Genomic DNA, 57,067 nt, shown 5'->3' on the forward strand with positions numbered 1-57,067 from the left:
GTCGACCGCGGCGATCTGGTCGCGCTGGCGCGCCATCTCGTCCAGCAGCACGCGCTGCTGCGCATAATTCGGATTCAGGTAGAAAAAGAAAGCGGCAAAAATGAGCACGGCAGCTGCCGCGGCAAACATCATGGCGCGCTCGCGCAAGGTACGCGCATCGATGCGCCCGCTGATGATTTTCCAGTATTGCTTCATTTGACCACCTCCGGCGCGGCCGCTGCAGTTGCCAGACTCGATTGCAGACTGAAACTGAGATAGCGCGGCGTAGCTGCGCCTGCGCTCTTGTCGGTTTCCGGCGTGCCGATCTCCAGGGTGGAAAAAGTGGCCCCCTTCATCACCGGTTCACGCGCCAGGCGCTGCAAGTACTGGGGCACCAGCTCCGCATTGAGCGCGTTGCCCTGCACCCCGATTGCATTGCCGCTGCCAGCCACGCGCAGTTCCGTCAGCCACAGGCCATCGACTTTTTGGCGCGCGAATGCACGGAAATACGGAGAAAACCCGCGCGTATCGCCAAACCCGCCGCGCTGCACCGTGTCGGCTGCCTCGGACAGCATGGTCAGCTCGTTTTGCGCTGTCGTGATTTCCGCGCTCAGCGTGGTGCTTTTCGGCCGCGGTGGATATTGCACTTTCGCGTCGGCCAATCGCTGTTGCTTGTTGACCAGTAGCGCATCGGTGGCGGCGGCCTGGGCTTTGAGCGAGCGCATGCGATAGGCGGCATCGGCTGCCAGCAAGGCGCAGCCCAGGCAAATCAGGCCCAGGGACTGCAACATCGTGACGCTCGAAAAATACTTCTTCTGCTTGCGGAAGATCGGATTGAACAGATTGATTTGCTGGCTCAAAGCACCATCTCCTCGTGGCGCAACGCAGCGCCAAGCGTCAGGAAGTGGCGCTGCTGGGCTGCCAGGCCCGTCAGGTCGGGCACTTTGCTTAAATCGAATACGCTGGCCAGGTTGAGCGAATCAACCGGCATGTACAAATTGGATGAGAGGTAATCGGCCAGTGCCGATGATGGCAACGGCGCCAGCACCAGCTTGGACACGTTCACGTAATGGAACTGGCGGTCGAAGTGGTCGAGCGAGCGCTGCAGTTCGAGGGTGACCCGGTCGAAACACTGGTTGCGCCGGTCCGGATCGGTCTCGAGCACTTGCGCCAGCGTGACGTCGATCCGGCGCGACAAATACAGTTCGGCACCGAAGGTCACGGTCAGCAAACCGCCCTCGTCGGCGAACGAGAGCATGGCGAGGCCACGCCCTTCGGGTTCCAGCATGGCCGAGATATTTCGCTGTGCCATTTCAGGGATGTCGATCACGGCCAGATTCACCTTGGCGCTGGCAAACAGGCTCTGGCGCGCTTCGATAACGGCATTGCGCGCGGCAATGGCGAACATCGAACTGGGACGGGTGTTGGCGTTTTTGTCGGCGGGAATATCAAGGACATCGATGGTGGCGTCGTCGACATGAAAGTCGAGCATGTCCTTCAGGCGCCAGCGCACCGCCGCCTTCAATTCTTCCGGCTGCACATTGGGGGACTCGACTGCTAGCATCTGGTAATCGCGCCCGCCCAGCAAGGTGGACACCTGGTACTGCAGCGCCTGCAGTTCGCGCGCGATCTTGTCGAGCGCTTCCGGTGTGGGCGCCAGTTTTGCAGGAAACGCGGCAGCCAGGTCGACCACCGGTTTGGCATCGGGCACCCGGCTCACGCGCGCGGCACACACACCGCCGGCATCGAAGCCAATGGCCAGCAAGCCACTGGTTTTCCTAGTTTTCTTGAAAAAACCCATGCACTGAATCCAATGCTGAAATGATTGTTCAGGAAGCCGCTCTAGCGTCTTGATTATATTCACATTTCATGCGCGGCGACCCCTATTTTTCAATCGGGAAAGCGTTTTTTGACATTTTGGACGAGGCCGGGCACGCGCAATGAAAAACAGGCCAATCGCTTGGCCTGTTTTGACTGACCGGGGCGACCCCGGTGCGTTGGCTTACTGGCAGTTGGCCAGGGTCAGCAGTGCGGTGTCGATGACAGGCTGATTCACTACGGTTGGCGAAGCGCCCACCACGGTGGCGGAACCGGTACCGCCAGCGGTCTGCGTCGCTTCGGTGTAGGTGAAGCGGCAGTTCGGGTGGGTGGCATCAGCCGCAACGCTCAGGGTCGTGGCAGTCGGGGCAGCAGCACCCAGGGCCGGACCGAAGGTGGTCAGTACATAGTCGCCCTGCAGGTTGGCTGCATTGACCATGCCGCCAATGGCGTTCACGGAAGTATTCGTCACGCCATCGCCACCGACTTCAGGGAAGCCGCCAATGGTCAGGATGTTGGTGCCTTCGGCATTGATCACGCTTGGCAAGACGGCAGTACCATTCAGGCCGCAAGTGGCGCAGCCAAGCTGGCCGCCATTCACCAGCCAGGCAGCATGGGCCGTGGCCGAGGCCGAGCGCACTGCACCCAGAGCCGCTTGCATGCGCGCCAGACGGGCCTGGCCAGTCATGTCGAACATACGTGGCAGTGCGGTTGCGGCAAGAATGCCCAGGATAACGATGACGACGATCAGTTCGATCAGGGTGAAACCAGCTTGGGCTTGCTTGCGGATGATTTGGGTGTTCATTGGGTCGGGCTCCTAACGGCTAAAAAGAAGGAAATAAAACTATCTGCTGAGATTGCTCGGGACTTCGTTCAAGACGATTCCCTCAATTGTCGTGCGATCTGACGTCTCGGCAGGTTTTGGGCCGTTAGCGTCCTCCAGGGTTCTTGACAGTTCGATACGGTAACTGAACTGTTTCGATGCTGCGCCCGGAAGTGTTGCACCTGTCCGAGTAATATACACGAGGAGCAATTTTTTTCGATTGAAAAACCAGTTCCCGGGAGAAATTTTAAAGTTCTGTGGCGTAAAGTACTCACCCACATAGTTTGCTGGTTTTTGTGCCAACAAGCTCATCGGATTTATCGTTGCCAACTGTTCAATCTGATGCTGTTTGCCTTCTGCAATCAACTGCGCGGCACGCATGTTCAAACTGCTACGAAGCGCAGCGACAACCCGGTGCATTGCTGCCAACTCGGCTTCTTCCTGATACCAGCGCAGCCGTGTCAGCAAGGTGCCCGTCAGTACGCCGATAATCGTCACCACCACCGCCAGCTCGAACAGCGAAAAGCCGTGCTGGCGTTTCATTTTGTCATGGCCGCTTTGCCCAGGTCCCAGATCGGCATGAAAATGCCCAGCGCCAGGATTGTTACCAGCACGCCCAGGAACACGATCAGGATCGGTTCGATCTGGGCCGACAGCGTCTTCAGTTCGTAATCGACTTCGCGCTCATACATTTGCGCGATCTCATCCATCATGTCGTCCAGCGAGCCGGTCTCTTCACCGACGGCAATCATCTGCAGCACCAGCGGGTTGAACACGCCCGTCATGCTGGCCGTGCGCAAGATGGTTTCGCCCCGCTCCACCCCGTCGCGCATCTGCTCGATGCGCGCGCCCAGATAGGCGTTGTCCACCGTTTGCGCGACCGTGGTCAAGCCTTGCACGATGGGCACGCCGCTGCGGCTGGCCAGCGAAAAACTCCGTGCAAAGCGCGCCATCGTGCCCTTCATCATGATCTTCCCTGCAATGGGCAGCCTGAGTTTGCGGCGGTCCCATTCGTAGCGGCCATGCTCGGTATTGACCCAGGCGCGCGCGCCCAATACGCCCGCAACCGTCCCAATGAGCAAATGCGGCCAGTAGTTGACGGTAAAGGTCGACGAGGCCACCAGCAGGCGCGTCATCAGGGGCAGCGTGGTGTGGAAACTGTCGAACACCTTTTGAAACTGCGGGATCACGAATACATTCACCACCGCAATGGCGATGATCATGGCCACCACCACAAAGCTGGGGTAGCGCAGCGCCGACTTGACCCGCTGGCGCATTTCACGGTCGAACTCCAGGTGGTCAAACAAGCGCAGGAACACGTCTTCCAGGCGCCCAGTCATTTCGCCCACGCGCACCATGCTGAGATAAAAATTATCAAACACTTCAGGGTGGCGGCGCATGGCGGCCGACAATTCACGCCCCGAGTCGAGCGACTCGCGCAGGTCGCCGATCACCCGTCCAAAGGCCTTGCTGGTGGACGACTCCTGCAAGCCAGCCAGGCCGCGCATGATGGGCACGCCCGACTTGAGCAGGGTGTACAGCTGGCGGCTGAACATCTGCACGTCCATCGAGCTGACCTTGCGTTCCATCAGCGCCGCCAACCAGCCTTCCTTGTTGCTGGCGACCACGGGTTTTTTTGCCTCCACAATTTCGACGGGCGTGGCGCCGGTGCCAAACAACTGGTTGGCAATGGCACTGCTGTCAGCGCCCTCGATCACGCCTTCGAGCAGCTCACCGCGGGCATTGCGCGCTTTGTAGGCGTAAAAGGGCACCGTTTAATCCTCGAGCTGGTTACTGATGCGCATCGCTTCCGACACGGTGGTCCTGCCCTGCACCACCAGCGCGACCGCGTGCCGGCGCAAGGTTTCGCCCGCCATCTGCGTGTGGGCCGCTTTCAGGAAGTGGGCAGGATCGGGGTGGTTGGCCGCGTCCACCACTTCCTTGGTCATTTCCAGCAACTCGTACACCCCGGTACGGCCGCGGTAGCCCATGCCATTGCAGTGCGAGCAGCCCTTGCCGTGGAAGTACTTGACGTTGTCCACCGTATCGGCCAGTTCGGCGCGCAGGAATTCGCGCTCCGTCACGGTCGGCTGATATTCGGTGGTGCAGCTTTCGCAAATTTTGCGTACCAGGCGCTGCGCCAGCACGGCTTGCAGCGAACTGCCCACCATGTAGCGCGGCACGCCCATGTCCATCAGGCGCAGCGGGGTACTGGCCGCATCGTTGGTGTGCAAGGTCGACAGCACAAGGTGACCGGTCATGGCAGCGCGTAAGCCGATCTGGGCTGTTTCCTGGTCGCGCATCTCGCCCACCAGCACAATGTCCGGATCCTGACGCAGCGCCGAGCGCAGCACGCGCGCAAAGGTCAGCTCGATCTTGTCGTTCACCTGCACCTGGTTGATGCCCGGCAGGCGGTATTCGACCGGGTCTTCCACCGTGATCAATTTTTTCTCGGTCGAATTCAATTCCGACAGGGCACTGTACAAGGTGGTGGTCTTGCCGCTGCCGGTGGGCCCGGTCACCAGCACCAGGCCGTTGGGCCGCGCCACGATGGAACGGAATTTGTCGACCAGACGCGCCGGCATGCCAATCGCATCCAGGCGCAGCGTGGTGCCACCCTGGTTGAGCAGACGCATGACGACCGATTCACCGTACTGCGTGGGCATGGTGGAAATACGCACGTCGACCCGCTGCTGCTTGACCTTGACGGCAAAGCGCCCGTCCTGCGGCAAGCGCTTTTCCGAAATATCAAGGTCGGACATGAGTTTCAGGCGCAGTGCCAGCGGAATGGCCACCTTGATATCGGCTTCGGTCTGCAGGTGCAGCACGCCGTCGATGCGAAAACGAATGTGCAGGCGCGACTCTTGCGGCTCGATATGAATGTCGGACGCGCGCACCTGCGTGGCATCATCAAACACCGATTGCAGCAGTTTGACAATCGGCGCCTCTTCCAGGTTCGGGTTCGACGCGAGCGCACCAAAGTCGACAAAGCTGTCGCCCAGGTCCTGTTCCACTTCGCGCGCGAAGTCAGTAATTTCTTCGGTACGGCGGTAGATGCGGTCAATGCTGGCCAGCACCTCGGTTTCATTGACGACGGCCAGCTCGATCGGGCGTTTGACCTGGCGGCTGATCTCGTCATAAGCAAACAGATCGGTCGGGTCGGACAGGCCGATCAGCAGCGAGCCGCGCCTCTCTTCCAGGGCAATGGCGCGAAAACGCCGGGCCTGGGTTTCCGGCAGCAGGCGCACGATGTCCGGATTGGTGTTGAAGAACTTGAGATTGATGTAAGGGATGTCAAGCTGCTTGGCCAGGGCCCCGGAAATCTGATCTTCCGTGACGAAACCGCTTTCCACGAACACGCGGCCCAGCTTGCGCCCGCTGCGCTTCTGGTCTTGCAGTGCCAGCCCCAGCTGATCTTCCGACAACAGCTTTTGCTGCACCAGGATTTCACCCAAACGCACTTTTTCCGGCCGTGCCATCCACCCACCTTCATTGTTAAATTCCTGCGGACCATTCTAAGGCAGAACCACCAGAATTTTGTCGATAAGAATGATTTAGCGTCTACCGTGCGCACGAACATTGTGAAATCGCGACACTTGCCTTATTGAAGCGGCAAGCTTGCAATGGGATAGAATCCATCATCGATGTTGTTCACTTGACGGAGTCGCATGCTTCCCCCTTCCTCTTCCCGCCGCCGCATTTACCTGATGCGCCACGGCAGCGTTTCCTATTTTGATACGGCCGGCAACCCGGTCCTGCCCGAGACCGTGGTCCTGACCGAACAAGGCCGGGCGCAGGCCACTGCCGCCGGGCGCGTGTTTGCCGATGCCGGGGTGCGCTTCGACCGGGTGATTGTGTCCGGCTTGCCGCGCACGGTGGAAACCGCGCGCCGCGTGCTGGCCGAGACCGGGCAGGACATTGCCATCGACGCCTGGCCCGAGCTGGAAGAAATACGGGGCGGGCGCCTGTCCCAGATCCCCGACCACGCCTTGCGCGACGCCTTCATGGGTGCCTTCGAGGGCGTGGTCAGCGAAGACAAGCGCTTTCTCGGTGGCGAGTCGGTCGGCGAGCTGATGGACCGCATCCACCCTGCCATCGAGCGCCTGCGCGCTGATCCCGACTGGGACACGGTGCTGCTGGTGCTGCATGGGGGCGTCAACTGCGCAATCCTGTCGCTGGCCCTGACCGGGCAACGCCTGTTTTTGGGGGCACTGGCGCAAACGCCAGCCTGCATCAATGCGCTCGACGTGGGCGCCGAACGGGGCGACTGGGTGGTGCGTTTCATGAACTTTGTACCGCCCTTGCCGCTTCAGACGGATTCGCGCAGCACCACCATGGAACAGTTATATGTGCAGTACCTGAAATCGCGCTGAAGCGGCTGGCAAATAAATAGTACGGGCGTGCTTTTAATCGGCTAGAATAGGCCGGACCAATGACCCAGGAGACACGATGTTCGAAGAAATGATGGGGACCAAACCGGTGTCGGAACGCCAGAAGTTCGACGTCGACGCGCTTGATGCGTATTTGCGGGTGCACGTGCCCGGCTATCCCGGCGGCCCGCTGTCGGTAGAGCAATTCAAGGGTGGTCAGTCCAACCCGACCTTCAAGATCACCGCGGGCGGCCAGCATTACGTGCTGCGCACCAAGCCCGGTCCGGCGGCCAAGCTGCTGCCTTCGGCCCACGCGATCGAGCGCGAATTCCGCGTCATGGATGCGCTGCAAAAAGCCGGCTTTCCCGCCGCGCGCCAGTATGCCCTGTGCACCGACGAGAGCGTGATTGGCCGTGCCTTTTATGTCATGGAGTTTATCGATGGCCGGGTCCTGTGGGACCAGTCGCTGCCGGGCATGACGCCCGCCGAGCGCGCCGCTATTTATGACGAATTGAACCGCGTGATCGCCCTGCTCCACACCACCGATTACGCCGCCATCGGCCTGGGTGACTTTGGCAAGCCAGGCAACTACTTTGCGCGCCAGATCGAGCGCTGGACCAAGCAATACCAGGCCTCCAGCACCGAGACCATCGACGCCATGGACCAGCTGATTGCCTGGCTGCCGCAAAACATTCCTGCGGGTGACGACACGGCCATCGTCCATGGCGACTTCCGCCTCGACAACATGATTTTCCACCCCACCGAGCCACGCATTCTGGCCGTGCTGGACTGGGAATTGTCGACCCTGGGCCACCCGGCTGCCGACTTCTCTTACCACTGTATGAGCTGGCACATTCCCCCTGGCCAGTTCCGCGGTATTGCCGGCTTGCCGCTGGCGGAGATGGGCATTCCCAGCCAGGAACAATACATTGCCGCGTACTGCGCACGCACGGGCAAGAGCATCCGTATCGAAGACTTCAATTTCTATCTGGCCTACAACATGTTCCGCCTGGCCGGCATCATGCAGGGCATCATGAAGCGCTATGTGGACGGCACCGCATCCAGTGCTCAGGCCCTGCAGAACGGCAAAGCGGCCCGCCCCATGGCCGAACTTGGCTGGACCTACGCCCAGCGTGCAATCTCACTGATGAAGGACAAGCAATGAACTTCGACTACTCCGACCGCTGCAAGGAACTGCAGGGGCGCCTGCTCGGCTTCATGGACGAGCACATTTATCCAAACGAAAAAGCCTTCAAGCAGGAAGTCGACGCCAACGGGACCGAAAAAGGCAACCGCTGGATTCCTACCGAACTGATCGAGCGCCTCAAACCGCTGGCGCGCGAACAGGGCTTGTGGAACTTGTTCCTGCCCAAGTCGGCGCGGGCCCCGGAAGGCTTGTCCAATCTCGATTACGCGCCCCTGTGCGAAATCATGGGCCGCGTGGTGTGGGCGCCGGAAGTGTTCAACTGCGCTGCGCCCGATACCGGCAACATGGAAACGATCGAGCGCTACGGCACCGAAGAGCACAAACGCCAGTGGCTCGAACCGCTGCTGCGCGGCGAGATCCGCTCGGCCTTTGCCATGACCGAGCCGGCCGTGGCCTCATCGGACGCGACCAACATCGAAACGCGGATCGAGCGCGATGGCGGCGACTATGTGATCAATGGCCGTAAATGGTGGATTTCCGGCGCCGGCGATCCACGCTGCAAGATTTACATCGTGATGGGCAAGACCGACTTCAACGCCGCGCGCCACGCGCAGCAGTCCATGATTCTGGTGCCGGCCGACACGCCTGGCCTGACCGTGGTGCGGCCGCTGCCCGTGTTTGGTTACGACGACGCGCCCCATGGCCACTGCGAAATTTTGTTCGAGAACGTGCGCGTGCCAGCGGCCAACCTGCTGCTGGGCGAAGGGCGCGGTTTCGAGATTGCCCAGGGCCGTCTGGGACCGGGCCGGATTCACCATTGCATGCGCGCCATCGGCGTGGCCGAACGCGCGCTGGAACTGATGTGCCAGCGCCTGGGCAGCCGCGTCGCCTTTGGCAAGAAAATCGCCGATCAGAGTGTCTGGCGTGAACGCATTGCCGAGTCGCGCATCCAGATCGATACCGCGCGCCTGCTGACGCTCAAGACCGCGTCGCTCATGGATACGGTGGGCAACAAGCATGCGCAGGCCGAGATTGCCATGATCAAGGTGCTGGCGCCGAATGTGGCCCAGCAAGTCCTGGACTGGGCCATTCAAGCGCACGGCGCCGCGGGCGTGTCCGATGAATTCCCGCTGGCCTATCAGTGGGCCGGCAACCGCACGCTGCGGCTGGCCGACGGTCCGGACGAGGTGCACCGCAATGCTATTGCCAAACTGGAATTGGCCAAGCACATGCAGCTGGCTGAAGGGACGGCCCTGCCCGTGACGCGCGGCTGACGGCGGGTATGAGCAGATGCTGCCACAAGTGCTTTTTGTTCAACGTGGTGCGTCTGCTTGTCAGCACGTAAAGTACTTTCAAGAAATCCTCTGCTCGGCTACCATCAGGCATACGGCGTGCGAATGCGCCGCAGCGCGTGGCGGAGGCATTTCTGGTGCAGTTTTCTTCAAGCAAAACCCTTCCTTCAATTCGCTCCAAGACGGCGAAATTGGTGCTGGCCTGTCTGTTACCCAGCTTGATTGGTTTCGCCGCCCTGACCTTCGACTCGTTCAACCGCGAACGCAGCAGGCTGCTGCTCGAGGCCGATCGCATCAGCGCAACGCTCCTGACCGCGGTCGAGCGCGATCTCGACACGGCCGAGACCGCGGCCCGCGCCCTGGCCAGCTCTCCCAGCCTCGCCGCAGGCAATCTGGCCGACTTCCACATGCAGGCCCGCAGCATCCTGCGCCCGGAACTGCCGGCCACGGGCTTTGTTCTGTCCGACCGCGACGGTCGGCCGCTGCTCGACACCCGCGTCGCTTACGGCCGCCCGCTCGCGCCCAACCCGAATGCTGAAACCATCCGCAAAGCCTTTGCCGGCGGCGATGTACTCACATCGGACCTGTACCGCAACGGCGCCGACGCCCCCTATCACGCCTCGGTCGAGGTGCCGGTGTGGCGCAACGGCGAAGTCGCCTACATCCTGTCGGCGCAACTGTCGGCCAGTCACATGACGCGTCTGCTGGAGGAATTGCGCATGCCCGCGACCTGGCATGCCTCGATTCTCGACAGCCAGTACCGCATCGTCACGCGCAGCCGCGATCCGCAACGCTGGATGGGCAAGATGACCCACCCCGACGTCTTGCAGGCACTGGCCAAGTCGGGGCATGGCATGCTGGAACTGGTCACGCGCGACGGCCTTGAAGTCATCCTCAGCTACACCCGCTCGGACCAGCGCGGCTGGGTCGCCAACATTGGCGTCCCGCGCGACGCCGCCTACGCAGGTGTGCGCGCCTCGATGTCCAACATCATTCTCAGCGTTGGCGGCTTGATGGCGGTCGGTTTCTTTTATGCCTGGGTGATCGGCGGGCGGATCAGGCGCTCGGTGCGCGCGCTGTGCGCACCGGCACAAGCGCTGGGCCGGGGCGAGCCGGTCGAAATTCCCCCGCTGCGCATTCGCGAAGCGGCCGAAGTGGCCACCGCCTTGCAGCAGGTCGAAGCCGAATTGCAGCGCTACCGCACCGGGCTGGAAGAGCGGGTACGCGAGCGTACCGAAGAACTGCATAACGCCTATGCCTTGCTGGAGAACGTGTACGCCACCGCGCCAGCTGGCCTGGCCCTGCTGGACTGCGACCTGCGCGTGGTCATGGTCAACGACTACCTGGCGCGCATCAATGCGCGCACGCCGGCCGAGCATATCGGGCGCACCCTGCCCGAGCTGCTTGGCCCCATCGGGGTCGAGTACGAGCGCGCCTACCGCCAGGTGCGCGACACTGGCCAGCCCCTGCTCAATGTGGAAGGCCAGGGCGACGTGCCCTATGATCCGGGTGTGATCCACCACTGGCTGGTGAGCTACCACCCGGTCTACAACAGCGAACACAAAATGGTGGGCGTGAGCGGCCTGGTGCTCGATGTCAGCGAAACCAAGCGCCTGACGGCGCAGCTGCGCGACATCAGCGAACAGTTCCACGTGATTTACGAAATGTCCGGCGACGCCCATCTGCTGGTCTCCCCCGAGGAAGGCTACGTGGGCGGCAACCGCGCTGCCGCCGCCATTTTCGGCTGCAGCAGCGTGGAGCAATTCCTCACCTTGTCGCCCGCGGCCACCTCGCCCGAGTTCCAGCCCGACGGGCGCCGCTCCGCCGACAAGGCCGATCAGTTCATGCGCTATGCCCTGGAGCGGGGCAGCCATCAGTTCGAGTGGCTGCACCAGCGTGTGGACGGCACCTTGTTCCACGCCGACGTTATCCTCACGAGCCTGAACTCCAGCGGCAAGCCGGTGCTGCAAGTCATCGTGCGCGACATCAGCGAACGCATCGCCGCCGAAGCGCGCATGCAGTCGCTCAACGAACAACTGGTGCACGCGGTGGAACGGGCCGAAACAGCCAACCGTGCCAAGAGCGAATTTTTGGCCAACATGAGCCACGAAATCCGCACCCCCATGAACGCCATCATGGGCCTGGCACGCCTGCTGGAAGAGTCGCCCCTGGCGCGGCGCGAACGCGGCTATGTGGCCAAGATCAAGATGTCGACCCGCTCGCTGCTGGGCATCCTCAACGATGTCCTCGACTTCTCCAAGATCGAAGCGGGCCAGATGCGGCTGGAATACACCTCGTTCCGCATCGACCAGGTCCTTGACAGTATCTCGGTGCTGCTCGCGCCCAACGCCGCCAGCAAGGGCCTGGAACTGGTCTACGACGTGGCGCCGGATGTGCCGGTGCAGCTGGTGGGCGACCCGATGCGGCTCGAGCAGGTGCTGCTCAACCTGGTCAGCAATGCCATCAAATTCACCGAACGGGGCGAAGTGGTGCTGGCCGTACGCCGTGGCGCCCAGGTCGACGAACAAAGCATGACGCTGGTGTTTTCGGTGCGCGACAGCGGCATCGGCATCGCACCCGAGCAGCACAGCAAGATGTTCAACGCGTTCTCCCAGGCCGACAGTTCCACCAGCCGCAAATACGGCGGCACTGGCCTGGGCTTGACCATTTGCAAACGCCTGGTCGGCCTGATGGGCGGCACCATCGAAGTTCACAGCGCGCTTGGCCAGGGCGCCGAGTTTGTGTTCGATGCCGCCTTCGGCATTCATCCTGGCGCCGCCACCGTCGGTCTGCCTGACTTGCCGGGCCTGGAACGCCGTTCCGTGCTGGTGGTCGACGACAACCCGGGTGTGCGCGCCAGCATCGCTGCGCAGTGCAGCTGGTTCGGCTGGCGCGTAGAGACGGCAGCGAGCGGCTCGCAAGCGCTTGAGCTGCTGCGCGCGGCCAAAGGGCACGACAAGCGTTACGATTTTCTGCTGCTCGACGCGGCCATGCCGGAACTCGACGGTATTTCTGTGCTCACCTATGCCCAGGCCGACCGCAGCATTGCGCTGCCGCGCACCGCGCTGATGGTGGGCGAAGACACCCGTGCCCAGCTTGACGGCTTGGCCGGCGACATCAAATTTGATGCTGTGCTGAGCAAACCGTTCACGCGCGACGCGCTGGTGGCGGCCATCGTCGAGCTGCACACAGGCCGCCCGCAACTGGCCACGGGGCAGGCCAGCGGCCTGGCCGGCCGCCTGGAAGGCATTTACGTGCTGCTGGTTGAAGACAATCAGATCAATCAGGAAGTGGCCAACTACCTGCTGCTGCATGCGGGCGCCGCGGTCGACATCGCCGCCGATGGCAAGATCGCCGTCGACATGCTTAGCGACGCCCCTACCCGTTACGACGCGGTCCTGATGGACATTCAAATGCCGGTCATGAATGGCTACGAAGCCACGCGCGCCATCCGCAGCATGGGGCTGGCCGACTTGCCAATCATCGCCATGACTGCCAACGTGATGGAAGACGACCGCGCGCGCGCCATTGAAGCAGGCATGAATGGCCATATTTCCAAACCCATTGACGTGGATAATCTGGTGTCGGCGCTGCTGCGGGTCACCTCGGGCGGCGATGTGCGCGAACTGCGCGAAGCGCCACGCAGCCGCTATCGGGCCGATCCCGGCGCGGTGGACGGCGCGCTCCCGGCCCAGATCGAGGGCATCGACCTGCGCTCCACCCTGCCCCGCTTTGGCGGCAATTTCGCCAACTTCGTCGCCCTCTTCAAGCGCTTCGAACAATCCCAGGGCGGCACGCTGGCCGAAGTGCGCCAGCATTTGCGCAGCAACGAACGCGATGCGGCGGTAGCGCTGATGCACCGCTTGCGCGGCGTGGCGGCCAACCTGGGCGCCACCGAATTTGCCGGCCTGGCGCTGGAATTCGAGCAGGCCGTGCGCAAGGATAGCGTGGACATTCTGCTGCCGCGCCTTGATTTGCTGGAAGTGGAACTGGCCAAATTGATGGTGGCCGCGCGCGAGCTGCAACTGCCCGACGCGCCCGGAAACAACACGGCCAGCGCCGATTCCCGCTCCCTGGATGAGAAACTGGCGAATCTGCTAGGATTACTTCAAAATAACAACCTGAAAGCGCTGGCGGAGTTCGATGCGCTGCGTGGCCAGCTGGCCGCGCTGGCCCCGGCGCCAATGCTGGGAGCACTGGCTGACGCGATTGCCACACTGGCGTTTGCCAATGCTGCACGGCAGCTGAAAGAGATCATGGATCGAAGGGTGACGCAATGACTTGGGGCAGCATCGTAAAGAAGGGCCGGATCCTGATCGTCGATGATGCGATGGAAAACATCCAGATTCTGCACCAGGCGCTGCAGGACGAGCACGACGTGCTGTTCGCCATGAACGGGACCAAGGCCCTGCACATGGCCCAGCACCAGCTGCCTGACCTGATTCTACTGGACGCCATGATGCCGGATATGGATGGCTACGCCGTGTGCGCGGCCCTGCGTGCATCCGAGCTGACGCGCGACATTCCCATCATTTTCGTCACCGCGCTCAAAACGCCGGAGGATGAAACGCGCGCACTGAGTTCCGGTGCGGCCGACTTCATCAGCAAACCGGTCAACGCCGCCGTGGTGCGGGCCCGCGTACGCACCCAGTTGACCGTCAAGTTCCAGAGCGATGCGCTGCGCGAACTGACCCTGACCGACAGCCTGACCGGCGTGGCCAACCGACGCGCCTTCGACGAACGGCTCGATGCCGAATGGCGCCGCTGCGCGCGCAGCCAGATGCCGATTGCGCTGATCCTGGTTGACATCGACCACTTCAAGAATTTCAACGACGCCTATGGCCACCAGGCAGGCGACGCCTGCCTCAAAAAAGCCAGCGAGGCGATGGGGCGCGCCGCGATGCGGCCACAGGATTTGCTGGCCCGCTACGGCGGCGAAGAGTTTGCGATCCTGCTGCCGTACGAAGACCTGGGCGGCGCCGAGGTGGTGGCAGGCAAAGTGATTGACGAGGTCGCGCGGCTGGCGATCCCCCATGAACGGTCCTCGGTGGGCCCGATCCTGACAGTGAGCATGGGCGTGGTCAGCGTCATGCCCAGCGACCGTTTCGAGTCCGCCATGATGATCCGCAGCGCCGACGCCCTGCTGTACGAAGCCAAGGCCGAAGGCCGCAACCGCTTCAAGTCTAAAGGCCAGTAGGCCCTAGGCAGCAGCCTTTTCTTTCTTGAACGGGTTACGCTCGGGCGCTTCCTCGTGCTCGATCCCGAGCAGCACGCGCTTCATCATCTTGTTGAGGACTGGCTGGCGATGCCGCACCAGAATGCCGAAGGGCTGTGGCTTGGCGCCCAGCGCCGCCTTTGGTTCGAGCGCGGTGCGCCCGTAGGAAATCTCCTTGCAACCCATTGAAATGGCGTCGGCGATCCCCGCGTGCAGCAGGCGCAGGTAGATTGGCAGGTCTTCCGCAGCGGCGCGGTCAAAACCGATGTGGTAAGCCACGGCAGTGTCGCCGTCCGCCACTGAAATCAGGAAGCCAAGCAGCGCGCCGTCGCGCTTGATGACACTGCAGCGGAAACGCTCACCCGCCGCCGCCTGCAGGGCAGCGAAGTAGTCCGGCACCAGTTCGAACATGCGCACGCCTGCATTCGACTGCACGGCCTTGTACAGCGCATGCAGCTGATCGCGCGCGCCGGCCAGGTCGGCCAGCTGCTCGATGCTGCAGGCGCCATCGTCCATTTTTTTGAAAACCGCATTGCGCACATTGGTGCGGTATTTCGAGGCCAGGCTGGCCAGGTAGTCGTCGTAATTTTTCCAGGCTGGGTTCAGCGTCAGCACCATGTTTGGCTCGGTCTCGACGTAGCGGTAGCTCAAGTGCTCCAGGTGCGCGGCCTGCTCGCGGTGATGCGAGTGCAAGTCCTTGATCATGATGAAGTGGGTCTTGCCTTCCAGTTTTTCGGACTGGCGAATGCGGTACAGCACTTCGGCCACGCCGTGCCAGGCCAGCTTCGGGTCGGCGTCGGGCGCCAGCGCAATGCCATGCTGGCCATAGGTCAGCAGATTGCCGCACGTGAGGATGCGCTGGGTGGTGCTTTTGGCCAGTTCATCGAGCTTGGCGCCGCGGTCTTTCTCCGGCCGCAGCTGCGCCAGGCTGACGTCCGCCATCTGCATGTAGATCGCTGCCAGCGGCCGGCGCTCTTCGCCCACGCCACTGAAAACGAGGGCATAGCGCGGCGACAGATTCAGCGGCAGCACCTTTTCCAGCGCTTTCAGATAGGCGGCCGACATGAAGAAGCCCGATGGTGCCGTCAAGGCCTGCCAGGCATCCTGATCGAGCATCTCGACCGCGTCGGCGATGGCGTAATACAGATCGGCGGGGCCGCGCAGCGCCTTGCGGACCTGCTTGCGCTCCTTGAGCGCGGATGCGATGGACTTGATCTTGCCTGGGATTTTCATGCGTGATTATGCAAAATTGATAACATATGCAGTCTACACGCGCGGCTGCAAACCAGCAACATCGCCACCGCGAAGGCGCCGGCGCCATGGCCCTATTCCACCAGCCGAATTCGCAGACGTGGTGTGGGCCCCCGCCTTCGCGAGGGCGATGGGCGGCTGTTCAGGGGTAGCGGCGCAGCAGCAGCTCTGCCACGCACACGGGTTTGTCACCGCCTTCGCGCTCGACCAGCACGTGCCATTCCAGCTGGGCGCCCTCGTCCAGATCGTCGATGCGGGCCAGCGTCAGGCGCGCGCGCACGCGGCTGCCAACCGGCACCGGCGCCGGGAAACGCACCTTGTTCAAGCCATAGTTAATGACCATGGTGGCGTCGACCATGCGAATGGTTTTTTCAAACAGTGCCGACAGCAGCGACAAGGTCAGAAAGCCATGCGCAATCGGACCGCCGAAGGGCGACTCGGCCTTGCTGCGGGCCAGATCCACGTGAATCCATTGATGGTCGTCGGTGGCGTCGGCAAACTGGTTGACGCGCTCCTGGACAATCTCGATCCAGTCCGACACTGCCAGTTCCTGGCCCACCAGCGCGCGCATCTGCGCCAGGGTGGCGAATTCACGCATCGGCGCCTCCGCCTGGGCGTCGCCCGAACATGCCCATCCCCTCAATGGTGCACACCAGTTCCCCGCGCTGGTTGTGGGCGCGCCAGGTCGACCAGACCACGCCGCGGTCGGGCTTCGAGCTCGATGCCTTGACGGCCGTGGTCAGGTAGCTGACGGTGAGCGTGTCGCCGGCGCGCACTGGCAGGATCCAGCGCACTTTGTCCAGGCCGGGCGAGCCCATGCTCGAGGCGCTGGCCATCATGCCGTCCACCACCAGCCGCATCATCAGGCTGCAGGTATGCCAGCCGCTGGCAATCACGCCGCCGTAGGGCGACGCGGCAGCGGCTGCATGGTCAATGTGAAAGGGCTGCGGATCGAACTGGGTGGCAAAGGCGATGATCTCGTCTTCGCTGACGGTGCGCGAACCGAGCGCCACTTCCTGCCCTGGAAAAAAGTCCTCGAAATACCAGCTCATTCGAGCACCCCTTCGGCGAAGCCGGGCTGCGCAATGAAGCGCTGCAGGTGGTGGTCGGAGTCGCCCAGCGTCAGTTCGATCATGGTCAGGCGCTTGAAATGGTGGGCGGCCGGCAGCTCGTCCGTCACGCCCATGCCGCCGTGCAGCTGCACCGCCTGCTGGCCGACGAACTTGAGCGCCTGCCCGACCCGGAACTTGGCGGCCGATACGGTGCGGCGCCGCTCCAGCGCATCTTCGGCCGCCATCTTGACCGCTGCCAGCAAGGCCATGGAACGGGCTTGCTCGAGGTGGATGTACATGTCGGCCATGCGGTGCTGCAGCGCCTGGAATTTGCCGATTGGCGCACCAAATTGGGAGCGGGTTTTCAGGTAGTCCAGCGTGGCCGCGAAGATCGCTTCCATTGCGCCCAGCGCTTCGGCGCACAGCAGCGTGGCGCCATAGTCGGCGCAGTGGTCCAGCAAGTCCGCGCCGCCCAGCAATGCCGAGGCAGGCAGCTGCACCTGTGTGAACACGATGCTGGCGGCACGCTGGCCATCCAGCGTGCGGTGATCGGTGATGGCCACGCCAGCTGCATCGGCCGGCACCACGAACAGCGCAATCCCGTCAGCGCTGCGCGCGGACACAATCAGGTAGCCCGCCTGGGCGCCGTGAATGACTGCTGTCTTGGCGCCGTCGAGCACATAGCCGTTGCCATTTGCCGCTGCCTGGGTCGTGATGGCAAACAGGTCGTGGCGGGCCTGCCGTTCGTTCAGCGCGCAGGCGAGCTTGAGTTCACCGGCAGCGACCTGCTCGAGCAAGGCATCGTGCCCACCACCGTGTTTCAGAAAATGCGCACCGAGCACCGTGGCCAGGTACGGTTCCACCACCAGGCCGCGCCCCAGCTCCTGCATCACCACAAACATGTCGACCGCGCTGCCGTTGAAGCCGCCCTGCTCTTCCGGCACCGGCAAGGCCGTCATGCCCAGTTCGGCCAGTGTGCTCCAGGCGGTGGCGGATACGCCGGCCGGGGACGCGATGATCTTTTTACGTTCGTCGAAACTGTAGTCTTTGTTCACCCAGCGCTTGAGGGCATCGGCAAACTGCAGCTGTTCTTCCTTGAAGTTGAAGTCCATGTTCAATCCCTCACAGGCCCAGAATCATCTGGGTGATGATGTTGCGTTGAATCTCGTTGGAGCCACCGTAAATGGAGGTCTTGCGGAAATTGAAGTAGTACCCAGCCAGCGGCGCGCCATCGTCGTCGCCTGCGGCACTGTGTTCGGTGGCCGATTCCAGGTAGGCCGGATCGAACGGCAGCGCCATCGGCCCCGCTGCTTCGACCATCAGTTCGGTCAGCGTCTGCTGGATGTCGGTGCCGCGTACCTTGAGCACGGACGCTTCCGGCCCTGGCGCCTTGTGTTCCTGCGCCAGCACGCGCAAGACCGTCATTTCCAGCGCCATCAGTTCGATTTCCAGCGTGGCCACCTTGGCGGCAAACAGCGGGTCGGCCATCAGGCTCTTGCCATTTTTGGTCTGGGCACCTGCGTAGCGCTTGAGGAAGGCCAGCTCGCGCTTGGATCGGCCCACGGCGGCAATCCCGGTGCGCTCGTGGCCCAGCAGGTATTTGGCATAGGTCCAGCCGCGGTTTTCCTGGCCCACCAGATTGGCGACCGGTACCCGCACATTGTCGAAGAAGACTTCATTTACTTCATGGTCTTCGTCGAGCATGATGATCGGGCGCACGGTGACGCCGGGACTCTTCATGTCGATCAGCAGGAAGGAAATGCCTTCCTGCTTGCGCACCGTGCTGTCGGTGCGCACCAGGCAAAAGATCATGTCGGCATGCTGGGCCAGCGTGGTCCAGGTTTTTTGCCCGTTGACGATGTAGTGATCGCCATCGCGCACGGCGGTGGTCTTGAGCGACGCCAGGTCGGAACCGGAACCGGGCTCCGAATAGCCCTGGCACCACCAGTCCTCACAGGACAGGATGCGTGGCAGGAAATGGGCTTTTTGTTCGGCACTGCCAAACGCCATGATGACCGGCGCCACCATGTTGACCCCGAACGGCAGAATCGGCGGGGTGCCAGCGCGCGCGCACTCTTCATCAAACAAGTGGCGCTGCACCGGGGTCCAGCCGGGGCCGCCGAATTCGGCCGGCCAGCCGGGCGCAACCCAGCCCTGCTCGGCCAGGATCTTGTGCCAGCGCACATAATCCTCGCGCGACAGGCGCAGATGCTTGCGCACCTTGTGCTGCAAGTCGGCCGGCAGCTTGGCATCGAGGAAGGCACGCACGTGATCGCGGAAGGCCAGATCCTCGCTCGAGTAATTCAGGTCCATACAGTCTCCTTGTTATCGCCGCCCAAAAAAGCACGACCGTTCACAAGAATTGTACATGATCTGGATTGCTGCGCCATGCCGCCAAAATGAAAAATGCCGCGCGCTGGAAAGCGGGCGGCACTGGCACGTTTTGGCAGACTTACTTGCGGCGGCGGCCCAGCACCCCGGCGCCGAGCAAGCCAGCCAGCAGCAGCATGGCGCTGGCCGGTTCCGGCACCAGTACGGGTGGGGCCGGCAGAGCTTGCTGCGGTGCCTCTGGTGGCGTGGCCACGATCACGTCGACAATGTCGGTGGCTGGCGGGGTAACCATGCTCGCCTCATCGGCGTGGCCCTTGCCGCCGCCCTGGGCGACGTCGGTAAATGGCGGCGGTGCCGACGGGCCGCCAGTGACGCCACCGTTGCCAAGTTGCGAGGTGTCGGCCGGACCGTTGGTGAACACGCCGCCGGATCCATGCCCGGTCAGGTTGGCCGCACCGGAACCAGACACGTTCGACAAGGTCGTCATTGACGGGCCGCCGCGGTCGCCGTAGCGGGCGTGCGTGGTAAAGGTGCCCGGGCCATTCATGACCAGCGGCTGCACCGGGTCAATGGCGGCCGGCATGCTGACCGAATTGATCGACCAGGCCGGGCGTGGCCCGACCGGGGTGGCAGCGACGTCGACGAGACCGGCCTGGGCCAGCGATGCGGCGCCGCACAGGCCCGCGGCAAACAGGTATTTGACGACCATGGAAACGCTCCTTGATGTTGTTGATGTTAGGTTATTTGCATGGGTAAGCTGATGCTAGCATCAGTAAAAAAAAGACAAGGTCCGATTGGCAGGGGCAAAAAAAAGAGGCTCCCTATGAGGAGCCCCTTCGTTCTTGCCAAACAAACTACATCTGTATCGATTTTGTATGATCGACACAACAACTTTTTTAATCGACTGCCTTGTTTGGCATATACGGCATCAAACGTGAGGCCAGGCGGGTATCGGTCTTGACCATGCCGACCACGTCGCTGAGGATATGCGCCGCTTCGTTGAGCATCACGTCCTTGGCTTCCTTGGCGGCCTTCTCAGCGGCCAGATCGGCCACCAGGGAGCGTTCGTCGCCTTGCAAACCGTCATCCTGGCGTGCGCGCTTCTTCTCGGCCAGCGCCTTGTTGCGCCCCGCGCCGACGACCTGCGATGCCTGGCGCTCTTCGCGCAGCTTGGCACGCGCTTCCTGGGCGTCGCGCTCCTTGCGGCGCACGGCCTCGTTCAGCGAAATCGAGTTTTCCTTGCGCAGCTTTTTCACTTCGGCCAGGTCTTCCACCAGGTACTGGAAGTCCTTGTCCTTGGCAACGCGGGCATCGTGGCGCTTTTGCACCTCGTCGATCACCGACTTCAGATTGCCGGCCGAGACGAAAGGCGCCGGTTTGATGTTGGTCCATGGCAAAGCGTTGTCATACGATGATTCGCCGAAGTTTTCTGCATCCGAGGTAACCGGCAGCTTGATGTCAGGCGTGACGCCGCGCAACTGCGTGGTGCCACCGTTGATGCGGAAGAACTGCGCCACCGTCATCTTGAGTTCGCCATTCGGCACGCGCTGAATGTTTTCCAGCGGCAGCAATTGCTGGACGGTACCTTTGCCAAAGCTCGGTTCGCCAATGATCAGTGCGCGGCCATAGTCTTGCAGGGCGGCGGCAAAAATTTCGGAAGCCGAGGCCGAAGCACGGCTGATCAGCACGCCAACCGGACCATCCCAGGCCAGGCCTGCATTGGTATCGCTTTCAATGCGCACGCGGCCGTCGGCATAGCGCTGCTGCACCACCGGCCCCTTGTCAATGAACAAACCCGTCATTTCAACCGCTTCGGACAGCGAACCGCCGCCGTTTTCGCGCAGGTCGATCAGCACATTGTCCACCTTGGCGCGTTTGAACTCGCCCAGGATGCGCGCCATGTCGCGGGTGGCGCTGCGGTAATCCTTGTCGCCGTTTTTGTGCGCGTCAAAGTCGTGGTAGAACGCTGGCAGCGTGATCACGCCAACCTTGCGTTTCTTGGCACCGTCCTGCACTTCAATGATCGATTTCTTGGCCGCCTGCGCTTCCATGTTGATCTTGTCGCGCACCAGCACCACCGTGCTGTGCTTGGCATCCGGACCGGCATCGGCTGGCAGGATATCCAGGCGCACGGTGGAACCCTTGTCGCCGCGGATCAACTGCACCACTTCATCGATGCGCCAGCCCAGCACGTCGGTAAAGGCTGGATTGTCGCCCTGGCCCACACCCACGATACGGTCGCCCACCTTCAGCTTGCCCGACATCGAGGCCGGGCTGCCGGGCACGATTTCACGAATCACGGTGTAGTCTTCGCGCGATTGCAGCACCGCGCCAATGCCGTGCAGGGACAAGCGCATGGCAATGTCGAAGTTCTCGGCAGCGCGCGGGCCCAGGTAATTGGTATGCGGTTCGATCGCGGTGGCGTAGGCGTTCAGGAAGATCTGGAAGACGTCTTCGCTGTTGACCTTGCCAGTGCGGGTTTCATAATTCTCGTAGCGCTTGTCCAGCGTGTCGCGGATCGATTTATCGTCTTTGCCGGCCAGTTTCAGGCGCAGCCAATCGTTCTTGACGCGCTTGCGCCACAAATCGCGCGATTCTGCCTCGGTTTTGGGCCAGGCCGATTTTTCACGGTCAAGCTCAATACGCTCGTCCACGGTGAAGTCCTGCTTTTGCTTGAGCAAGTCACGGGCATACGCGATACGGTCGGAAAAACGTTTCTGGTAGATGCCATAGATCTGGAATGGCACGGCGAGGTTGCCGGCACGGATCATGTCATCGAATTTGGTGCGGTAAGCGCCAAACTGGTCAATATCGCTTTGCAGGAAACACAACTTGTCGCCGTCGAGGGACTTGAAATAGCGCTCGAAGATTTTCTCGGACATGGCGTCATCCAGCGGCACCGCCTTGTAGTGCTCCCTGGTCAACACTTCGGCGGCAATCATGGCCGCCTGCGCCTGCAGCGCTTCCGGCTTGAGCGGCAGCGCGCTCTTCTCGGGAATGGCTGCCTCGCTTGCAAAGGCAAACGCCACCGCCACCATCAATATTGACTTCTTCATTCGATTTTCTCCGGGCGTAAAACGCATGATATCCACTGCCAACAATTCTAACAGCTTGGGCAGTATCGCAGAGCCAGCTTGCGCCATTTCTCTTAAGCGCAGCTTAGGTGAACAGCCCCTGGTGCCAGGCCAGCCATGCCAAAGCGCCAAGAATGAGCGGCCAGGGCCAGGAGCGCAAGGCGATGCGCCAGTCCACCGCCGATGGCCAGAATGACAGGAACTGGGGCGCCAGGCCAAAGGCGATGGCCAGATCCATGCTCTGGAAATGCCACGGCCCGCGGGTGCGCCACCAGGCCACCGCGAGCGGAATCAGAATGATCAGCAGCGGTGCCAGGGCAGTCGGCGCCGCGTTGTACCAGCGCACCCGGGTCAGGGTGACCGAGCCCAGCTGCCAGTGCGCGCCCTGGCGCCGTGGAATGATGGTCAGCGCGCCAGGCCGCGCGCCTGTAAGCCAGCCCACCAGCCAGTGGGCCAGCTCATGGCACATGGTGCCGGCAGCGATGAAGATGAAAAAGACGGGGTGCTTCGCCGCCAGCAGGCGAATCAACAGCGCCAGCGCCACCGAAGGCGCCAGATACAGCAGCAGGTCGGTATGCTGGCACAGGATGGCCGGCGCGGCGGCGCGGCAGGCGGCGGAAAAAGACATGGCCGCCGTTGCGCTGCTAGCCGGCGTAGAAGCAGCGCCCGCAGGCCTGGCGGTAGGACTCGTTGCCGCCAATGCTGACCTGCTCACCTTCGCGGATACGCCGGCCATGCTGGTCCACGCGCACGTTCATGGTGGCTTTTTTGCCGCAAGTGCAGATGTTCTTGAGCTCTTCGATGTCGTCGGCCAGAGCCAGCAGATAGGCCGAACCGGGGAACGGCTCACCCCGGAAATCGCTGCGCAAGCCGTAGCAGATCACGGGCACGCCGCGCACCTGGGCCAGCTGGTGCAATTGCTGCACCTGGGCGGTGGACAGGAACTGGGCTTCGTCGATCAGCACGCAGGCGACCTTGGGCGCTTCGGCCAGAAAATCCGTGTCCGGACCGAAGGTATCAACCTGGCGCTGCGGCCCCAGGCGCGAGGTCACATTGCCCACACCATAACGGCTGTCGATCACGGCGGTGTACAGCGCCACCTTCTGGCCCTGCTCTTCGTAGTTGTGGGCCACCTGCAGCATGGCCGTGGATTTACCGGCGTTCATCGCCGAATACCTGAAATAAAGTTTTGCCACTGCGTGATCCTGTACCGTAAGTGCGCGAATTATAGCAAGCGCGGCGTCACTGCCCCGGGTGGTATTGGCGCTCCAGGTGCTTCAGGATGTCTTCCTTGTAGAACAGCACCTGCTTGAATTCCCCGCGCGCATACATGGCAGCCTGGTCCTCGAAATGGGGCGAGCCGGGCACGTTGTTGTTGCCGCCGGCGAGAATACTCTTCGCGCGCAGGCGCGGGCCAAATTCAACCACGGCCACAAAGCTGTTGCCGCGGTCACCGTAGATGCGGCGCGTGGTCTGCGGCGCCGACATGCCAAACGCGGCCAGCGAACCCCAGGTGGCCGACGCAAACGGCACCGGCAGACTGGGGCGCGCGTCGTCGTACTGCTGGCGCACATCGCCGCTGGCGCGCTGGAAGCGGTTGATCTCGCCCCAGGGCGTCTGCCAGCTGCCGAAATCGGCCTCCAGGCGGGCCGTGGCGCTGGCCAGTGCCTGCAGGCGCTCGGTGCTGCCGATGCGGGTCTGGATATAGTCGACGACCGGCATCTCGATGGCGCGTGCCGCCTTTGACGACGCGGCCACCATCGCCTGTCCCCAGTAGATCGCCAGCGAGGTCGGCACCGAACTGCTGGCAAAGCGCAAGTCCCAGCCACGCAAGGCCGCCACCTGCGCTGCCAGCGCCGCGCGCTGCGGGTCCTGCTCGGGCAGTGCATCGAAGTCCTTCAGCAGCGCCGGGATCAAGGGTTCAAACGCAGGCAGATAACTGTCGTAGGCGGCAGCGATAAGCGAATCGAGCGTCACGTCGCGCGCGTTTTCCAGCACCCGCAGCGCGTGCAGGCCGCGCGCGTTCTCGGGCAGCGACCACATATACGCCGGATAGTCCTGCTCCCGCGGACTGCTGGCGCCAGCCGCGCGGAACGGCCAGTTGTTGGTATTCTGAATCCAGCCGCTGGCCGGATTGCGCAGGCTGATCAACTCATCGATCGCATGCAAGCCTTGCCATTCGGTGGCTGGATTGCTGCCGTCGACCGGGTGCTTCCAGTCAAAGCGCGGGTCACGCCGCGGCACGAAATTACCGTGAAAATAAGCGATGGTGCCATCGGCATCGGCGTATACCGTGTTGTTCGATGAATTGGTGCGCAAGGCCATGGTCTTGCGGAAGGCCTGGTAATTGCGCGCCTTGGTGCGCGAGAACGATTGCATCAGGGCCTTGAGCGGCTCGTCCATCAGCTTGACGGCCACCCATTTGCCGTCGGCGCTGCGCACCACGGGGCCGTGATGACTGAACCAGGCCGTCACGGTTTTGCTGGCCATGGCGCCACCCGCGTCCTTGTACGGCAACGTGATGGGAACTGCTTTCATTTCGCGCTCGCCGCCGCCATAGCGATAGAACACCTTGCCATCGCGTTCGCTGATGGTTTCGAGGAATTCGTCAATCACGTCGCCACCGCCACTGGTATGCATCCAGCCGGCGCGTTCGTTGAAGCCCTGGTAGACAAAGAACTGGCCCCAGGTCACCGCGCCGTAGGCGTTCAAGCCTTCCGTGCTGGCCACGTGCACTTCAGGGCGGAAGTAGAACGAAGTATGGGGATTGATCAGCAGCAGCGCCCTGCCCGACTTGCTCAGTTTGGGCGCAATGGCAAAACCGTTCGAACCGCGCGGTTCCGGGTCAAACGGCGAGCCTTCGGCAGCGATGACTGGTTTGCCGCCATAGAACGCTTCCAGTTGCTTGAGGTCGATTTCTTCGATATCGCCACCGATGCTGCCTTCACTGAAGGACAGCGCCATCCACGGCTCGAAGCGGGTGATCAGCTTTGGTTTGACCTCGGGGTGGGTCTGCAGATAGAAATTCAAGCCATCGGCAAAACTGTTCATCAGCTTTTTCAGCCAGAGGGGGCTGGCCGTGTATTTGGCTTGCATGGCGGCCGGCGTGATGAACATTTTCATGCGCAGGTCGCGCCAGATGGCTGCCTCGCCTTCCACTTCGGCCAGGCGCCCCATGGCGTTGATGTAATTGAGTTCGATGCGATTGAAATCGTCTTCCGCCTGCGCGTACATCAGGCCAAACACGGCGTCGGCGTCCGACTTGCCAAACACGTGCGGTACGCCCCATTTGTCGCGCAGGATGGTCACGCGTTGTGCGCTGGCCTGCCAGCGCGCCTGCTCGGCCGACAAAGGCGCGTGATGCCCGGGCGCCGCCAGAGCCGGCAAGTACGTCGTGGTCGTGGCGCAGGCGACAAAGGCCAGGGCTAGCAGGCGGGGACGGATCATGGGCAGCGCTTTCGTCAAAGGTGGCAGGTACTAGATGCCAAGCTGCTGGCGCAGCTGATTGTTTTCGGCAGTCAGGGCGTCGACCTTCTCGCGCAGCGCAGCCACCTGGGCGCGCAGCTCGCCTTCGACGTCCGCTTCCGGTTCTTTTTCCTTGGGTGGACGGCTGCCGGCCTTTTGCTCGCGTACCTGGCGCGCCATCTGCTGCAGTTCCTTTTTACCGCCAGCCACGGCGGCCTTCTGTACCGCTTCCGGCAGCGACGCCACATTGGCCGCGGCGTTGATCGAGATCGTCCCGGCGCGCACTGCTTCCACCAGTTCCGGCGTGGCCGCTTTTTGAATGCGCTCGATCTGGCTGATGGTATTGCTCGACACGCGGGCTGCCTTGGCAACGTCTTCGCGCGTGTTCCAGGGCGGCGACTCGGGTACCTTGGCGGCATCCGGCTCGGCCGGCGCATCCGGCTCCGCGGCACGCTGTGCCACGCGCGCGGCGACGATATCCTTCTTGCGCAAGGCCAGCACGCCGCGCTGATAATCGGACACGCTGCGCCGCGCCAGGTGATTGTCAATCACCCACAGCATCACGTCGTCGAGCGACGCGAAATTGGTGTTCTGCACCGTGCGAAATTCGATATTGTGCTTGCTGCAGATGTCGTAGCGGTTATGGCCGTCGATCAGCACCTCGCCCCACAGCACCAGCGCATCGCGGCAGCCTTCGGCCAGCAAGCTGCGCTCCAGGGCGGCATATTCATTGTGGGTAAGCGGATCGATGAAGGAACGCAGTTCCTCGTTGATGGTGATGTTCAATTGCTGTCCTTGTATGTACCGAGCACGCCAGGAACCGGCGCCGCCACGCATGCTACACCAACGGCGCAAGTGGGGAAAGTGGCCGCGATCGCCACGCCTTGTGCTAAAATCCTGCCCGCTGCCCCGATGGTGAAACTGGTAGACACCCGAGACTTAAAATCTCGTGCTCGCAAGGGCGTGCCGGTTCGATTCCGGCTCGGGGCACCAGCAGAAACCCGCCTATCCCTTTGCGAGACGGCGGGTTTTTTGTTGTTGCCGCCAAGCGCTTACTGAACCCGCTCCAGGCGCCCTTCCTTGACCGCCTTGCGCGCGAGTGCAAGCCACGGCGTGGCCGGATTGACCGACTCCACATAGTCGAGCTGTTTGGACGCCTTTTCTTTGTCGCCTGCATACAGATGGGCGAAGAAAATACCCCGTTCAACCTCACTGTTAAAGCGCGGTGCGTGCAGCAGGCGCAGGCGCTCCAGGCTCTTCATTGCCTTGGGCAGGGTCGACGGGTTGAGCGAAATGTACAGATATGCCGCCGAAAAATGACAGCGCACCGAATCCGGGTAGGCCGCAATGCAGCGGTCCACTGTTTCGCCGGCGCGCGCGGCGGTGCCGTCCACATCCAGGTTGTGACCCTGGCGGTACACTTCAGCGAGCAGGAACAGGGTATTTTCGCTGTTGGCATCCTGCTTTTCGATCAGCCAGGCCTGCTGCAAGGCTTGCTCCCACAGCGTGAACGCCTTGGCCCGTTCTTGCGCCGTCGCCAGCTTGGGCGGATACGACCCCAGAATATTGTTCATCCGAAGCACCAAAGGCATCAATTGCTCGTAGGTGCTGAGCTTGACGATGCCTGCCGCTGCCGGCGCGGGCAGGGGCAACTTGGTCGACAAGCCCAATTCCGCACGTGTCTTGAACTGGTTCTGGGGTTGCGGGAGAGTCTGGGCCTGGGCTGCAAGCAGTGTTGTACTGAGCACTGCCAGCAAAAATGGGGAAGAAAAGCGCATGGTATCAATCATGGTGGGTGATGCAGGCGAGTGTACCGAGGCACCCGCCCCTTGTCCATGGCGGCGTTCAGCGCGCCTTTCTGCGGCGCTGCCAGCGGATCAGGCGCCACAGCGCCACAATGAAGGCCAGCGGAATCACCACAACCGCGAGCATCGACCAGCCGAACAGCAGCTCGCTGATCGATCCCACCCAGCCATTGCACTGAAAACCACCGAACCCGAAGGCGCACGATGTGCTGGACAACCAGGCGCTAAACACGGTGGCGGCCAAGGTGAGAAGAAAGAAGCCGACGGACAGATAGGGGAAACGCATAGGCCCTCAAGTTCAGGTAGGTAAAACAAGCTGCATCCGAGCGGCACATGGCGTGCCCCGGGGTTGTAAGTCACCTTAACAGATTATGCAAGCTGGACTTCGTCGCCCTGCGCCATACCGGGCTGCCAAATTCGGTCAGGATTACAACGCTGGTCCGAGGCTACAGTTGAACCTGATTTAGCGCAAACAATCCCGGGCATCGGGGTCGTAGAGTCATCCCAGGAGGATTCAACCATGGACGAGATCGACGATGTGATCGATGAGCGCGCGGTCGCCGCGCGCACGGCATTTGACAAAGCACGCCTGCAGCGCGCGTTCGGCGACAATGTGGCGCAGCGTTTTCTGCTCTCACGCGGGATCGTCGGCGACGCCATGCAGGAGCAGGTGCTGGAGCGGTACGCTGCCAAACAGGCGCTGCGCATCGCGCGCGATGCACTGGCGCTGGCAGCAGCGCAGGCCGCGCCGCCGCGTTTTCAGCGCGCGCCGGCAGCGCCCATTTATGACGCGGGTATGGCACCAGACGGCACACTGCCCCGCTAAGCCAGCGGCGTCAAGCCTGTTGCCGGCGTCCGCTCTGGTCTGGGCAAATCCCAGCCAGTACGGTCATCAGTTCGCAGGTTTTGGCGGGCTTGACGAAGTAGTGATCGAAGCCTGCCGAGACCGACGTCTCGCGCCCGTATTTGTTACCGTAGCCAGTCAGCGCGATCAGGGTTGCGCCGGCGGTCGTGGCGCTGCTACGCAGGCGGCGCGCCAGTTCATAGCCATCCATGCCCGGCAGGCCGATATCGAGCAGGCAGGCATGCGGACTGAACTCGGCGGCGCGCGCCAGTGCGCGCTGCGGTTCGTGTTCGACGGCCACGCTGTGCCCTTCCATTTCCAGCAGCATGGCCAGGGCGTTGGCAGCATCCTGATTATCATCCACCACCATCAGGCGCAGCGTGGCAGCGGGTACCTGCTGGGTGCTGACCGCGCTGACGGGACGCGCACGCTGCCCGTGCCGGGGCAGATAGACCGAAAAGGTGGCGCCCTCGCCCGTTCCGCCACTGGCTGCCGTCACGTGCCCGCCATGCAGCGACACCAGGCTGCGCACCAGGGCCAGACCCAGTCCAAGGCCACCCTGGGCGCGGTCGGACGAGCGCTTTTCCTGTGTGAACAGTTCGAAAATATGGGGCATCAGCTCGGCATCGACACCAATCCCGTTATCGCGCACGTGCAGCTCCACCATGCCGGCGTGCTGGCTCACGGTCAGCGCAATGGCGCCGCCAGGCGGGGTGTACTTGGCGGAATTGTGCAGCAGGTTGGTCAGGACCTGGACCAGCCGTTTGCGGTCGCCCAGCACGGTGACCTCGCCTTCAATCGGCAGGTCGACGGTGAGCTGGTGGCCTCGTTCGGCAATCAGGGGCTGGGTTTGTTCGAGCGACTCGACTGCCACCTGGTGCAGATCGATGGGATGCATGTCCAGCGTAACCAGCCCCGTGTTCACGCGCGAGACGTCCAGCAGATCGTTGATCAGGCTGGTCATATGGTTGACCTGGCGCTCAATAATGACGCTGGACTGGCGCACCCTTGCCACGTTGTCGGGCGCCATGCCAAGCAGGTGGGCAGCCGAGCGGATGGGCGCAAGCGGATTGCGCAATTCGTGCGACAGCATGGCCAGAAATTCGTCTTTGTGGCGGCTGGCCTCGCGCAGCGATTCCTCGGCCCGCTTGCGGGCGCTGACGTCGACCGAGACGCCGCGCACGTGGCGCGCCACGCCATCGGCATCGCTCACCAGGGTGCCGCGGATGTGCAGCCAAACCAGCTGGCCGTTGTCGGGCCGGTGCAGTCGCACAATCTCGCTGTAGCTGCCCTTGCCGGCAAAGGCGGCGCTGCGCTCGGCTTCGAGCCGGCGCAAGTCGTCCGGCTCGATCGCGCTCCACACCTGGGGCATGCTGTCCCAGCTGGCGCCAAACAGCTCGGGCGCGTTCTCGGAAAATTGCACCTGGTTGCTGGCCAGGTCCCAGTCCCACACCACCATGCCGGCGACCTTCATGCCTTCTTTCAGGCGCAGTTCGCTGCGCTGCAAGGCCTGGCGCGCCATGGTGCGCTCGGTGGCGTCGTAGCCTTGCACAAAGATGCCAGTGACCTGCCCTTGCATGACGATCGGCTGGTAGACAAAATCGAGGTAGGCGTCGCTTGGCTCGCTGCCCGCGCTGCGGCACAGGCGCACATGCTGGTCGACCGCCTTGAACGGCTCGCCATTGAGGTAGACCTGGTCGAGCAGCTCGTACAGGCCCTGGCCTGCAATGTCGGGCAAGGCCTCCCGAATGGGCTTGCCAATCAGGGCGCGCTCGCCCACCAGGCGCAGATAGGCGGCGTTGGCAAACTCGAAGATATGCCGGGGGCCGCGCAGGATGCACATGAAGCCGTGGGCCTGTTCGAACAGCGCGCGCAGGCGCTCGGCCTCGGCTTCGCGCTGGGCGTGCAGGTCCTCTTCGGCACGCTGGCGCTGCGAGGTCTGCAGCGCTTCGTGCTGCTGGGCCAGTTGACGCTGGCGGATCTGCTCGGTCAGAGCCAGGTTCATCTGCTCGAGCTCGGCGCGTGCACGGTGCTGCTGGGTGACATCGTTGCAGACCACCAGCACGCCCTGCACGCCGTCGCTATCCTCGATTGGACTGTAGCCGTAAGTCCACCAGACGTCCTCACGTGTGCCATTGCGCGTGACCGGCACCAGCTGGTCTTCGTTCCAGGTTGAACCCTGGCCAGCCATGACGAGCTCGATTTGCGGGCCGATGATGGGCCAGATTTCTTCCCAACACGCGCGTCCCGGCTGGCCCAGCGCATGCGGATGGCGCTCCGGGCCCATGGTGCGGCTGTAGGCATCGTTGTAGAACTGGATCAGGTCGGGGCCCCACCACAGGAACATGGGGTGGCGCGAGGTCAGCATCAGGCGAATCGTGCTTTGCAGTAGAGCGGGCCAGCGTTCCGTCGGGCCGAGCGGCGTTGCGCTCCAGTCCTTGCTGCGCATCAGGCGGCCCATGTCGCCGCCATGCGACAGGAAATTAAAATTGGCAAGCATCAAAGCCCAGAAATCTCGTTACGATTGTTAAATGATCGGTCCGGACGATGCGTCAGGATGAAATGTGAATTTCATCTTAACATTGCTTAATTTATAGGGAAAGCGGCGTTTGTCCAGGGTGTGGCAAATGTGTCCTGGACTTAACGCTGCAGTTCGCTGCCAGCAGCGCGGGATTGACCCGCCATGTGCGGCAAATACGGCAAGCCAGAGGCCGGCACGCCGGACTGGGCCAGGTAACTGGCAATGCAGTACCCGGACCAGCCACGCCCGGCAGGCCGCGCCACCCGCCCGCGCAAGGCGGGCACGTGCGGCCGCTTGCTGAAGGCCGGCAGCGGTGGCTCTGGCGCCAGCGCCGGCGCCTCTGCGGGCAGGCCGGTGGCGGCCGGAATGAAGCCCAGCACATTGTTGTGAATGTCGAAGAAGACGCCGTCTTCGAACCAGCCGATGTGTTCGCCCTTGAGCGAAAAGACCGACAAGCCAAACACCCAGCCCACCGTGTGGCCGGCCAGGTCGCGGATGCAGAAATCGTCAAGGATGGCGCCCGCACAGCCTATTTCGTCATATACCCAAGTAACCAAATTACCCCCAAGGCTTGCGCTCACTAGATGGGACCATTTTAACTTGTAACATTTGTAACCCGCGCACGCTTGGCGCAGCTGTTGTTTCGCTGCCAAGCTAAGGTTTTGACCGTTGATACCGGCAAAAGTGCGGCCTGTCGCAAAACGGGTTCGCCCGTGCCCGACCGGCCCTAGAATGACCCTACTCCAACACAAACAGGACCATTCCCATGCGCGCTCCTCTGATGTTTGCCTTGCTGCTTGGCTGCAGCGCCGCCGGCGCCGCCGAACAAACCCGTACTCTGCCCGCCTTCAACGGCGTGAGCGTGCAGGGGCCCATCAATATGGTGGTCCAGGCCGGCAAGACGCAGTCGGTCCTGTTCCAGGGCGACCAGAAATTCCTGAATAGCGTGGAAAGCAAGGTCGTCAACGGCACGCTGGTCATCACCTTTCCCAAGAACTACAAGGGCGAGAACGTGGACGACGCCAGGATCGTGATCGCGGTGCCGGCACTGCGCAATTTCCAGGTTGAAGGGGCTGGCTATGCCGAGCTCAACAATATCAGCGGGGACGTGCTCGATATTGGTTTCCAGGGCGCCGGCAAACTGGTGGCGCGCGGCAGCGTCAAACTGCTCAAGCTGCAGGCACAAGGGGTGGGCGACGTCGATACCAAGGACTTGCTGGCAGCGCATGCCAATGTCAGCTTCGAGGGAATTGGCACGGTCCGGGTGCACGCGAGCGAGCGCCTGGACGCAACCGTCCAGGGCATGGGCTCGCTCAGTTACTACGGCAATCCCAAGACGGTCAACAAATCGGTCGAAGGGATCGGTTCGGTCAGGGCCGCGGCGCGCTGAGGCTTATTTTTCGGGCAGCAGCATCAAGAGCTTGCCCTTGTCCTCGTCAGTAATCAGGTACAAGCGCCCATCCGGTCCCTGTTTGACATCGCGCACGCGCTGGCCAATGGCCAGCCGTTCCTGGCCGGTGACGTTACCGTCCTTGTCGAGCGCAATCCGGCGCACATCCATGCTGGCCAGACCACCACTGAACAGGCTGCCCTGCCACTGCGGGAAGTCCTTGCCCGTGTAATAGGCCAGGCCGGACGGGCCAGGTGACGGCACCCAGGCCACTTTCGGCCCGGTCATGCCAGGCACCACATTCTGCCCAACCGGTTCGGAGGTGCGGTAATCGCGCCCGTAGCTTTGCAGCGGCCAGCCATAGTTCTGGCCACCTTCGATCAGATTGAGTTCGTCGCCCCCCTTGGGTCCGTGTTCGGTGGCCCAGATGCGGCCAGCGGCATCGCGCGTGATGCCCTGAATATTGCGGTGACCATAGCTCCAGATTTCCGGCAGCGCGCCGCCCTTGGCCACCAGCGGGTTGCCCGGCGCGGGCTTGCCGCCATCGGTCAGGTGCAGAATCGAGCCCTGGTGCGTGGCCAGGTTCTGGGCCTGGTCGCGCGCCAGCATGTCGCCCACCTTTTGCGGCGGGTTGCCGCCATCGCCAATGCTCATCAACAGCGTGCCGTCCTGCATCCACACCAGGCGCGAGCCGAAATGCTGGCCGCCACTTTTATCTTGCTGCACGCGGAACAAGGTTTTGATGCTGTGCAGGCGCTTGCCATCGAACACACCCTGGACCAGGGTGCTGCGGTTGGCCTCGGCCGTGCCGGTGGCCATGGTCATGTAGACCCGCACGTCCTTCTTTTTGTCACCCGGGTGGACGCTGATGTCGAGCAAGCCGCCCTGCCCGCCGGTAAAGACGGCTGGCAAGCCTTCCATCGGGACCGGATCGAATTTCTTACCGTTGAGTATGTACAGACCGCCCGCCTTGGTGGTGACCAGCAGGCGGCCGTCGGGCAGCCAGGCCATGCCCCAGGGATGGGACAAGCCTTCGGCCACGGTGACACTGCGCCAGCCTGTGGCAGGCGGCGGCGCGTCGGAAGGTTGCAGTTGGCTGAAAGCGGGCGCCATGCACATGGCGCCCAGGCACAGGGCCAGGGTGGTTCGCATCATACGGGTCATACCAGTCTCCGGGAGCGCATCAAGAACCCCGATGCTACCCGAAACTGTACCTGTATGGCGAACGCGCCCGGCCCTGGCCGGCCAGCTTAGTGCTGGTAGGCCCCGATATCGAAGCCGGTGCTGGTATTGCGCGGGCGGCCCAGGAAGTCGCTGCTCTCGGCCTGGATCGGCGAACCGCGGCCAATGGCAGGCGAGCTCACGGTCAGGCGCAAGTCCGGTGTCCCGGTTCTGGTGTAGCCGACAAACAGCGGTTCGGACGACACGGTGGCGCTGTGGGTCAGGCCGTTTTTCAGCTGCCAGTTGTAGGTGCTGTTGCGTGCCACCAGATTGTTGCTGTACACATTGTGGGTACCGGTTCTGCCCTGCTCCGAAATGCCCATGGCATTGTCGTACACAATGTTGCTGCGCACCTGGATGTAATCGGCCGGTCCGGCGGTGTGATAGAAGTCACCGCCGCCAACAATAATGCCGGTGTGCGAGGCCACCACCGTGTTGTTGGTGATAATCACGTTGTTCGCGTCATGCCACAGGTGGATGCCGCCTTCGGCCACACGGTACACCACGTTGTTCTTGACCGTACCGGAGGTGCTGATATAAATGCCTTGCACGTAGCGGCAGCCGGCCGGGCCAATATCATTGACCAGGTTGCCGATCACATCGCTGCGCACGCCGTGATAGTAGCTGTCGACCCCAATGGCCGAACCGCCTGCGCTGGTGCAGCTGACGCCTTTGGCGATGTGGTGCACCCAGTTCGATTTGATCAGGTCGTACGAGCCGCCGTTGTAGATTCCGCTGGTCCATTTGGAATTGTTGCCATCAATCTGGAAGCCGATGATGTCGACATAGTTGCCGCGGTTATCCCAGGCCACCTTGATGGTCGAACCGGACACCGGCACGATGCGTGCGCCCCAGGTGGTGGTGGAGACCCAGCGGATGCGCGCGCTGGCGGTGCCGTTGGCGGTGGTCTTCAGGTTGCCTGCATAGGTCCCCGGCGCCACATACACGGTGGTACCTGCTACTGCCGAGCGTGCCGCGCGGGCCAGCGTCTTGAACGGCGCCGATGCACTGCCGGCGCTGCTGTCGTTTCCGTTGGGTGACACATACAACGCGCTGGCAGCCTGTGCGGCTTGAACGAAGCCAAAGCCGACAAGTAGAGCAACGCTGGAAGCGAGCGTTTTCAGGCGAAGTTGCTTGGCGTGGGCAGCGAAAATAGTCATGAGGTTCCTTACCTTTGTCATGTGAATGAGCAAGGTTTGACGTAAATCAAATTCTTAGGTTCAATCATTTTCTAAATAAATTTCGCTGCGGTATCAAACCAGTAAACACTCTTGTTTGCGAGAAATCGAACATTTGCCTGCAACTTGATCGGTCCGCTGCGGTCCTAAGGCTGGACATCACAGGAGCGTGCAATGAGTGAACACATGCAGGTCAAGGAAACACTGCAGGACGGCGAAACGTATGCGGGAGTAATCTTGGGAAAGGACGGCCAACCCGATCAGCATCTGGTGCTGCTGGCGGGCGAAGCGCACGAGGTATCGTGGACCGCGGCGCGCGAATGGGCCAGCGGGGTCGGCGGCGACTTGCCCAACCGGCGCGAACTGGCGCTGCTGTTTGCCAACTGCCGCGAGCAGTTCAGCCGGGCCTGGTACTGGTCGAGCGAGCCGCAGGAACCGCGTGCCCAGCTGGTCTGGGGACAAAACTTCACCAGCGGCATCCAGACCATGTACGGTCGCCCTTTCCGCGGACATGCGCGCGCGGTGCGCCGGCTTGCAATTGAATAGTGGAACTATGTGCCCTGCCGTACAGATGCGGGGCCCGCCTTCCTTTATTGTTGAGCTTGTCTAATCTCCCGAGGAACTAAAAATGAATATGATAATTAACCTCATCATCTATCTGGTCGTGTTCGGCCTGATCTGGTGGCTGGTCAGCATGCTGCCCCTGCCGGCGCCTGTTGCGCAAATCGTGCGCGTGCTCTTCATCATCCTGCTGATCCTGATCGTGCTGTCGGTGTTTGGGATTTTGCCGGGCAACTACCTGCCCCGTCTGAACCTGTAGCAGGCGAACTGGGCTGGTTTTCGGGGCCTGCCCATGGGCGTATAATCGGCGTATTTCCACCGCTGATCGACGCTCATGACGCCCCAGATTCAGGCATTTTTCGACCAGACCACTGCCACTGTCACCTACGTGGTGCATGCGGGTGCAGGCAGCGCCTGCGCCATCATCGATCCGGTGCTCGATTACGATCCCAAGTCCGGCCGCACCTGCAGCCTTGCGGCCGACCAGGTCATCGCCTTCGTGCGCCAGCATGGCCTGCAAGTCGAATGGCTGCTTGAAACCCACGCCCATGCCGACCATTTGTCAGGCGCCCCTTTCCTGGCCCAGCAACTGGGCGGCAAGACGGGCATCGGAGCCGGCATCCGCTCGGTCCAGCGCGCATTTTCTGCCGTGTTTCCCGCGCACGAAGCGCGCTTTGACCATCTGTTTGCCGCCGACGAAGCATTTAGTATTGGCAGCATGCAGGCGCGCGCCATGCACGTGCCTGGCCACACGCCGGCCGATATGGCGTTTCAAGTGGGCGACGCGCTGTTTGTTGGCGACACTCTGTTCATGCCCGACGTGGGCACGGCGCGCTGCGATTTTCCCGGTGGCGATGCCGCTACCTTGTACCGCTCGGTGCGGCGCATCTTGTCGCTGCCGCCGCACACGCGTTTGTTCATGTGCCACGACTACCCGCCGGCCGGGCGCGCGCCCGCATGGGAAAGCACGGTCGCCGACCAGCGCGCGCACAACATCCATGTGCACGATGGCGTGAGCGAAGCCGACTTTGTCGCCATGCGCACGGCGCGTGACCAGACCCTGGCCATGCCGACCCTGATCCTGCCTGCCATCCAGGTCAACATCAATGCCGGCCAGCTGCCGCCGGCCGACACCAATGGCGTGCGTTACCTGAAAATCCCGGTCAACGCCTTTTGAACCGGCTTACTGCTTGACGGGCGCATTCCAGCGGCCCAGCGGGGCGTCCATATTGGCCAGATACCAGGTGTAGCCCGACAGCAGCGCCACATGCCGTTTCAGATTGTCCGGATTGACCTTGTCGAGCGTATCGGCGGCCGTGTGGTGATAGTTGAAGTAATCCGAGCTGTCGATCAGGGGCGAGAAGCACGGCACCCCAAGCTGCTCCAGTCCGCTCAAGTCGCCCGTGCCAAGCACGTCGCTGCGCTGCAGCGCCGCCGCCCCCATCGTTTCCAGCGTGGCCTGCAAGGGTGCAAACGATTTGCCCGCCTCGTAAGGGGCACTATGGCGCATCCCGAACGGGCGGCCCGATCCGTTATCGGTTTCAATGGCGGCAAAGTGCTTGGGCGCGAGAGTGCGATTGGCTTCCGCATAGGTGCGCGCGCCGCGGGTGCCGTTTTCCTCGTTGGCCCAGGCAATCACGCGGATCGTGCGGCGCGGTGTGAAATCGAGCTTTTTCAGCGTTTCGACCACGGCCATGGCGCTGACCACGCCGGCGCCATCGTCATTGGCGCCAGTGCCCAGGTCCCAGGAATCGAGGTGGCCCGAGACGATGACGATTTCATCGGCCTTGTCGGTGCCGGGGAAATCGGCGATCACGTTGAAACTGTCGGCGTCCGGCAGGGTTTTCGGGGTCAGCGTCAGCTTCATGCTGAGCGGGCCGCGCGCTGCCAGGCGCGCCATGAGCAATGCGTCTTCCACCGCCACGGCCGCCGCGGGAATGCGGGCGCCATCCTGCAGACCGCTGGAACCGGTGTGCGGCAGCCTGAAATTGGCGCCCCCTGCCGAGCTGACCAGCACCGCAGCGGCGCCCAGGTCGGCCGCCATCTTGGTGCCGCCGCCACGGAATTTCACCACCTGGCCATAGGCCTGGCCAGCCAGGCCACGGTCGGCCATCGACTGGTCGAAGGGCACGTCGAACAGCACGATGCGGCCTTTCACTTCGGCCGCGCGGGCCTGCAATTCTTCCAGACTGCGCACCACGATCAGCGGTGCGCTCAAGCCGGCTTCCGGCGTGGCGCCCGAGCCGCCCAATGCCGTCAGCACCACTTTCTGCGTCACGCCCGCTGGCCGGCCCTTGTAGTCGACCAGTTCGGCTGTCTCGGTGCCCCGCACCCAGTGCGGCACTTTGACCGGCTGCAGCGTCACCTTGGCGCCCAGCTTGCGCATGGCGTCCGCCACCTGGTTCACCGCTGCCGCCTCACCGGCAGAACCGGACAGACGCGGGCCAATCAGATCGGTCATGTCAGCCAGGCGCTGATAGGCCCAGTCGCTGCGCATGGCAGTGTCGCGAATTTTGGTCAGGGCGGCGGGATCGTTGCCGGGTGTGGCGGCATGCGCACCAGCGCACACAAGCGAGGCGGCAAGGAGGGTCAATACAGGCGTGCGTGACATGCGTTGCATCCTTCAACTATTCATTGGGGAATCAAACAATAACGCATCTTGTCATTCTTTGCACCCTAGGCTGCGACCAGCCGCACGCGCGTGATTTCCGACGGTGCGCCAAAGCGTTTCGGCGGTCCCCAGTAGCCTGTGCCGCGGCTGGTGTAGACCCATAACTGGGCCAGCCGGTTGAGCCCCGCCGTGAACGGCTGCTGCAGCGGCACGAACAGATTCCAGGGGAAGAACTGGCCGCCATGGGTGTGACCCGACAGTTGCAGATCGAAGCCGGCGGCAGCAGCCGCCGGCGCCGTGCGCGGCTGGTGCGCCAGCAAAATGCGGGCGCGCACCGTGTCCGGTGCCCCGGCGGCGGCGCGCTGCGGATCGCTGCGGTGCGACTCGTCAAACAGGTGGGCGGTGAAATCGGTAACGCCGGCAATCATCAGCGACTCGCCACCGCGTTCGCACAGCACGTGTTCGTTCATCAGCACCTTCACGCCCAGGCGCCGCATCTCGGCGATCCATTCCCTGGCGCCCGAATAGTACTCGTGGTTGCCCGTGACAAAAAACGCGCCGTCGCGCGCCACCAGGCGCGCCAGCGGCTCGGTGTGCAGCTGCAGGCGCCGCACGCTGCCATCGACCAGGTCGCCCGTGATGGCAATGGCGTCCGGTTGCAGCGCGTTGACTTTGGTGACAATCGCATTCAGGTAGCCGCGCTTGATGGTGGGCCCCACATGCACATCGGATATCTGCACGATGGAGTAGCCTTGCAGCGCGGCCGGTAAATCCTTGATTGGCACCGTTACTTCCACCACGCGCGCCACCCGCCTGGCATTGACCAGGCCGATCAGGGTCACGCCCACTGCCAACAAAGGGACGCCAATGGCACTGCCCTGCACCAGGGCGGGCGTCGCCGCGTCAAACAGCGACAACATGCCCAGCGCCAGGTCGCGCAGCAGGGTCAAGACAAATAGCGACGAAAACAGCCCCATGGCCAGCAGACCGGCCCAGGCCAGCTGGTCGGCGCGCTTGAAGCGCCGCGCACGCGAAGCGATCAGGCCGGCCGGCATCAGGACCGTTGACAGGGCCAGCAACAGGCCGGCGCCGACAGCACCCGCCAGCGGGACACCCGAGGCGGGAATCAGGCGCCAGCCTATGTAAAAATGCAACAGTACGAGCAGACCCAGAACGGTCACGATCACACGGCGTGGAGGCATGGAAAATCCTGTTTCAGCGGGTATCGCCTTAAGATGGGGGTGTCAGGCCCATGTGCAAGGGCCATGTTGCGCCAGCCCCGTTAGCTGTTACAGACCAAGCCGATTTGTAAGATTCTGTATTAACAATCGCTTTTTCATGTGCTCACGCTATAGTTCACTCATGCCCCAGCGCTATGGTGATCATCCCGATCTCGACTGAGGCCACAAAGGAAACGCCATGTTCAATACCAAATTTGTAGGTGCTGCCCTGATTATCGCCGCGACGGCCGTCACTTCGACGGCATCGGCCAGCGACCGGGGTGTCAATACCGCAGTGGGCGCCGTGGTCGGCGCGGCCATCGGGTCGAGCACCGGCAGCCGCAACGGCGCGCTGGTGGGTGGTGTCCTTGGCGCGGCAGTGGGCAATTCGGTCCGTACCGACGGCCGCAGCCGCACCTATGTCGACACCCGCGTCAACTACTATGGCGGCGACGCCCGCTACGAAGACCGTCGCTATGACGACGGCTACTACGCCGCCCCTGCACCAGTGTATGTACAGGAGCGCACCTACTACGAGCCGGCACCGGTCTACTACCGTCCTGCCCCACGCTACTACGCACCACCTGCCGTGGTGTATGTCGAACCGCGCGGCTACTACCGCGGTCATGGCCACCGTCACGGCCGTGGTCATGGCCGGGGCCATGGCTGGTAAGCAGCACCTTGCAGCACACAGAAAACCTGGCCTTGCGCCAGGTTTTTTTTCGTCCCCGTTTTCCCCCACCCCCGACTAGTTGCGCCTGACGGCAGATGCCGTCGCCACGGGGAGACGCAGCATGCTGGGGGACGGCGATATCATCACACTCGGTGCAGGTAACTACCGCCTCGGCACGCGCCTGGCCGCGTCGTCCTACGGCGTGGTGTGGCAAGCCCGGGGGCCCCAGGGCGCCGAGGTGGCGCTCAAGCTGATCAACGAAGAGCAGATGGGACGCGCCGATCCGGCCCTGCAAGAGCGCTGGATCAGCAGCGCCGCCACCGAGATCGATTTCCTGTGCAGCCTGGCGCCCTGGGATGAGCGCCACATTGTGCCGCTGCTTGACCATGGCGTGCACCAGGGCTTGCCCGTGATGGCGCTCGAATTGATGGGCCCGGACCTGGCCCGCGCGCCCAACGCCGCCGGCTCCTTCCAGCACATGCTGGAATGGGTCGGGCAGATCAACCAGGCCTTGGCCGCCGTGCACCGCCACGGCTGGCTGTATCTCGACCTGAAACCGGCCAACGTGCTGGTGGGGCGCAGCGGCAGCGACGTCAAGCTGGCCGATTTTGGCACCAGCCGCCTGCGCGCCGCGCTGGCGCCAGGCGTGTACTGCGGCACCGCCAGCTGGCAGGCGCCGGAGCAGTTCTTCCCGACCGCGCAACACACGTTTCAGACCGATACGCGCAGCGACTATTTTGCGCTCGGTGCCATGCTCTACTTCCTGGTGACCGGTGGGCGCCAGCTGCGTTTTTGCAGCAGTTGCGGCGAGGCGTGGCGCGTGCATCTGGCACAGGCGCCAGCGCGCCTGCTGGCCGAGCATGGCGGTCAGATCCCACCCACCTTGCAAGAGGATGAAGCGCAGTTGTTCGCGCACGCGGCGGGGAGCGCCGCCGCACCCGCCGCGCTGACCCTGCTGCGCGCACTGCTGGCCCAGGCGCCGGCAGCGCGCCCGCGCCACGCGCTCGACATCAGCCGCATGCTGGCCGCAATTGGCAGTGCAGCCTGCCCCGTTGCATCGAGCGGCGATGGCGCGGCCGAACCCCACTTCTGGCTGCGGAGCGCAGCATGAGAACGCCCACCGCCTGCGCCCTGCTAGTGCTGTGCCTGCTGCAGCTGCTGTGCCTGTGGCGCTCCCCTGCCGTGCATGCACCGGCGGCCATTAGCGTTGCACTGCAGCCGGGACAAGCGCTGCAGCTGGGCCGCGCCGAACTGGCGGCCCCGCAAGCGGCAGCCCATCATCTCGCGCTCCGGCGCGCGCGCGACGGCGCATGGTGGATACGCAATGTCAGTGGTACAAAACAGGTGCTGCTTGAACGCGCTGGCAGCGACCGCCGCATGGGTTCCGGCGCGCCGTCGGCCGGCCAGCAGTGGCGCATTGGTGCTGCCACCTTCACCGTTGCCGATGCCACCCCGCGTGAGGTGGAACTGGCTGGCGCAGGCAGCCGCTGGCGCTATGACGGCGCCACGCTGCTGCGCGATGGCAAAGCCCAGGCGGCATGCCCGGGCAGCGGCATCGGCGCGCGTACCGTCGCCCTGTGGAACCGGCTGGCGCCACAAGCCATGACGAGTGCACGGCCGCTGGCGTTTGGCGGCAATCTGTATTGTGGCAACCGCTTGCCGATCGCCGGCCTGGGCGGCGCCAGTGCGGTGCTGGCGCGCGGCCAGCACGCGCTTGTGCTGTCCAACATTGACCCGCAGGCGCCGCTGCTGGTGGACGGCGCCGACCTGGCGCGCCAGGAAGAGCGGCTCGACGGCGTGACCTCGCTGGTGGTCGGACGCACCCGCTTCGCGCTGCAGCGCGATGACGCGGCACTGCTCTTGCGCCCCCTGCGCCATGTGGGCCTGTACACCGAACCGAGCGTCACCCTGCCCCCTGGCGTCAGCTGGCGCTGGCAGCAGCGCGCCCTGTGGTCGCTGCCTGGCGGATCGGCATGGGCACTGATGCTGGCCCTGAGCGCAGCTGTGGCCGGGGCGGGGGCGCTGGCATGGCACGGCGGGCGCTGGCCATGGGGCCGCGACAGCACCCCCGCACAGCGCCTGGGCGCGGCGGCCACGCTGCTGCTGGCCATTGCCGGCCTCGGCGCCATGCTGCTGCAGCGTTCAGGTGCTGGCGTGGGCATCGGTGTCTCGCTGCTGCTGGTGTGGGCTGCGTTGTGGACCTTCTTGCTCGGCGCCGGGCGCGTCACGCTGGCCACCAGCGCCGGGGTGCTCCTGCTTGGCATCGGCATGCTGCTGCAGCTCGAGCTCGGGCTGGGCGCACTGGAGTCATCCTGGCCACGCCACTTCCAGAAGAGCGCTGCCTTGCTGGCCATCGGCCTTGGCCTCGCTACCCATCTGCGCCTGCGTCTGCGCGCGGCCCCACTGGCGCTGCCCCAGCTGCGCCTGGAGTACCTGCTGGCGGCGCTCGCTGGCCTGGCCCTGCTGGCCCTGGGGCTGCAAGTCATGCTGGGCGACGAGACCGGCGTGTTCGACTTGCAGCCGGTTGAATTTGCCAAGCTGGCGCTGACCGCGCTCACGGCCCACTGTCTGGCCATCGGCCTGGGCTGGCAGCGCGGCTTGCCGCAGCACGACAGTGCGCCATTGCGCTGGATGCGTCTGGCCGGACCAGCCCTGCTGTTTGTTGCCCTGCTTGGTCTGGCGCTGCTGGAAGTCGACGATTTTTCGCCGCTGATTCTGCTGCTGGTATGGAGCATGGTCATGGCGCTGGCATGGGCGATGGCAGCACGGCGCCGCAGCGCGGTGGCGCTGCTCGCCGCTGTCATTCTCGGCGGCGCCGCCGTGGTGGTCCTGCTGCGTTACCAGGGCGGGGCCGATCTGGCGCAACTGGGCTTTTACGCCGACCGCTTTGCTGTCTGGCTCGACCCGGCCAGCCATCCACACACCGGTCAGCAACTGCTGCTGGCGGCGCGCGCGGTGGGCGATGGCGCCTGGTGGGGCAACGCCAACTGGCTCGGGATCGGCGCGCTGGGCCAGTCGGCCGGCGATGCGCTCGCCATTCCCGCCGTCCAGGATGACTTTGCCCCCGCCTTTTTCATCCAGCGCCATGGTTTGCTGGGGGCACTGGCCTTGTGGGGCTTGCAAGCCATGTTTCTGACCGGCCTGCTGCAGACAGCAGCTGCCGCCTTTGCCGCCAGCGAGGCAGCGCGCGACTTCCGCCAGGCCTGGCAATGGCGCCTGCGCTGCTTTGTGCTGTGCGGCGGCGCCGCCTTCGTGCTGGGCCATTTGCTGCTGTCGTGGGGGACCAACCTGGCCATCTTCCCCATCATGGGCCAGCCCATGAGTTTTCTGTCGGCCGGCGGCAGCCATCTGCTGTTTTTCATCTGCCCCCTGCTAGCGTTCCATGCCATCAGCGCGCAATCAATCGAGGAGAAGTCATCATGCCGGTCTATGTCCAACACGAAGTCCTGGGCAAGGTAAGCGACGTATTCAATGCCGAGGCGATCTGGCAGGCGCCCGGATTGGCCCTGTTCACCCGCCGTCCCCTGCTGCGTGACCTGCTGGAGCGCTCGCCGCGCGAACTGCGCGGGCGCGCGCCCGTGCGCTGCTTCTCGCACGTGACGCTGATGCTGGCCCAGGAAGAGCTGGACGACGACCGCCACCTGACCCGCGGCGCCCGTGTGCGCGATCTGGCGCAGTCGCTCACGGCGCTGCATCAAAAGGATTTCGGCGACCTGCTCGGCAGCGACGACGTGCGCTACGACGTGATTGGCACCGAGCAGCTCGAGCCAGGCGAAGTCGAAGTCAAATTCGGCCATGCCGTGTACCTGCCCAGCGCCGGTGAAAAGGTCCTGTACCAGGTCAGCAGCTCGCCAGATGGCAGCAGCTGGCACCCCGTGTGCGCGATGTACCTGCACCAGCGCCTGGCCCTGATTGGCCAGGACGGCGAACACGCCAGCCATGGCGCACCTGGCTGGGCCTTCGGCAGCGACGGCGCCCTGCTGCTGGTCAATGACGGGCCGGATGCGCCGATCGAAGTGCATGTGCGTCCCAAGGGCGCTTTTGAGTGCAGCTTCGATGGCGAGTCGGACGCGTATGCCATTACCCGGCGCGGCGTGCTCGATGGCGCGGGCGAACCAGTGCGCCTGCTGCTCAAGATCGCGCGGGTGCACGCCGCCGCCCCGGCCGCACGCAGTATCAGGCCGGCAGCGGTCTGGAAGAGCCGCACGGATGCCACTGCCGTGCCGCTCAGCCAGCGCCCACGCGGGCCAGTGGAAAACGACGCTACCTTCGCACCCGCGGCGCAGCAGCGCGTCAGCCTGGTGGCGCTGGCCTTGCCGCGCCTGTCGCGCTATCGCGACACGGGCGCGACCCGGCTTGACATCGGCCTCGATCACGCGCTCGCGCTGACGCCGCAAGGCATGCCGTCAGCCATCCGTTTTTGCGTCGATGGCGACGATCAGCTGCAAGCCATCATGGGCGAGCAGGCCCAGAACGTGCAGGCGCCAGCGCGCTTCGCGCCAGGCGGCACGGCCGCGATCGAGCTGCGCGCCGTGCCAATGGCCATGGCGGACCGCTACTGCGCCACGCTGATGCTGCCGCAGCCGGCCAGCCTGCCTGTGGCCGGCGGCACGCGCCTGGTGTTCGGACGCAGCGCACCCATGCTCGCTGCGTTGCGCGTGCTCGATTCTCCCCGCTTCTTGCAGCAAAGCGGCGCTGCAGCCAGTGCTGACCGGCTGGGACTGTCGCGCAGCGCCTTCAGTTTCGAGGCAGGCAGCGCCGGGTTTCAGATCCACCGGCTCAGTGCGACCCAGGCGCTGTACCACCTTGACGCCGATCTGCAATACGTGGCCACCATCAGCAGCGACCAGGCTTATCTGCTGCCGCCGGGCCACCATCTGGTCGCCGGCCATTACGTGCTGCGCTTTGACGCCTGAGCGGGAGTAAACATGATCCACCTGAGCTATCTGAGTATTGCTGCCGTCGCCATCGCGCTGCTGGTGACCTTGATGCTGGCCGCCTGGCTGACGCCTGCCCACTGGTGGCGCCAGCTGAACGCGCGTGCGCTGGCGGTGGTGGGCCTGGGCACCTGGGCCATTGCCAGTCTGATTTTATGGCTGGCGCCAGCCACCGCGCCGGCGCTGGCGGCCACGCCCGCGACCACCCTGTCGGCCAATGCGCGCGACGCCGGGCGCAGTTACCGGGTGCACGAAGACCTGAATTTACGCAGCGCCATTGGCACGGCATCCAGCCGGATTGCCGTGGTGCCGGCTGGGACCATGGTCACCACCACGGGCGTGCGCCAGGGCGACTGGTGGCAGGTGCAAGCCAGGGTCGATGGCAAGACGGTGGAAGGCTGGTCCAGCAGTCTGTGGCTGCGCCGCGCCAATGAGGGCGCAGCGCACTAGAAGCACGTGCGGCGGCCTACTCGCGCACGAACTGGGCGGCACCGGCTGCGACGCCGCTGGCCACGGTGATCTGCTCAAGCGTTTTGCCATGCAAATCAACCTGGCGCAGCACAATATCCATCTTGCGCACGGGTTCGCGTACCAGCGCGCGCCACCACTTGCGCGGGCTGCGCAGATCGAGCTTGTCGCTTGCGCTCAGCACCCACAAAGTGGCGCCGCTGTCAGGCACCAGCACGTCCAGCACTTTTTCATCCGGCAGGCGCAGCAGCTTGTGCAGCGGCGCATCGGTGTCGGCCCCGTCCACCAGGTACAAGTCCTGGGCCGGGCCATAGTCGGCGCTCCACATGGCGCGGCTGTCGCCATGGAAGGCGATCTTGTCCACGTGCTGGGTCGCGTACACCACGCGCTTGGCGCCCGGTGACCAGAACAGGGTGCGCATGCCCGCCGGGCATTGGGGCGTGATGACGCGCAGGGGCGCAGTGTCCACCACCGCCTTGCCGCGCCCAAACTCGCCAATCAGAATCAGCTTGCTGCTGCCCGGAACCGGCACGAAGGTGGCCGTTTTGACGAAGTAGTCAAGCTGCTCCTTGAGCGGCGCCTGCTCGGCCGGATACTTGCTTTCGTCCAGCCCGCATGCCAAAAAGGCGGCCGCGTGGGCAGCGGCGATCGCACTCGCGTCGGGGCGCGCTTCCAATGGCAGTTGCGCCTTGCGTTCATCCGGCGCGCGGCTGCGGCTGGCGTTGCCGGCATCAACTTCCAAATACGGTTTGCCATCAGAAAAAACATGGACTTGCTGGGCGCTCGCACTGGCGGCGGCCGCACACAACAGTGCTGCCCCAAATTTACGCATGCACACTCCCTTCAAATTGCATTGGATGGAAAGCGATTCCGTTGCGAGACTGCACGGGCGCAGTGGGAACGAAGCCGAGCGCGCGGTACACGGGCACGGCGCCAATGGCGGCATTGACGGTCATCTGCGCCGGATTGCCGGCTGCAGCACGGGCGTGCTGCCACAAGGCCCGGGCCACACCCTGGCGCTGATGGGCCTGATCGACAAACATGTGGAACACATGGCGCCGCTCACGCACGCCGATAAAGCCAAGCAGCACATCGTCTCTGGTGGCCACGTGATACGCCATGCCGTCTGCCAGATGGCGCGCGATCCCGTCGGCGTCATGTTCGCGCAGGAAGGCCGCGGCATCGACCGGGGCGCAGTCCTGCACAATGCTGCGCTCGGCCAGCAAGCGCAGCAAGCTTGCTGCGGCGGGGATATCAGTCGCGGACAGTGGTCGGATTTGCATTTGACAACAATAACATGCCCGCCAGGCCAAGGACGGCGAGCACGAACAGGGACAGCGTGCCCGGCTCCGGGACAGCGGCAGCGGCAAGCGGACGGATGGACGTCAGCAGCAGGCGGTCGCCGTTGCCCACCATGATTTCAAAGTAAAACGTGTTGGACGGCGTGGGAGAAGAAAAGCCGGTCAGCTTGAACTCGCCGCCCTGGCCGCCGCCGCAGGCGCCGCGGGAGCTGCCGAACAGGCAACCATTGCCCAGGGTCTGGCCAATCAGCTCGCGGCTGAGGTCCAGGTCCTTCGCTTTCAGGAATTGCAGATTAAAGAAATCGGCCACGGTGAACGTGCCATTCCCGACGCCAGCGCCGGCAACATGCATCACAAACGATTCAAAGCCGGGCGCGATGATCGTCGATTCCAGGGCCAGCAGTGAATCGTCAAGCTTGAGCACCGCGTTGGCAGTCGCGTTGTTCTGGAACGACGCGCCGCTCCAGCTGATGTCGAAAGCAATCGGGGTCGCGCTGGCGGGCGCATGGGTTACCAGGGTCAGCGCCATGGCGGCTGCAAAGGTGCGGAAAAAACGTTTCATCAGGGTCTCAAAAAAAGCGCAAAGCGCGCGGGCAGCGCGGAAATCCGCGACAACATTATCATAACAGCAACGTGCTCGCGCAGCAATTCGCTGCAGCGCCCCCTCAGCGCGACGGCACAGCCGAAACAGTGCCCGAACTGGCTTTTGACAGCAAAAACACAGCAGTCAAACCCAGCGCTGCCAGCGCGAGCAGCGCCAGGGTACCGGGTTCGGGCACGCTCGCCACCGGCAGGATGGAGGTGACCAGCAAGCGGTCGCCATTGGCGACCATGATTTCAAAATACCAGGTACCGAAGGGAACGGGAATGTTGCTGAAGACGTTGAAGTCGCCCCCGTTGCCATCGCCGCAAGCGCCGCGCGAAGTGCCGTACAGGCAGCCGTTGCCCAAGGGCTGGCCAATCAGTTCGCGGCTCAGGTCCAGATTCTGCGCTTCCAGAAAATCGATATAAAAGAAGTCCCGCATGGTGAAGGTACCGTCGCCCACACCAGCGCCGGCAATCTTCACTACGAGCGAGCCGAACAAGGGATTGTCGCCGGTGATCACGCCATCTTCGGCCAGCAGCGAGTCGTCCAGCCTGAGCAAGCCGATGCCAGTGGCGCTGTTCTGGAAGGCCTCGCCGCTCCAGGTAATGCGCAAGTTGATCGGGGTGGCGCCCGCGGGCGCGCCGCACAGCAGGGTCAGTGCGAGGCAGGCGGACAATAAACGAAAGAATGTGTTCATGTTGGTCCCGAAAAAAAGTGGCGCGCGTGGCGCGGGCGCAGCCGCGCTGCGATGTCGTTATCATAACCGGCGCCTGCGCCGCGCCACCGCGCTGGCGCAGCAATTTCGCCACAGCGCACCCTTTGTTACACCTGCTTGCATTGCCGCATCACAAGTAAGTTGACCATGTGCACGCTGGCCCCGTAGACTAGCTCATCATGTCCAAAGATAGCTTGACCGCTCCCTTGCCTGGCACACCGCTGCGTCCCAGGATTGCGTTGACGACCCCGCTGCGTCACGCGCGTTACCGCCAGCTCTGGCTTGCCAACCTCATATCGAATCTCGGCACCTGGACCCAGACCTTTGCCTCGGCCTGGCTGCTGGCGACGGTCTCGACCTCGGCGTCGACCAGCACCCTGGTCCAAACCGCCACCTATGTGCCGGTGTTCCTGTTTGCCCTGCTGGCCGGGGTGGTGGCAGACCGCGTCAACCGTCCGAAATTCCTGTTCCTGTGTAATCTGTTCATGGCCGTGTGCGCCTGCGCGATGGCCGCGCTGGTGATGAGTGGCCATACCTCCGCTGGCCCGGTACTGGCGCTGACTTTTTGCCTGGGCAGCGGCTCGGCCTTCGTGTGGCCGGCATGGCAAGCGTCCCTGTCGGGGCTGGTCGAACCAAACGAAGTCGAGGCGGCCGCAACCTTGAACAACCTGTCCTACAATGTGGCGGCCATCGTCGGCCCGGCACTGGGCGGCTTGCTGTTTGCCTGGGTCGGTCCCGGCGCCTTGTTCCTCGTGAATGCCGCCTCCTTCATCGGCTTGTTGGGCGTCTACTGGTTCTGGTGGCAAGAACAAGGCGCGGCGCCCGCACCCTGTCACGCCGGGTTTCTGCGCAATATGAAGGCGGGCCTGCATACCGCGCTCGGTTGCGCGCGCTACCGTCACATCCTGTTTAATGTCTGCACGGTGTTTTTTGCCACGATCGCATTTGCGTCGCTGCTGCCCGTGTTCGTCAAGGACGTGCTGCACCTCAATTCGCGTGTGTTCGGCCTGTTGATGGGCAGTCTGGGTGCCGGCGCCGTGCTTGGCGCCGTGCTGCTGCCGACCATCCGCCAGCACGTGGGCAAGACCCGCCTGCTGGCCGCTTCCCTGCTGATGTACGGCACCATGCTGCTGGCCTTGCCCCAGCTGCGCTCCCTGTATCTGATGGTGCCGCTGATCATGATGGCCGGGATGGCCTGGTCCGCCACGGTGTCGACCCTCAACGCCGCTGCGCAGCTCTCGTTCCCGCCCGCCATTCGCGCCCGCACCTTGTCGATCTACCTGTTTGTCATGGCGGCCGGCTATACAGCTGGCAGCGTGGTGTGGGGCCGCCTGGCCGATGTGGCTGGCGTGCGCCTGGCGCTGACCGTGGCGGGCGCCTGTGTTGTCATCAATGCTATTGCGCTGATGACAGCAAAGCGGGAAAGCCCTATCTGATCGGTGCTTTGGAAATTCGCCCGATGGGATAAGCTGTCATGATTGCCCATCACTGCGTAGCGAACCATGCCCCTGTCGTCCCACCCTGCCCTGTTTGCCCCCGGACTGGACGTGGCCGCGCGCTCCGAAGCCGGCGCGGGCGAGGTGGTGCGCGCGGAAAACCAGGACAATTACCTGCTGATCGATGGCACCGGCCTGGCCCATTTCCTGAAAAACCAACGAGCTTGCGAACAGCAGATCCCCGGCTGGCCGCTTGGTCACGCCCGCGTGGCCGTACTGGACGGCATGGGTGGCCATGGTCGTGGGCGCGAGGCGGCTGAAGCTGTGGTCGATGGCTTGCTGGCCCTGCCGCCCTGCACCAGCCTGCATGCAATGAGTGAGCAGCTCGAGGTCTTGCACGCCCGCTTGCAGCAGCAGTTCGGCACCGACGGGACCGACGACAAGCGTCCCGGCACCACGCTGACCATGCTGGAGTTGCGTGCCGGCCAGGCCGCCATGCTGTACCACGTGGGCGACTCGCGCCTGTACGAGGTGCAGAACGGGCGCGTGACGCCTCTGACCATTGACCATGTGCCCGCAACGGCCTGCGCCATGGCCGGCATGCTTGACGAAGGCGAATGGTGGCAGCAAGTCCATGGCGAACACCGTTCCCAGATTTCCCAGGCTTTTATTCTGGGCAATGCGTTCTCGAATACTGCCGAGCTGAGCGATCCGCTGTACGCCCTGTCACCGTTGAATCTGCCGCCCTATCTGTACCACCTGCCGGACCGGCGCGTGCTGGAACTGCAGGCTGGCGCCGTCTACATCCTGGCCAGCGACGGCTTCTGGGCCTGCGCTGAACCGGTGGCGCCGATTTTGCGCTGGCCGGCCCTGTTGGAATCGTGCCACAGCGCAAGTGCGATGTGTGATGCCCTGTTTGCCGGCGTGGAACTGACGCCCCCGCTGGAGCTGTATCCCGACAATCTGACCGCCATTGTGCTGCGCCCCTGCCCGGGCAGCGAAACGGCCTTGCCCGTGGCGGCTGCATGACACGCTATTGGATGCCGCCGGCAGGCAAAACCGCGTAAGCTAGAACTAAATTCGATTGGGCATTATTGCTATGAAAAAATGCAACAACGCACAGCATCCGCACTGCACCCACTGGGTGCTGCCGGGCGACAGCGCCTGTGCCAGCGGCCATGCGCAAAGCGCGGCCACGCCGTCGAGCTACGAATTAATTACCGCCCTGCGCAGCGCGCGCCCGGCCACGGTGCAAGGCGCGATCGCGCCGCGCGCCCTCGAATTGCCCGAACGCGCCGCAGCCCCGCTGGAGCAGCCGCACCTGCACATCAGTGGCTTTGACCCGCGCGCTGCCGGCGGGCGCCAGGCCATCAAGCTCGATTTGCGCGGCCTGCCCGCCACCTGCGAACCGCTGGTGACGGTGCAGCTGCATTCAGCCCTGTTGCCTGAAGGGGCGGCGCGCCACACGGTGGCACGCACTCTGCGCGGCGACTGGCGCCCCTTGTTCATCGAGTTTTCCTCGCGCGACAAAGAGCACGGCCAGTACCGCATCGAGGTCGAACTGTACTGCCAGAAAGATGCCCGCATCAGCCACAAATGGGTGGCCACCCTGGTGATCCTGGTGCCGCGCCCGGATGCCACCCTGACCGAAATTCACCAGACCTTCCTGGCCACTCACAAGAATGTGCGCGTGATGGCCGACGACGCCTCGATTGCGCGCGTGAACGCGCAGTCGGCGGGCGGCCGGGTCGACATCGACCTGCACGCGCGCAATGCGTCCATCGCCAACCTGAACCTCGAAGAGCGCCCGGGCAAGGTCGACATCAGCTTTTCCACCATCGCCTGGGATGAAGACCTGATCGAAATCGACGTACCGGCCCAGAGCTTGCCGCACCCGCACCAGGCGGCCATGGCGTGCCTGGTCAATGCTGCGCCCGAAGCGGGCGCCCAGCGCCAGGTGCGTTTGTTCTCGATGCAGGAGTGCGTGCTGGGCCGGTTCGAATTGTATGACCCTGAAGCCGATGTGCTGCTGACCCACTTTGGCGCCGACGGCCAGGACCGCGACGGCCTTACGCGCCGGCTTTCGGGGCGCCACGCCCTGATCCGGCGCGGCGCCGGCGGCTTTGAAATTGAAGACGTGTCGCGCTATGGCTTGCTGCTGGACGGGGTCTGGCCTGGCAAGGGCAAGCCGGTGCAACTGCGCCTGGGGATGCGGATCGAACTATCGGCCAGCATCAAGGGCATCGTTGTGCTGAGCGTGACGGCGCTGCTGCCCAATGGCGTGATCATGCATCGCATCGATGAAGGCGCGCAGGCGGAATGCTTCTATTTCCTGGAGCCGGGCTGCCATCCGGGCTTCCCGGTGCCGGCTTATACCGCCTTGCCGAAGGCCGCTGCCATGCCGCTGCTGTTTCACCAGAACGGCGGCTTCTGGCATCTGGACCCGGACAGCGGCAAGGAAACCGCGCTCACGCCGAACACGCCGCTGGAAGCCTTGCGCCAGATCCCGCCGCACACGCGCTTCGCCGCCGAATCCTATCCCGAATGCTGGATCGTGCGCACCACACTCAAAGTGCCGCATGGCGCGGCTTTGATTGACATGTACACGGCCTGAGCGACTGAACAACATCGTCCTCGCGCAGGCGGGGACCCATACCACGCATGCGCTGTCGTGGGCCACGCTGTCTATGGGTCCCCGCCTGCGCGAGGACGATGAGTCAAAAAAAACCCGCTTGCGCGGGTTTTGTTTTTACTGCACCGTCAGGATCACCTTGACGCTGTCATCCACCGCCGACTTGTCGATATACCCAATCGCCTGCGGATCTGCCGCAACCGCCTTCTTCACCTCGGCCGCGCTCTTGTATTCCTTGGGCGCCGTGCCCTTGCCGGTGAACACCAGCTTGGACCAGATCGCCTTGACCTGGGCTGAATCCTTCTGCAGCACCTTGGTATGGAACTCATTCCGGATCGCGACCCCATCGTCATACTCGATCGGAGTAAACAGGGACGACTTCCCCAGGAAGAACTGGGCCGCCTGTTCGCTGAACATGCGCGAGGCGGGATTTTTCGGATTCACGATCACCACGATCTCCGCGGCGAACACGGGCGCGCTGGCCACGACCAGGCCTGCGGCCAACAACATCATGCCGATTTTCGTTTTCATGGCTTCTCCTTAGAATACGAAGTCGATGCCAGCGGCATATACATTGACGGGGCCCTTAAAGCCGGGCTTGACGTTCACAAAGGCGCCAGGTCCATCCTTGGGCGACACGTGGTCAACCTGCACCTTGAGCGCAGCTGATTTGCTGAAGTCCCAGCGCACGCCAACCGCATTGGTCGACTGCAGCGCGGCCTTGACCACCGAATTCACGCCGGCAGTCAATGGCGCCAGCGGGCCGGTGGTGGGCAAGCCGGCATAGGTGCGTGGATCGTCCTGCTTGATATTGCCGTAGTAGTAGTACGGCGTGACCTTGCCGAAGCGGTAGCCCAGCATCGCGTAATACGAGGTGGTGTCATGCACGGTGCGGGTGTCGGTCTTGCGCACCGCGTACTCGGCCTGCACCAGCACGTTCTTGTAGTCGAGCGTGTAACCGAGCGAGGTGAAGGAGCCGCGCACGTCTTGCGCTGCAATGTCGTTGGCAGCCTGGGTCAGGCCCACCTGGCGCAGCGTGGCCACCAGGCCGTTGAGCGTGGTGTTGTTCTCGATCGAGAAATCGGCATCGGCGCGGCCGAAGCGGAAGCTCATCGGGCCGTGTTCGGCAACGATGTGCAAGGCCGTCAGCGGCTTGAACACGACGTTCACATTGTTCGGGGTCTTGCTGGTGGTGCGGCCGACGCCAAACTGGGCCGTCACGGTGGTCTCGCCAAAGGTGTCCTGGTACACCAGGTCGGCGCCGTCAAACGAGTCGGCCGTCACCTGACGATAGACCTCGGCAGGCGGTCGCAGCATGGTATTGGCGTAGCCCACGTTGCGGAAGTCGGAAATCATGTACACCGGCAGGCCCATGCGGCCGACGCGAATGTCGAGCTTGTCGGTGGCCTTGAACTTGGCAAATGCCCAGGCCAGTTCCGCACCCCAGTGGCCGCGCTGCTGGCGCCGTGCCAGGCCTTGCGCGGTGAGCGAAATGCGGTCGTTCATCTTGGCCGTGGCTTGAATCCCGAAGATGGAATCAACACCCGTGCGCGCGTCTTCGCCGGCACCGGACGCCTGGTTCGGACGAATGAATTCGGCCTGGTCGTTATCGGTCATGGTCACGCCAGCCGTGCCGAAGCCGCTGACAGTGACGGTGGGGCCGTCGGCGGCCTGTGCCGTGATGGCGAAAGCGGCCAGCATCGCTGTCACTAAGGTCTTTGGAATGGGATGCGTCATTGTTACTCCTGAAAGTTGATCGTTCATTTGCTCCAGCTAGTTTGTTCCTTCGGCGCAAAATTGTGTACTCAAACTTAGGGAGTTTTGACGAATGTGTTGTTTTGAACGGACACATATGGCTGTAGGCCCGCTTCAATATTAGCGAACAATTAATCTTGCGAGGAAAGTGGCGTGATCAAGCTGGCAAGCCGCCACACGGGCCGATCACCGGGGTCAGAAATGCAGACGATAGACGTGACAATTCATCACCGGCATCAACCGGTGATGAACAAGTCACACTGCCAAAATTACATGATGACAAATAAGACCAGAGCCGCGCCCGTGAGCAGGATCGCTTCAAGTCCGAACACCACCGCTGGAATGCGCAGATCTTCAGGAATTTGCATGATCGCCTCCGTTCAGTCAGACACACTTCCAGTGTAGGAAGCGGCGCGCCAAATGCAAGTCAGATCAGCGTGCGCGCCACCCGGAAGCCAACAATATCGTTGCTCAGTGCGGCAGAGAAGCCATTGCGCAGTGCGGAGCGCAGATAGCGCGGGTTGTACAGCCACGAGCCGCCACGCAAGATGCGGCGGCTCTGGTCGCCGCCCTCTTCCCAGGCCACACCCGTGTTCGGTGCGCCTTCGTAGTTGTCGTGCACCACGTCCTGGACCCATTCCCACACATTGCCATGCATGTCGAACAAGCCCCAGGGGTTGGGCGGAAAAGTACCGGCCGGCGTGGTGCCCTGCCGGTATTCGCCCTTGGGACTGCCGTTATAGGTGTAATTGCCGTCGTAGTTGGCCAGCGCGGTATTGATTTCATCGCCAAAGCTGAACGCAGTCTTGGTGCCGGCGCGGCAAGCGTATTCCCACTCCGCTTCGCTGGGCAGGCGGTAAGCCTGGCCTGTCATTTCGCTTAGCCAGCGCAGGTATTGCTGCGCGTCGTACCAGGTCACGCCGACCACCGGATGGTCGTCCGCCTGGCGAAAACCCGGCGCTGCCCAATTGACTTCACCTTGCGACTGCCAGCCGGTCGCGCGCACGAACTGGCGCCATTGCCCCACCGTGACGGGATAGCGGCCCATGGCCAGCGGCTGCTCGATACCCACCCAGTGCTGTGGCGTTTCACGCTCGACCCAGGACAGCTGCGAGCCCGCCTCCATGGCCTTGCGCCGTTCCAGCTCGTTCGATCCCATCTGGAAGCGGCCAGTAGGAATCAGCACCAGTTCGGGTCCGCTGCCGCTGCCATCGTGGAAGCGGTCGCGCAGCACGCCTTCGGTGTCAGCCACCGGCCCATCGGGCACGGGCAGATTCGCCGGCGGCGCAACCGACGGCGCATCGACGCCGCGCGTGGCCTGTTCGGCACGCGCGCGTTCCTGCTCGCTGCGGTAAGCGGCCACCGCCTTGGCCTGCAGCGCTTTGCGCTGCGCTTCTTCCTTGGCCAGGCGGGCCTTGGCCGCGTCGGCCTCGCGCCGTTCCAGCAATTGCTGGCGCAATGCCTCCTTGCGTTCGCGCTTGGCCACTTCGGCCTCGGCGCGCTCGATGGCTTCCTGCTCGCGCCGCTGCTTGTCCTTGACCAGTTGCGCGGCGGCCGCCGCTTCCGCTTCGGCCTTGCGCCGCACAGCCAGCTGCGCCAGGCGCCGCTCTTCCTTGGCGCGCGCCGCCGCCTGTTCGACCGCCAGTTCCTCGGGCGTGGGGCCGACTGCCTCGCGCAGCGCCTGCAGCAGCGCGCCCACCGAGGCGGGACGCTGCTCCGGATCCCAGGCAAAGCCCGACTGCAGTACCTGCCACTGGCGCTCGGTCAACGCCTCGGGGCGCGGCGGCTCGTGCAAGGCGCTGCGCGCGCCTTCAAACGGAATATGCCCTTCCACCATCTGGTACAGCATCACGGCCACCGCATACACGTCCAGCGCGCGTCCAGGCTGGCGCTGCAGCGTGCCCGCTTCGGGCGCGCGGTAGCCGGCCGTGCCGGAATTGGCGGGCGCTTCCAGGCCAATGCTGCTGGCACTGCTGCGGGCGCGGGCGGCAATGCCAAAGTCAAGCAGCTTGACCTCGCCCTTTTTGGTGACGAACACATTGCCCGGCTTGATATCGCGGTGCACCAGCTTGTGCTTGTCCCAGGCGTACTGCAGCGCCTCGGCCACGGGCGTGAGCAGGGCCAGCGCGGGCTCCAGCGGCAGCGGTCCATCGCGCGCCAGCAGGCTGTCGAGGTCCTCGCCTTCCAGGCATTCCATGATGATGAAATAGCTGGCCGTGGCCGGGTCCTGGGCCCATTCGTAGACCCGCACAATGTGTTCGTGCGCGAGCCGGCGCGCCTGGGTCGCTTCTTCGATCAGGAGCTTGGCGTGGCTGGCGCTCTGGGTCAGCTGCGGCGGCAGGATCTTGAGCGCGACCATGGCGCTGTGTCCCAGTTCGGCATGGGTGGCCAGGTCGGTGGCTTGCCACACCTGGCCCATGCCGCCATGAGCGATCAGGCGCTCGAGCCGGTAGCGCCGGTTCTGCGGACCGATTTCCTGGCCCTGCATCAGGCCGATCTCGGTGCCCATCTTGATGTGGATGGCAGCCGGCATGGGCGTGGGCACGCGGCCCGGGGGCGCGTATTCCGCATCCAGTATGGCGTTCTTGCGGCTGTCGAATTCCTGCTGGCTCAGTAAGCCGTCTTCGTGCAGGGCGCGCAGTTCGCGAATCTTGTCTCTAGCCGTTTGCATCGGTCCTGTCAGGGTTGTATCGCCGCGCCGCACTGGGCGCAGAATTTGTCATTCGGTCCGGCTGCGTGGCCATTGGGGCAGCGCCGCGGCGCCGCGCCACTGGCGGATGCACTGGCACGGCTGCCCTGGGCTACGCCCGTACCCAGATCGGCCTGGCTGCGTAATGCCGCCTTGTTCACATCGTTCTGCAGGCCCAGCAGATCGAGCTGGTGGCGCCTGTCCTTGTCCATCTCGGCATCGCGCCGGCTTTGCTCGCGTTCGACCTGCTGCTGCGCCAGGCGCGCCGCATCGGCCGCGCTGACGCTGTTGGTGGCAGCGACCACGCCGGCCAGTGCGCCCAACTGGTCGGGCGACATGCCCGCATGTACCTGGGTTTTCATCACATCGGCCAGGGCCGCCGCGTTCGGGCCTGCCGCCAGCGCCACCTTGGCACTGTCGCTCATGGCGCCAATCGACTCGGCGCGGGCAATGTCGATGCGCGCCAGCTCGGCCTCGTGCGCCAGCTGGGCGTATTTTTCGTCGCGCGCATGGTCAAGCCGGCGCAGTTCCTGCTGCCACTGGGCTTCGTGTTCCTGCAGCCGCAGCGCATGGCGCTGCTGCTCGGCGTCCAGCGCAATCTGCTGGGTCTGACGGGTATGGATGCCGTCGACCTCGATCGTGCGCAGCAGTTTTTCGTGCTGGCTGAGCGACTCGGCCGCCGCGCCGGTGCGCAGCAGTTCGCGCTG

At 63.5% G+C, this 57,067-nt stretch carries 52 protein-coding genes and 1 tRNA gene (2 of these 53 running past the window's edge); 19 read left to right on the forward strand and 34 right to left on the reverse strand.

Annotation, left to right across the window (positions count from 1 at the left end):
- The 7 genes from BUC24_RS10820 to BUC24_RS10850 all read right to left on the reverse strand — a co-directional run.
- Positions 1–195, reverse strand: partial view of a hypothetical protein gene (locus BUC24_RS10820; protein WP_073215510.1) — the 5' portion only. The gene continues 462 nt to the left of window position 1, outside the view; 195 of the gene's 657 nt are visible here — the first part of the coding sequence; it begins with the start codon at positions 193–195; the stop codon falls past the left edge of the window.
- Positions 192–839, reverse strand: a complete 648-nt coding sequence (locus tag BUC24_RS10825; RefSeq protein WP_073215513.1) for a PilN domain-containing protein — start codon at positions 837–839, stop codon at positions 192–194. Before BUC24_RS10825 ends, BUC24_RS10820 begins: the two co-directional genes overlap by 4 nt.
- Complete coding sequence (locus BUC24_RS10830) at positions 836–1,780, reverse strand: type IV pilus biogenesis protein PilM (protein WP_073215515.1); 945 nt, start codon at positions 1,778–1,780, stop codon at positions 836–838. Before BUC24_RS10830 ends, BUC24_RS10825 begins: the two co-directional genes overlap by 4 nt.
- A 201-nt stretch (positions 1,781–1,981) precedes the next feature.
- On the reverse strand, positions 1,982–2,602 hold the full coding sequence (locus BUC24_RS27510) for a type II secretion system protein (protein ID WP_083598873.1): 621 nt from the start codon (positions 2,600–2,602) through the stop codon (positions 1,982–1,984).
- A 39-nt stretch (positions 2,603–2,641) separates the two neighbouring features.
- Positions 2,642–3,163 carry a type II secretion system protein gene (locus BUC24_RS10840; RefSeq protein ID WP_073215518.1) on the reverse strand — a complete coding sequence of 174 codons (522 nt, stop codon included), beginning with the start codon at positions 3,161–3,163 and terminating at the stop codon, positions 2,642–2,644.
- Complete coding sequence (locus BUC24_RS10845; RefSeq protein ID WP_073215522.1) at positions 3,160–4,392, reverse strand: type II secretion system F family protein; 1,233 nt, start codon at positions 4,390–4,392, stop codon at positions 3,160–3,162. Before BUC24_RS10845 ends, BUC24_RS10840 begins: the two co-directional genes overlap by 4 nt.
- 3 nt (positions 4,393–4,395) lie before the next feature.
- Positions 4,396–6,099, reverse strand: coding sequence for a GspE/PulE family protein (locus tag BUC24_RS10850; RefSeq protein WP_073215525.1), 1,704 nt, complete (start codon positions 6,097–6,099; stop codon positions 4,396–4,398).
- A gap of 189 nt (positions 6,100–6,288) precedes the next feature.
- On the opposite strand from BUC24_RS10850, the gene BUC24_RS10855 reads away from it, so the two are divergent.
- The 5 genes from BUC24_RS10855 (at position 6,289) to BUC24_RS10875 (ending at position 14,626) form a co-directional block, all read left to right on the forward strand.
- Complete coding sequence (locus BUC24_RS10855) at positions 6,289–6,993, forward strand: histidine phosphatase family protein (RefSeq protein WP_073215528.1); 705 nt, start codon at positions 6,289–6,291, stop codon at positions 6,991–6,993.
- Between the two features lie 76 nt (positions 6,994–7,069).
- Entirely contained in the window at positions 7,070–8,155 is a 1,086-nt protein-coding gene (locus BUC24_RS10860; protein WP_073215531.1) for a phosphotransferase, read from the forward strand.
- On the forward strand, positions 8,152–9,411 hold the full coding sequence (locus BUC24_RS10865) for an acyl-CoA dehydrogenase family protein (RefSeq protein WP_073215534.1): 1,260 nt from the start codon (positions 8,152–8,154) through the stop codon (positions 9,409–9,411). The genes BUC24_RS10860 and BUC24_RS10865 overlap by 4 nt, the downstream gene beginning before the upstream one ends.
- A gap of 212 nt (positions 9,412–9,623) precedes the next feature.
- On the forward strand, positions 9,624–13,709 hold the full coding sequence (locus BUC24_RS10870) for a response regulator (protein WP_229448170.1): 4,086 nt from the start codon (positions 9,624–9,626) through the stop codon (positions 13,707–13,709).
- Positions 13,706–14,626 carry a diguanylate cyclase domain-containing protein gene (locus BUC24_RS10875; protein WP_073215537.1) on the forward strand — a complete coding sequence of 307 codons (921 nt, stop codon included), beginning with the start codon at positions 13,706–13,708 and terminating at the stop codon, positions 14,624–14,626. Before BUC24_RS10870 ends, BUC24_RS10875 begins: the two co-directional genes overlap by 4 nt.
- Before the next feature lie 3 nt (positions 14,627–14,629).
- Here the strand turns inward: BUC24_RS10875 and BUC24_RS10880 are convergent, their stop codons facing one another.
- The 11 genes from BUC24_RS10880 to BUC24_RS10930 all read right to left on the reverse strand — a co-directional run bounded on the left by BUC24_RS10880 (position 14,630) and on the right by BUC24_RS10930 (position 26,603).
- Positions 14,630–15,877, reverse strand: a complete 1,248-nt coding sequence (locus BUC24_RS10880; protein WP_083598874.1) for a GNAT family N-acetyltransferase — start codon at positions 15,875–15,877, stop codon at positions 14,630–14,632.
- Positions 15,878–16,037: 160 nt separating this feature from the next.
- Positions 16,038–16,493, reverse strand: coding sequence for a MaoC family dehydratase (locus BUC24_RS10885; protein ID WP_073215540.1), 456 nt, complete (start codon positions 16,491–16,493; stop codon positions 16,038–16,040).
- Complete coding sequence (locus BUC24_RS10890) at positions 16,486–16,947, reverse strand: MaoC family dehydratase (RefSeq protein WP_073215543.1); 462 nt, start codon at positions 16,945–16,947, stop codon at positions 16,486–16,488. Before BUC24_RS10890 ends, BUC24_RS10885 begins: the two co-directional genes overlap by 8 nt.
- Positions 16,944–18,059 (reverse strand): acyl-CoA dehydrogenase family protein, encoded by a 1,116-nt coding sequence (locus BUC24_RS10895; RefSeq protein WP_073215546.1) that lies wholly within the window; start codon positions 18,057–18,059, stop codon positions 16,944–16,946. The genes BUC24_RS10890 and BUC24_RS10895 overlap by 4 nt, the downstream gene beginning before the upstream one ends.
- 10 nt (positions 18,060–18,069) lie before the next feature.
- On the reverse strand, positions 18,070–19,260 hold the full coding sequence (locus BUC24_RS10900; RefSeq protein WP_073215549.1) for an acyl-CoA dehydrogenase family protein: 1,191 nt from the start codon (positions 19,258–19,260) through the stop codon (positions 18,070–18,072).
- Positions 19,261–19,399: 139 nt separating this feature from the next.
- Positions 19,400–19,987 (reverse strand): VPLPA-CTERM sorting domain-containing protein, encoded by a 588-nt coding sequence (locus BUC24_RS10905; protein WP_073215552.1) that lies wholly within the window; start codon positions 19,985–19,987, stop codon positions 19,400–19,402.
- 187 nt (positions 19,988–20,174) lie between these two features.
- Positions 20,175–22,334, reverse strand: coding sequence for a carboxy terminal-processing peptidase (locus tag BUC24_RS10910; protein ID WP_073215555.1), 2,160 nt, complete (start codon positions 22,332–22,334; stop codon positions 20,175–20,177).
- Between the two features lie 103 nt (positions 22,335–22,437).
- The gene (locus BUC24_RS10915) at positions 22,438–22,980 is read right to left on the reverse strand and encodes a hypothetical protein (protein ID WP_073215558.1); all 543 of its coding nucleotides are present in this window, start codon (positions 22,978–22,980) and stop codon (positions 22,438–22,440) included.
- A 16-nt stretch (positions 22,981–22,996) separates the two neighbouring features.
- Positions 22,997–23,548: a thymidine kinase gene (locus BUC24_RS10920; protein ID WP_073215561.1), complete on the reverse strand. Its 552-nt coding sequence runs from the start codon at positions 23,546–23,548 to the stop codon at positions 22,997–22,999.
- Positions 23,549–23,594: 46 nt separating this feature from the next.
- Positions 23,595–25,799, reverse strand: coding sequence for a penicillin acylase family protein (locus BUC24_RS10925; RefSeq protein ID WP_073215563.1), 2,205 nt, complete (start codon positions 25,797–25,799; stop codon positions 23,595–23,597).
- Positions 25,800–25,829: 30 nt separating this feature from the next.
- Entirely contained in the window at positions 25,830–26,603 is a 774-nt protein-coding gene (locus tag BUC24_RS10930) for a hypothetical protein (protein ID WP_073215567.1), read from the reverse strand.
- A gap of 120 nt (positions 26,604–26,723) precedes the next feature.
- On the opposite strand from BUC24_RS10930, the gene BUC24_RS10935 reads away from it, so the two are divergent.
- Positions 26,724–26,810: transfer RNA gene (locus BUC24_RS10935), tRNA-Leu, on the forward strand.
- A gap of 59 nt (positions 26,811–26,869) precedes the next feature.
- Here BUC24_RS10935 and BUC24_RS10940 read toward each other — a convergent pair.
- Together BUC24_RS10940 and BUC24_RS10945 are read right to left on the reverse strand one after the other, a co-directional pair.
- On the reverse strand, positions 26,870–27,595 hold the full coding sequence (locus tag BUC24_RS10940) for a tetratricopeptide repeat protein (RefSeq protein WP_143167488.1): 726 nt from the start codon (positions 27,593–27,595) through the stop codon (positions 26,870–26,872).
- Positions 27,596–27,662: 67 nt separating this feature from the next.
- Entirely contained in the window at positions 27,663–27,908 is a 246-nt protein-coding gene (locus BUC24_RS10945; protein WP_073215573.1) for a hypothetical protein, read from the reverse strand.
- 234 nt (positions 27,909–28,142) lie between these two features.
- Between BUC24_RS10945 and BUC24_RS10950 the strand changes: the two genes are divergently transcribed.
- Positions 28,143–28,448: a hypothetical protein gene (locus BUC24_RS10950; protein WP_073215575.1), complete on the forward strand. Its 306-nt coding sequence runs from the start codon at positions 28,143–28,145 to the stop codon at positions 28,446–28,448.
- A 10-nt stretch (positions 28,449–28,458) separates the two neighbouring features.
- Here BUC24_RS10950 and BUC24_RS10955 read toward each other — a convergent pair whose 3' ends face one another.
- Together BUC24_RS10955 and BUC24_RS10960 are read right to left on the reverse strand one after the other, a co-directional pair.
- A complete protein-coding gene (locus BUC24_RS10955) occupies positions 28,459–30,966 on the reverse strand; it encodes a hybrid sensor histidine kinase/response regulator (protein WP_073215578.1) in 2,508 nt (835 codons plus the stop codon).
- A gap of 140 nt (positions 30,967–31,106) precedes the next feature.
- Positions 31,107–31,544, reverse strand: a complete 438-nt coding sequence (locus BUC24_RS10960; RefSeq protein WP_073215581.1) for a 4-fold beta flower protein — start codon at positions 31,542–31,544, stop codon at positions 31,107–31,109.
- 209 nt (positions 31,545–31,753) lie between these two features.
- On the opposite strand from BUC24_RS10960, the gene BUC24_RS10965 reads away from it, so the two are divergent.
- Positions 31,754–32,377, forward strand: coding sequence for a head GIN domain-containing protein (locus tag BUC24_RS10965; protein ID WP_073215584.1), 624 nt, complete (start codon positions 31,754–31,756; stop codon positions 32,375–32,377).
- Positions 32,378–32,380: 3 nt separating this feature from the next.
- Here the strand turns inward: BUC24_RS10965 and BUC24_RS10970 are convergent, their stop codons facing one another.
- Together BUC24_RS10970 and BUC24_RS10975 are read right to left on the reverse strand one after the other, a co-directional pair.
- Positions 32,381–33,541, reverse strand: coding sequence for a PQQ-dependent sugar dehydrogenase (locus BUC24_RS10970; protein ID WP_143167489.1), 1,161 nt, complete (start codon positions 33,539–33,541; stop codon positions 32,381–32,383).
- Between the two features lie 86 nt (positions 33,542–33,627).
- Positions 33,628–34,758 carry a choice-of-anchor Q domain-containing protein gene (locus BUC24_RS10975; RefSeq protein ID WP_073215587.1) on the reverse strand — a complete coding sequence of 377 codons (1,131 nt, stop codon included), beginning with the start codon at positions 34,756–34,758 and terminating at the stop codon, positions 33,628–33,630.
- A 192-nt stretch (positions 34,759–34,950) separates the two neighbouring features.
- Here BUC24_RS10975 and BUC24_RS10980 point away from each other — a divergent pair, with 192 nt between their 5' ends.
- The 3 genes from BUC24_RS10980 (at position 34,951) to BUC24_RS10990 (ending at position 36,514) form a co-directional block, all read left to right on the forward strand.
- A complete protein-coding gene (locus BUC24_RS10980; protein ID WP_073215590.1) occupies positions 34,951–35,322 on the forward strand; it encodes an Lcl C-terminal domain-containing protein in 372 nt (123 codons plus the stop codon).
- Between the two features lie 82 nt (positions 35,323–35,404).
- Entirely contained in the window at positions 35,405–35,596 is a 192-nt protein-coding gene (locus tag BUC24_RS10985) for a Thivi_2564 family membrane protein (RefSeq protein WP_073215593.1), read from the forward strand.
- Positions 35,597–35,671: 75 nt separating this feature from the next.
- On the forward strand, positions 35,672–36,514 hold the full coding sequence (locus tag BUC24_RS10990) for an MBL fold metallo-hydrolase (protein ID WP_073215596.1): 843 nt from the start codon (positions 35,672–35,674) through the stop codon (positions 36,512–36,514).
- A gap of 6 nt (positions 36,515–36,520) precedes the next feature.
- Here the strand turns inward: BUC24_RS10990 and BUC24_RS10995 are convergent, their stop codons facing one another.
- Together BUC24_RS10995 and BUC24_RS11000 are read right to left on the reverse strand one after the other, a co-directional pair.
- On the reverse strand, positions 36,521–37,948 hold the full coding sequence (locus BUC24_RS10995) for a M20/M25/M40 family metallo-hydrolase (protein WP_373887972.1): 1,428 nt from the start codon (positions 37,946–37,948) through the stop codon (positions 36,521–36,523).
- Between the two features lie 65 nt (positions 37,949–38,013).
- On the reverse strand, positions 38,014–39,150 hold the full coding sequence (locus tag BUC24_RS11000; RefSeq protein ID WP_073215602.1) for a metallophosphoesterase: 1,137 nt from the start codon (positions 39,148–39,150) through the stop codon (positions 38,014–38,016).
- A 217-nt stretch (positions 39,151–39,367) separates the two neighbouring features.
- On the opposite strand from BUC24_RS11000, the gene BUC24_RS11005 reads away from it, so the two are divergent.
- The 5 genes from BUC24_RS11005 (at position 39,368) to BUC24_RS11025 (ending at position 45,228) form a co-directional block, all read left to right on the forward strand.
- Entirely contained in the window at positions 39,368–39,841 is a 474-nt protein-coding gene (locus tag BUC24_RS11005) for a YMGG-like glycine zipper-containing protein (protein WP_073215604.1), read from the forward strand.
- 121 nt (positions 39,842–39,962) lie between these two features.
- On the forward strand, positions 39,963–40,952 hold the full coding sequence (locus BUC24_RS11010) for a protein kinase domain-containing protein (protein ID WP_073215607.1): 990 nt from the start codon (positions 39,963–39,965) through the stop codon (positions 40,950–40,952).
- Entirely contained in the window at positions 40,949–43,300 is a 2,352-nt protein-coding gene (locus BUC24_RS11015) for an FtsW/RodA/SpoVE family cell cycle protein (RefSeq protein ID WP_073215609.1), read from the forward strand. Before BUC24_RS11010 ends, BUC24_RS11015 begins: the two co-directional genes overlap by 4 nt.
- Entirely contained in the window at positions 43,261–44,757 is a 1,497-nt protein-coding gene (locus BUC24_RS11020; protein WP_073215611.1) for a hypothetical protein, read from the forward strand. Before BUC24_RS11015 ends, BUC24_RS11020 begins: the two co-directional genes overlap by 40 nt.
- 12 nt (positions 44,758–44,769) lie before the next feature.
- A complete protein-coding gene (locus BUC24_RS11025; RefSeq protein ID WP_073215615.1) occupies positions 44,770–45,228 on the forward strand; it encodes an SH3 domain-containing protein in 459 nt (152 codons plus the stop codon).
- 16 nt (positions 45,229–45,244) lie between these two features.
- On the opposite strand, the gene BUC24_RS11030 is transcribed toward BUC24_RS11025, so the two are convergent.
- The 4 genes from BUC24_RS11030 to BUC24_RS11045 form a co-directional block, all read right to left on the reverse strand.
- Entirely contained in the window at positions 45,245–46,078 is an 834-nt protein-coding gene (locus tag BUC24_RS11030; protein WP_073215618.1) for a hypothetical protein, read from the reverse strand.
- Complete coding sequence (locus BUC24_RS11035) at positions 46,071–46,529, reverse strand: GNAT family N-acetyltransferase (RefSeq protein WP_073215620.1); 459 nt, start codon at positions 46,527–46,529, stop codon at positions 46,071–46,073. The genes BUC24_RS11030 and BUC24_RS11035 overlap by 8 nt, the downstream gene beginning before the upstream one ends.
- Positions 46,501–47,109: a hypothetical protein gene (locus BUC24_RS11040; RefSeq protein ID WP_073215623.1), complete on the reverse strand. Its 609-nt coding sequence runs from the start codon at positions 47,107–47,109 to the stop codon at positions 46,501–46,503. Before BUC24_RS11040 ends, BUC24_RS11035 begins: the two co-directional genes overlap by 29 nt.
- Positions 47,110–47,212: 103 nt before the next feature.
- Positions 47,213–47,830, reverse strand: coding sequence for a PEP-CTERM sorting domain-containing protein (locus tag BUC24_RS11045; protein WP_083598875.1), 618 nt, complete (start codon positions 47,828–47,830; stop codon positions 47,213–47,215).
- Between the two features lie 197 nt (positions 47,831–48,027).
- Here BUC24_RS11045 and BUC24_RS11050 point away from each other — a divergent pair, with 197 nt between their 5' ends.
- From BUC24_RS11050 to BUC24_RS11060, 3 genes are all read left to right on the forward strand, one after another.
- Positions 48,028–49,284, forward strand: a complete 1,257-nt coding sequence (locus tag BUC24_RS11050; RefSeq protein ID WP_073215629.1) for an MFS transporter — start codon at positions 48,028–48,030, stop codon at positions 49,282–49,284.
- Between the two features lie 66 nt (positions 49,285–49,350).
- Complete coding sequence (locus tag BUC24_RS11055; protein ID WP_073215632.1) at positions 49,351–50,313, forward strand: PP2C family protein-serine/threonine phosphatase; 963 nt, start codon at positions 49,351–49,353, stop codon at positions 50,311–50,313.
- A gap of 70 nt (positions 50,314–50,383) precedes the next feature.
- On the forward strand, positions 50,384–51,898 hold the full coding sequence (locus BUC24_RS11060; protein ID WP_083599003.1) for an FHA domain-containing protein: 1,515 nt from the start codon (positions 50,384–50,386) through the stop codon (positions 51,896–51,898).
- A 135-nt stretch (positions 51,899–52,033) separates the two neighbouring features.
- On the opposite strand, the gene BUC24_RS11065 is transcribed toward BUC24_RS11060, so the two are convergent.
- From BUC24_RS11065 to BUC24_RS11080, 4 genes are all read right to left on the reverse strand, one after another.
- Positions 52,034–52,447, reverse strand: coding sequence for a hypothetical protein (locus tag BUC24_RS11065; RefSeq protein ID WP_073215634.1), 414 nt, complete (start codon positions 52,445–52,447; stop codon positions 52,034–52,036).
- Positions 52,448–52,456: 9 nt separating this feature from the next.
- Positions 52,457–53,653 (reverse strand): porin, encoded by a 1,197-nt coding sequence (locus BUC24_RS11070; protein WP_083598876.1) that lies wholly within the window; start codon positions 53,651–53,653, stop codon positions 52,457–52,459.
- Positions 53,654–54,098: 445 nt separating this feature from the next.
- Complete coding sequence (locus BUC24_RS11075) at positions 54,099–56,342, reverse strand: SUMF1/EgtB/PvdO family nonheme iron enzyme (RefSeq protein ID WP_073215637.1); 2,244 nt, start codon at positions 56,340–56,342, stop codon at positions 54,099–54,101.
- A gap of 8 nt (positions 56,343–56,350) precedes the next feature.
- Positions 56,351–57,067: the 3' portion of an SPFH domain-containing protein gene (locus tag BUC24_RS11080; protein WP_073215640.1), read on the reverse strand. 1,443 nt of this gene lie beyond the right edge of the window; 717 of the gene's 2,160 nt are visible here — the last part of the coding sequence; its start codon lies off the right edge, out of view; its stop codon occupies positions 56,351–56,353.

The organism is Massilia sp. CF038 (genome assembly GCF_900129765.1).
Classification (GTDB): domain Bacteria; phylum Pseudomonadota; class Gammaproteobacteria; order Burkholderiales; family Burkholderiaceae_D; genus Telluria_A.

Bases quoted from the DNA above. Each gene is read 5' to 3' on its own strand.
- BUC24_RS10830 (WP_073215515.1), bottom strand. From the start codon at position 1,780: ATGGGTTTTTTCAAGAAAACTAGGAAAACCAGTGGCTTGCTGGCCATT.
- BUC24_RS27510 (WP_083598873.1), bottom strand. From the start codon at position 2,602: ATGAACACCCAAATCATCCGCAAGCAAGCCCAAGCTGGTTTCACCCTG.
- BUC24_RS10840 (WP_073215518.1), bottom strand. From the start codon at position 3,163: ATGAAACGCCAGCACGGCTTTTCGCTGTTCGAGCTGGCGGTGGTGGTG.
- BUC24_RS10850 (WP_073215525.1), bottom strand. From the start codon at position 6,099: ATGGCACGGCCGGAAAAAGTGCGTTTGGGTGAAATCCTGGTGCAGCAA.
- BUC24_RS10855 (WP_073215528.1), top strand. From the start codon at position 6,289: ATGCTTCCCCCTTCCTCTTCCCGCCGCCGCATTTACCTGATGCGCCAC.
- BUC24_RS10860 (WP_073215531.1), top strand. From the start codon at position 7,070: ATGTTCGAAGAAATGATGGGGACCAAACCGGTGTCGGAACGCCAGAAG.
- BUC24_RS10865 (WP_073215534.1), top strand. From the start codon at position 8,152: ATGAACTTCGACTACTCCGACCGCTGCAAGGAACTGCAGGGGCGCCTG.
- BUC24_RS10875 (WP_073215537.1), top strand. From the start codon at position 13,706: ATGACTTGGGGCAGCATCGTAAAGAAGGGCCGGATCCTGATCGTCGAT.
- BUC24_RS10880 (WP_083598874.1), bottom strand. From the start codon at position 15,877: ATGAAAATCCCAGGCAAGATCAAGTCCATCGCATCCGCGCTCAAGGAG.
- BUC24_RS10885 (WP_073215540.1), bottom strand. From the start codon at position 16,493: ATGCGTGAATTCGCCACCCTGGCGCAGATGCGCGCGCTGGTGGGCCAG.
- BUC24_RS10890 (WP_073215543.1), bottom strand. From the start codon at position 16,947: ATGAGCTGGTATTTCGAGGACTTTTTTCCAGGGCAGGAAGTGGCGCTC.
- BUC24_RS10895 (WP_073215546.1), bottom strand. From the start codon at position 18,059: ATGGACTTCAACTTCAAGGAAGAACAGCTGCAGTTTGCCGATGCCCTC.
- BUC24_RS10900 (WP_073215549.1), bottom strand. From the start codon at position 19,260: ATGGACCTGAATTACTCGAGCGAGGATCTGGCCTTCCGCGATCACGTG.
- BUC24_RS10905 (WP_073215552.1), bottom strand. From the start codon at position 19,987: ATGGTCGTCAAATACCTGTTTGCCGCGGGCCTGTGCGGCGCCGCATCG.
- BUC24_RS10910 (WP_073215555.1), bottom strand. From the start codon at position 22,334: ATGAAGAAGTCAATATTGATGGTGGCGGTGGCGTTTGCCTTTGCAAGC.
- BUC24_RS10915 (WP_073215558.1), bottom strand. From the start codon at position 22,980: ATGTCTTTTTCCGCCGCCTGCCGCGCCGCCGCGCCGGCCATCCTGTGC.
- BUC24_RS10925 (WP_073215563.1), bottom strand. From the start codon at position 25,799: ATGATCCGTCCCCGCCTGCTAGCCCTGGCCTTTGTCGCCTGCGCCACG.
- BUC24_RS10940 (WP_143167488.1), bottom strand. From the start codon at position 27,595: ATGCGCTTTTCTTCCCCATTTTTGCTGGCAGTGCTCAGTACAACACTG.
- BUC24_RS10945 (WP_073215573.1), bottom strand. From the start codon at position 27,908: ATGCGTTTCCCCTATCTGTCCGTCGGCTTCTTTCTTCTCACCTTGGCC.
- BUC24_RS10950 (WP_073215575.1), top strand. From the start codon at position 28,143: ATGGACGAGATCGACGATGTGATCGATGAGCGCGCGGTCGCCGCGCGC.
- BUC24_RS10955 (WP_073215578.1), bottom strand. From the start codon at position 30,966: ATGCTTGCCAATTTTAATTTCCTGTCGCATGGCGGCGACATGGGCCGC.
- BUC24_RS10965 (WP_073215584.1), top strand. From the start codon at position 31,754: ATGCGCGCTCCTCTGATGTTTGCCTTGCTGCTTGGCTGCAGCGCCGCC.
- BUC24_RS10970 (WP_143167489.1), bottom strand. From the start codon at position 33,541: ATGACCCGTATGATGCGAACCACCCTGGCCCTGTGCCTGGGCGCCATG.
- BUC24_RS10975 (WP_073215587.1), bottom strand. From the start codon at position 34,758: ATGACTATTTTCGCTGCCCACGCCAAGCAACTTCGCCTGAAAACGCTC.
- BUC24_RS10980 (WP_073215590.1), top strand. From the start codon at position 34,951: ATGAGTGAACACATGCAGGTCAAGGAAACACTGCAGGACGGCGAAACG.
- BUC24_RS10985 (WP_073215593.1), top strand. From the start codon at position 35,405: ATGAATATGATAATTAACCTCATCATCTATCTGGTCGTGTTCGGCCTG.
- BUC24_RS10990 (WP_073215596.1), top strand. From the start codon at position 35,672: ATGACGCCCCAGATTCAGGCATTTTTCGACCAGACCACTGCCACTGTC.
- BUC24_RS10995 (WP_373887972.1), bottom strand. From the start codon at position 37,948: ATGTCACGCACGCCTGTATTGACCCTCCTTGCCGCCTCGCTTGTGTGC.
- BUC24_RS11000 (WP_073215602.1), bottom strand. From the start codon at position 39,150: ATGCCTCCACGCCGTGTGATCGTGACCGTTCTGGGTCTGCTCGTACTG.
- BUC24_RS11005 (WP_073215604.1), top strand. From the start codon at position 39,368: ATGTTCAATACCAAATTTGTAGGTGCTGCCCTGATTATCGCCGCGACG.
- BUC24_RS11010 (WP_073215607.1), top strand. From the start codon at position 39,963: ATGCTGGGGGACGGCGATATCATCACACTCGGTGCAGGTAACTACCGC.
- BUC24_RS11015 (WP_073215609.1), top strand. From the start codon at position 40,949: ATGAGAACGCCCACCGCCTGCGCCCTGCTAGTGCTGTGCCTGCTGCAG.
- BUC24_RS11020 (WP_073215611.1), top strand. From the start codon at position 43,261: ATGCCGGTCTATGTCCAACACGAAGTCCTGGGCAAGGTAAGCGACGTA.
- BUC24_RS11025 (WP_073215615.1), top strand. From the start codon at position 44,770: ATGATCCACCTGAGCTATCTGAGTATTGCTGCCGTCGCCATCGCGCTG.
- BUC24_RS11030 (WP_073215618.1), bottom strand. From the start codon at position 46,078: ATGCGTAAATTTGGGGCAGCACTGTTGTGTGCGGCCGCCGCCAGTGCG.
- BUC24_RS11035 (WP_073215620.1), bottom strand. From the start codon at position 46,529: ATGCAAATCCGACCACTGTCCGCGACTGATATCCCCGCCGCAGCAAGC.
- BUC24_RS11040 (WP_073215623.1), bottom strand. From the start codon at position 47,109: ATGAAACGTTTTTTCCGCACCTTTGCAGCCGCCATGGCGCTGACCCTG.
- BUC24_RS11045 (WP_083598875.1), bottom strand. From the start codon at position 47,830: ATGAACACATTCTTTCGTTTATTGTCCGCCTGCCTCGCACTGACCCTG.
- BUC24_RS11050 (WP_073215629.1), top strand. From the start codon at position 48,028: ATGTCCAAAGATAGCTTGACCGCTCCCTTGCCTGGCACACCGCTGCGT.
- BUC24_RS11055 (WP_073215632.1), top strand. From the start codon at position 49,351: ATGCCCCTGTCGTCCCACCCTGCCCTGTTTGCCCCCGGACTGGACGTG.
- BUC24_RS11060 (WP_083599003.1), top strand. From the start codon at position 50,384: ATGAAAAAATGCAACAACGCACAGCATCCGCACTGCACCCACTGGGTG.
- BUC24_RS11065 (WP_073215634.1), bottom strand. From the start codon at position 52,447: ATGAAAACGAAAATCGGCATGATGTTGTTGGCCGCAGGCCTGGTCGTG.
- BUC24_RS11070 (WP_083598876.1), bottom strand. From the start codon at position 53,653: ATGACGCATCCCATTCCAAAGACCTTAGTGACAGCGATGCTGGCCGCT.
- BUC24_RS11075 (WP_073215637.1), bottom strand. From the start codon at position 56,342: ATGCAAACGGCTAGAGACAAGATTCGCGAACTGCGCGCCCTGCACGAA.